Here is a 42,410-nt window from a genome sequence, read left to right as displayed (position 1 = left end):
GGTTCGGGACAATAATGATCGTGGCGTCGATGACCTGATGGAAGAAATCGATCACCTGTTCGTTCATTCAACAGCTGACGCTAACGTGCAAAGCTGAGTTGTTATAGTGAGTCGCACAGATACTGTACCTAGTAGCTACCATTGTTATGGGGTTTTTAGCGTGTATAATAAGCTTTATCGACTGTCTCTGCGATAAACTACTAAATGGACTCTGAGAACGTTCTTCTTGTCACTGTCGACAGCCTTCGGTTTGATTATATCTTTTCCAGACGTAAAAATGAACCACTTGCACCCAACCTACACACTCTCCGAAGCGATTCGGTAAATCTGACCGGCGTCGTTGCCAACGGCTCTTCTACGCCTTCTAGTTTTCCTTCTATTCTGACTAGCACTCTTCCGCTTACGTACGGAGGATATAGTTATCTGAACGACAATCGCCCGTTTATTGCCCGTACGCTTCGAGAGTCGGGATACTACACTATCGGTTATCACTCTAACCCACATCTCGGCTCCGAACAGAACTACGACAGTGGATTCGACACCTTCAACGACTCTGCTGAGGGTTCGGACTCCGTCGCCTCGCTGAAGGACCGCGTCGAGCGCCGCCTTGACCCAGATTCGAAAATTTACAGCCTCCTGCGGCGCGTCTGGCACTACTTCACGCTCACCACGGATTCCTCCGCGTACGCGAAGGCGCCGACGATTACCGAAAACGCGCTTGATTGGTTCAAAAGTGAGTGGGACGATGAGGACCCCTTCTTTATGTGGCTCCACTATATGGACGTCCACTACCCTTTCCAGCCACCCGAGCAGTTCCTCGAAGACCTCAACGTTGATCCACTCCCGAAGCGTCGCGTTGCCGAACTCAACGGCAAGATGCAGGAAGAGCCCGACCAACTCACAGAAGAGGATGTCGATGACCTACTCAAACTATACGAAGGGGAGATCCGCTTCACGGACCACTATATCGGGAAGGTCCTCGACGAATTAAAGGAACGTGGCATCCTTGACGAGACAATCATCGTCGTCACTGCTGACCACGGGGAGGCGTTCGGCGAGCACGACCGATTCGGTCACCACCCCTACCTTTACGACGAACTGCTTCGCGTCCCGCTCATCATCTATGCGCCCGAAATTGAATCGCGGACTATTGACCAGCAGGTTTCCCTGCTTGACCTCGGACCTACCCTGTACGATCTCCTTGACATCGAGACACCCGATGCGGTTCAGGGGACGAGTTTTGCGCCCCTACTCCGTGGCGAGGAGATGGAAGAAGAGGTTACCATCGCAACAGCGGCAAGCGGGGGGACACTCGCTTGCCGGACATCCGAATGGAAGTGTTTTTGGCTAGTTGAGGAAGATCAGGTTGAGTTATACGATCTCCAGTCAGATCCCGACGAGCTAAACGACGTGAGCGAGGAACACCCTGACATTGTCGCCGAGTTCCGAGAACAAATGAATGCGTACCTCGACGAAGCCGAAGCAACGGATATCGACCTCCCCGAAGTCGAGACGAGTGACGAGGTCGAACAGCGGCTCCGTGATCTCGGCTACCGCTGAGCATCGATATTCAGCGTCGATGAAGTAACTCGACTATTGGGTCAGGGACCGGGAGACCGTACTGTTCCTCCGCTGAACGGAGGATCATAACCTCCGTTCGCGAGATTCCGAAGAGCACCAACACGGAGACGACGTACAGTAGACATGCCACTCCCGAGACACCAAGTAGCCAGAGCACCGTTGTCGGAACTGTTGGCGCGACAATGAACCCAAACACCCCAAATATCCCGATTGCAACAAGTGCTGGCCCGAACACGTTCCCACGAATCGGTGTTGTATCAAGGAGGTAACGAACCTCGACTGCTGCGAGCCCGTCCCGTAGGACAAATGATATACTAGTTGCGACAGCGGCACCGACAATCCCAAATCGCGGAATAAATAGTACGTTGAGAACGACGTTTACGATTGCGGCGAGAACGCTGTTGAACGCAAGAAGACGCGACCGACCGAGAGCCTGTAGTATCGGTCCGTTTACGCTTAACACATTTTGTGAGCCGTACCCGAATGCCAATATTGCGAGCGCAAGTCCGCCACCAGCGTACGCTGATCCGTATATAATGCTGATGAACTCTGATGAAAAAACCCCAAGCGGAACGAACGCACAGGCACTGGCGACAACAAGCCAGCGCGAAACCGGCCGAAACACGCTCATGACCCCTTCGGTGTCCTCATCGTGTTCGAGCTCGCTTGCTACGGGTGCGCCGAGGAAATTGAACGCTGTCGAGAACATCTGCATGAATCCGACGGCCGCGTACGCGACTCCATAAACGCCGACTGCCGAACTATCGAGAAAATATAATATGAGGAATATATCCACGCTGCGGTACACGAATCCGGCGAGACCGGACGCAATGAGCGGAATCGAATATCGCGCAACTCGTTCTGTAAGGTCGACATCAATTTGGAGTGGTGTTTGGGGGAGTGTTCTATAGAGAAGAAATAGTGCGAGTGCACTCGTCACGACGTACGGAAACGCGTAGGCGCCAGCGATCCCTGCCTGATCAAGGCCGAGGACGACAGCAACTATAACCAGAAAGAACCGGATCAACGGCTGTGTGATGTTCTTTACGTAAACCCGATAAAGTGGCTCTTTCTCACCACGAATGCCGCCAATCGCAATATTGAGAAGTGCCGAAAATGGAATCGCAGCCCCAAAAATACGGATACTAACAGTCACTGACGGATCTCCAAACACTTCTGTGGCAATCACAGGGGCTCCGAGCGCCACTAGACCACCAATGATGACGGCATTTGTGAGTGAGATCCCAACCGCCGTCGTCACCAGTGAGCGCTTCTGTTTGCTCTCGATTCGGGGGAGGTATCGAGTCAACCCACCTGCTAACCCCAGTCCGGCGATAATCGACCCAATATCGAGGAGAGCTGTTCCGGTTGTCAGCCCACCGAACCCACCGACAGAGAGATACCGTGCTGCGAGCACCTGCGCGAAGAAGGCGATAACCAACTCCAAAAACAAACCAACGTAAACGATACTCGCACCCTTGACGACGTCCCGGATCGCTTGATCGTTGTCACTCATCGATACTAATCACAGATCGTCCGGAGGAATCGTTCGTACCTGCCGTACAGACTATCCCACGTGAACGACGTCGCTACGGCTTCCCGACCCACCTCCGCAAGACGTGACCGTTCGGCACCATCAGTTGCAAGGCGATCGATAGCAGCAGCGAGACAATCCGGATCATGTGCGTCACAGAGAAGGCCCGTCTGCCCGTCCTCAACGACCTCGGGAACACCGCCGACACGAGTCGCAACGACGGGCGTGCCCGTCGCCTGCGCTTCGAGGACGACTCTCGGCAACCCTTCGGTATGGGATGGGAGTACGAGCACGTCGATTTCGTGATAGAATGCGGGGATCTGCTCGTAGGGAATCGCTCCGAGAAACGTCGCCGTCGAGCCGAACTTCCGTTCGAGTCGCTCCCGATCGGGACCGTCGCCTGCGACGATGAGGTGCGAGTCCGAGTGTACTCGGTCGAGAGCATCCGCGAGGTCGTCTAGGCCCTTGTACTCGTGAAGTCCTCCGACATAGCCGAGTCGAAGGTCGTCATCATCTGGCAAGCGTTTCATATCCGACGAAGAGAGCGGATCCGGTGGGCCGTCTGGGTGAAACCGGTCAGTGTCGACCGCGTTCTTAACATCAAAAACGCGGTTCGGGTCGATACCCAGTGCTTCGAGCTCGTCACCGATTGCCTGACAGACCACGAAATAGGCGTCGTGAGGGGCGCGCAAACGCGCCTCGAATGACTTGTCGAGAAGACAATCAGATATGCTGCCACCGGCTGCAGTCGGGCTCGATCCCACGTGCACGACATGCGAGATATCGAGCGCGGCGGCAGCTCCCAATCCCGCGAGATATGTTTTACGCGTTTTCGAGATTATCGCGTCGGCGTCCATTTGTCGACCCACTGAGATAGCTCGAACGAGCGTTCTGGTCGGATCGAACCCGAACCGGAAGTGTGGAGACAGTGAGCGTTGAAACGATCGTTCGGGCTCGTCGTTCCAGTCGATGAGCCTCACGTCGTGGCCACGTGCCCGTAACCCGGAGACTACGTTCCGGACGTGGATCTGCCCGCCACGCACCATCGTGCCCGAAAAAGAGATGGGCTCCTCAGTGAGGTAGAGCAGTCGCATCTGTCCCAGAATTGGGGAGAGGAGTAAATAGAATGTCGGTATCGAGTGCACGAATAGGGCACGTGTGCGACAGCCTAGATCAACCGCTTACAACTGACTCCGCCGGTCGTCGTATCGACCGCGACTAACCGTGCTGCGTGCCAATCAGAAAGCGTTCTCGCGTCGCTCGATAGGCCATCCGGAAACCTTCACCGCCAACTCGCCTTTCAAGCCAGGCCAGCACACAACCCAAAACGATGGAATTCGATACACTAACCACGGCCCTCACATTCGCCGCCCTGATCGCCCTCGGCGTCGGCGGAGCCGCGATGACGCCGATGGGACTCGAAACGACGCTCATGATGGTATTGCCGTCTGCCCTGGCATTCGGCGCGATCATGCTGTTCCTCGGAGTCAAGCACGGCGAGTACCGCGCCCGAAACGTATAATTCGACCCGTGCGACAACCGAGTAATCGATCCACAACTCCCCTGCACACCTAACTACATAGAGCAAGTACATCCACGAATGAGCACGGCCGCCGAACTCCAGGAGCTGCTGGCTGACGGAGACGAGATCAACATCGTCTGTCACGACAACCCCGATCCGGACTGTCTGGCGAGCGCGCTCGCGCTGGGTCGGATCGCGGCCGCTGCGGGCATCGACGAGCGACACATCCTCTACAGCGGGGCGATCTCCCACCAGCAGAACCGCGCCTTCGTGAACCTGCTCGACATCGACATCCAGCCGTTTGATCCCGCCGCCGTCACGGATCGGCCGCCGGACTCGTTGCTCGCGTTTGTGGACCATTCGATACCCGGCGAGAACAACCAGGTTCCGGAAGGGACCCCCATCGATATCGTGATCGACCACCATCCCGCCGAGGAGGTCGAGGCCCGCTTCGTCGACCGCCGAGAGGAGGTCGGCGCGGCTGCGACGATCCTCACGGAGTACGTCCAGGCGCTCGGTATCGAGGTCGATTCGAGACTGGCGACGGCCCTCATGGTCGCGATCCGGTCAGACACCCTCGATTTCCTTCGCGGGGCGACCCGCGCGGAGTACGAGGCGGCGGGGTTCCTCCAGGAGGATGTCGACGGAGATATGGTCCGGCAGATATCGTCGCCGTCGGTCACCGGGGCGACACTCGACGCGATCTCGACGGCGATCGACAACCGGATGACGACGGGGGCGATCCTCATCTCGCACGTCGGCCGGACGTCCGAACGCGATTCGCTTCCCCAGGCCGTCGACTACCTCGCGCGACTGGAGGGCGTCCAGACGGCAATCGTCTTCGGCATCGTCGAGGACACGATCCACGTCAGCGCCCGGTCACCGGATCCGCGGGTGCACGTCGGCAACCTCCTTCGCGACGCTTTCGAAGACGTCGGCAGCGGTGGCGGCCACCACGACGTGGCCGGCGGGCAGATCCCGCTCGGCATCTTCGCCGATTACACGACGGACGACGAACAGCTGCTCGATATCGTCGAGCGGGTCATCACGGACCGCCTCTCGAAGGGACTGAACATCTCCGAGGACGAGGAGTCGTAGCGACCGCCGGCAGATGCCGGGAGTGCGCCGTGGGAGATAGCCGCAAGGCCGGATCCGTACGTTCAAGAGTGGCGACGCCCCAACCCGGACTACGAAATGGCCGACCCGGACTGGGAGCCGTACTTCGGATTCGACGAGCCCTACGAGAGCCAGGCCGACGCCATCGAGTCGGCGATCGACGTCGGGAAGCGGCAGGGCTATCTCGCGATGGAGGGACCCTGCGGGACCGGCAAGACGATGGCCGCCCTGACCGCGGCCGCGACGCTCCTCCGGGAGGGCGATCACTACGAGTCCGTCGTCGTGGTCACGCCCGTCAAACAGCAACTGAAGCAGTTCGTCGCGGACCTCCGGACGCTCAACGCGGGCTTGCAGCAACCTCTCGCGGGCATTTCGCTCGTCGGCAAGCGCGACCTCTGTCCGTACGGTCGTGAGGACGTGTTCCCGCCCGAGAAGAGCGTCCACAACCGCTGTGAAGACCTCCGTGAGAACACGGCTCAACTCGTCGAAAGCGACGGAGAGGGCGGCGACGAGCCGCCGGCCGCCGAGAGCGCCGTGGGCGGCGACCCCGACGAGATCTGGTGGGACCCGCAGATCGCCAGCGACCTCGCGAAAGCCGCCCGGGCGGACGCGACGGGCCAGCGAGCACTCGGGGGCGGTCTCTCCACGGCCGGCGCGACTTCCCCGTACCGGCAGAGCCAACCAACGGCACCCGAAGACGTCGCCGGCGACGACCCGCCGCTGTACTGTCCGTTTGAGGCCGACTGGTACGCCCGGAACAAAGGCTCGCCCGTGGATTTCGCCGCCGGCGAGGAGTTCGTCCTCACGCCCGACGACTATCTCCCGGCAGCCACCGAGCGCGGGACCTGCCCACATCGGGCAATGGGCGTCCTGCTCGCGAACGCCGATGTCGTGATCGGCAACTACAACCACCTGTTCGATCCCGATTCTCGGCCCCTCCTCGCGGAGATCCTCGACGAGCGGACGTTCGTGATCGTCGACGAGGCCCATAGACTGGAAGGACGCGTCCGCGATCTCCTCTCGGACCGCGTCGGTCGTCAGACCCTCGTACAGGCCCGCAACGACTGCCATCAACTGCTCCAGCGGGCGCGCCAGACCGACGACCACCGCGCGCAGGTCGAAGCGCGGCTGACGAGCCACGAGGTGAACCTCGAAGCAGTCGAAGGAGCGCGAGATTTCTACGACGACGTGCTGCGATGGCTGGACGAGCGCGTCGAGCGTGCTCTGGACGAAGAGGCAGGTCGGGGCTGGCGGGCTGACCCCGACACCCTGCCCGAACACGACATCGAGGTTCCACTTCGCGATCCCGAGACCGTCGAGACCGACGAACTGACCGAGTGGGCTACCGACGAGGGATACACTGGTTCGTTGTGGCGAAGTCTCCCCAAGATCGGCGCGGCCGTCGAGGATACGATGGACCAGCTGGGGATCGCGCGCCAGCCGGTCGCGGCCGCCGTGGGAGCGATCATGTCCCGGTGGTGGGAGCGCGATCACGCCACGAAACTGCGGGAGATCGAACTCGAACACAGCCCGACCGACGACCAGCGCGTCGAGGGCTGGCAGCGGGAATACACTGCCGGACTCGTCCTGTTCGACTGTATGCCGACAGAAGCCCTGCGGGAGATTTTCGACGCGCTCGGCGGCGGGATGTTGATGAGCGCGACCCTCTCGCCGCTGTCGGTGTTCACTCAGGTCGCAGGGCTGAACGCGCTGACTGAGGGCGACCCCGACGGAGAAAACCCTGGCCGACCGATCGAAACGCGGTCGTACCCGTTGCGGTTCCCCGAGTCCAACCGGGCGAGCTGGATCGTCGACGCGAGCCCCTTCACCGCGCGCAATCGGGGTGAGCCGACCCAGGACCAGCGGTCGTGGACGAACACTCGCGACGAGTACGCCCACGTCCTGCGGACGGTCGCGCGCAGTCCCGGCAACGTCCTGATCGCGATGCCCAACTACCGGGAAGCCGCGTGGGCTGGCTCCTACCTCTCCGAGGCCGTCGAGAAGCCAGTCCTCGTCGACGAGTCGACGAGCAACGACGAGACGGAAGCGCTGAAACAGCGGTTTTTCGACGGTGAGGGAAAGGTAATCGTCACGAGCACGCGCGGGACGCTGACCGAGGGCGTCGATTACGACGGGGCGAAGCTCTCGACAGCCGCGGTCGTTGGCGTACCGCTGGTCAACGTTGGTTCCCCGCGCGTGCAGGCTGTCCGACGGGCCTACGGCGACGCCTTCGGCGAGGACAACGCCTTCGAGTACGCGCTGACGGTGCCGGCGGTTCGGCGGGCGCGGCAGGCGATCGGTCGGGTGATCCGCGGCACCGAGGAGGTCGGCGTTCGGATCCTGGCCGACCGCCGCTACGTCGGGGGAGCGCGCCACAGCGTCAACGGTCATCTCTCGCCGGCGGAGCGCGAGGAGTTCGTCCGCATGACGCCCGACTTTCTCGCCGGGAAGATCGAGCAGTTCTGGTCGGAGCGGTAGCTCGACGGCGTGAGGGATAGCTCAAAGCGGCGTTTGAGCTTTCGCGAGTACTTAGCGGGTGGCAGAGTATCATCGCGTATGGACGAACTGAATCTCGGTGCGATCGTCGTCGTCGCGCTGCTCGTCGGCTCCGTGGTGGGAGCGGGCGTCGCGACGGTGGCGATCTCTGACGATGGATCGACTCCGGACGACATCGGTGACGGACCCAATGGCGACGATCCAGGGCTGACGGATCCAGGATCGGACGCCGCGCAAACGGGCGTCACGACGTTCGAGAGTGTCGAGGAGTTCCAGCAATACGTCCAGAACAGTCCAGACACTGCTCGCAGTGGCTTCTGGCTGACGCCGCAGACGTTCGATCTGGCGGTCGAAACGGACGCCACGAGAGCCGAGGCGAGTGAGCCGAGTGATACGAACCCTGACCGCCACTCCTCGACGAACGTCCAGGTGGCGGGCATCGACGAACCGGACCGACTCAAGACGACCGGTGACCACGCCTACTACGCCGATAGACCGGTCTATCGAATCCAGCCAGTTCTCGAAGGTTCGAGTTCCGACGTGGACGATACCTGGGACTCTCCGGGTACGACACACGTCATCGACTCGAGCGATCCGGCGGCACCCGAGCGGATCACCGGCATCGATCAGAGCGGGAAGTTACTGTTGTCGGGTGACTCGCTGGTCGTCTTCCAGGGATCGCGGCTCGTCGGCTACGACGTGAGCGATCCGGCGGAGCCGCGACAGACCTGGGAGCGATCGGTCAACGGGACGATCGAAACGGCGCGGCTGCTGGACGGGCAGCTATACGTCGTGACACAGTCGCCGGTATCACCCGGGATGGATTGCCCGGTCGAACCGCTGGAAGGCAGCGCGATTCCCTGCACGTCGATCTATCGGCCGCACGCGCAGATTCCCGTCGACGCGACCTACACGGCGTACGAACTCGACCCGGCTGACGGCGCGATAGCGGACAGCGTCAGCGTCGTCGGGACGCGCGATCGCTCGGCCATCTACATGTCCGAGAACGCCCTGTACGTCACCTACACCCAGCGGACGCAGCGCGGGGAGGTCATCGCGGAAGCCGTCCGCTCCGATCGGATCGACGCGCCCGGGTGGGTCGAACGGCGAGTGAGCGAGATCCAGTCGTACAACCTCTCGGCGCGGGCGATGGAGGTCGAAGTCGAGGCGACGATCCAGCAGTGGTTTGACGGCGTCCCTGCCGACGAGCGTGAGGCGGTCCGTTCGACGTACCAGGATGGACTGCAGGCCTACGTCGACGACCACCGTCGCGAACTCGCGACGACCGGGATCGCCCGGATCGGTGTCGGGGATGGACTCTCGGTCGAGGCCACCGGTCAGGTTCCCGGCGAGCCGCTCGACCAGTTCTCGCTGGACGAACACAACGGCACCCTGCGGATCGCGACGACGATCCCCCGACAGTTCGGGACCGAGAGCGTCAACGATCTCTACACGCTTGAGGCCGACTCGCTCGAACGCCAGGGCTCGGTCACAGACATGGGTCAGGATCAGCGCGTCTACGCCGTCCGATACGTCGGTGACACCGCCTACGTCGTCACGTTCCGGCAGATCGACCCCTTCCACGTGATCGATCTTTCCGATCCCGCGAATCCGGGAGAGGTCGGCGAACTCGAACTGCCGGGCTACTCCTCGTACCTCCACCCCATCGACGACGGGCACGTCCTCGGGATCGGCGAGGAAGACGGCACGGTCAAGGCGACGCTGTTCGACGCGAGCGACCCGAGCGATCCGACCATCGACGACACGTACTACCCCGGATCACGCTGGTCGGCGATCGCGGAGTCCCATCACGCGTTCCTCATCGATCGCAAACATGAGGTGTTCTTCCTGCCCGGCGACAGCGAGGGCTACGTCGTCGATTATACCGACGGGGAACTCACGGAGACGGCACGGATCCGGATCGACGGTCAGCCACAGCGCGCAGCCTACATCGGTGATCACCTGTACGTCTTCAGCGACCAGGAACTGGTCGTGATGGACGAGACTGACTGGTCGAAGACGGACTCGATAGAACTGCCGTGAGGGATTTCGAAGTGGCCGTCTTACCCTGGTGATGCGGCCGCGACCGCGAGGAGACCGACGAGTACACAAGTCCGGCCCGGGTAGCGCCGGACATGACGGACATCGACGTCGAGGCAGTCGAGGAAATCGACGACGCGGCCGTGCCCACCGGGGTCGACGCCCCCGACTACGTCCTCTACGGGGGCAAAGGCGGCGTGGGCAAGACGACCATGGCCGCCGCGACAGGACTGGCCAGTGCCCGCGACGGCACCGCGACGCTGATCGTCTCGACCGATCCGGCACACTCGCTGTCTGACACGCTCGAAACCGACATCCCGGGCGAGCCGGCAAAGATCCGCGAGGAGATCCCGCTGTACGCCGTCGAGATCGACCCGGAGAACGCCTTCGGCGAGAACCCGCTTGGCGTCGAGGACAGCCTCGGCCCGCTCACGGACATGCTCGGCGACGACATGGCGGATCCGTTCGGGGCCGCGATGCCAGGCACCGACGAGGCAGCGGCGATGCGATTGCTGTTGCAGTATCTCGACGACGAGCGGTTCGATCGCGTGGTCGTCGACACAGCGCCGACCGGCCACACACTCAGATTGCTCGAACTACCGGACGTAATGGAGACGATGGTCGGACGCCTGATCGCCTTCCGCGAGCGCATGAGCGGCGTGCTGGAGTCGGTGACGGGCATGTTCGGGGACGAGGACGAACAGGTCGAAGAGGGACTGGGCGATCTGCGCGAGCTCAGCCAGCGGATCGAACGCCTGCGAGCCGTCCTGCAGGATCCGGCGAAGACCGACTTCCGCGTCGTCATGGTGCCCGAAGAACTCAGCGTCATGGAGTCCGAGCGACTCCTGACCCAGCTGGAAGAGTTCGGGATTCCTGTCGGCACGATCGTCGTCAATCGCGTGATGGAAGACCTGACCGACGTCGCCGACATCGAGGCCGACTGGTTCGTCTCGCCGAATCTCGACAGCTGTGAGTTCTGCAAGCGCCGCTGGGACGTCCAGCAGAAAGCTCTCCAGCGATCCCAGGACGTCTTCCGCGGCCACGACGTCAAGCGCGTCCCGCTGTTCGCCGAGGAGGTTCGCGGCGAGACGCTGCTGAAAGCCGTCGCGGCCTGTCTCGAATAGCGCGGTGTTTGATCTGCGTCGTCACCCGTCCTCGACGACCAGCACGCGGAGATCGTTGACGTTCGTCCCCGTCGGCCCGGTTTCGATCAGCGCGTCGGCGTCTTCGAGCACCGACAGCGAGTCGTTTTCGACGAGCGCGCGCCGGGCAGCCATCGGGTCGTTGACGGTCTCGCCGTCGACGATCGCTCCCGCGGCGTCGGTCGCACCGTCCGAGCCGTCCGTGTCGACGCTCGCACAGACGACGCCCGCCGGGAGTTCGATCCCTGCCCGCAGCGCGAACTCCAGGTTCGGCCCGCCCTCGCCGTTGCCAAGGACGGTCACCGTCGCCTCCCCGCCCGAGAGGAACACGGCTGGCGGCTCGACCGGATGGCCGGTCTCACGACACTCCTCGGCGATGGCGACCTGGCTGAGCGCCGCTTCGCTCGCCTCGCCCCGTATCCGTGAAGAGAGGACCACGGCCTCGTACTCGGTGTCGTCGACGGCGTCCTCGGCGGCCGACAGCGCCGTCCACGCGTTCGCGAGGACGTGGTTGTCGACGTGTGGCAACTCGCCCGAGGGCGTCTCCGGCCGCTCGCCGGTCGCTCCGGCTTCCAGGTGCTCGACCACCGCCTCGGGTGGGTCCACGCCGTAGTGATCGAGCACGGCAAGTGCGTCCTCGTAGGTCGTCTCGTCCGGAGCGGTCGGCCCGGAGGCGATCGTGGCGAGGTCGTCACCGACGACGTCCGAGAAGACCAGTCCGACGACCGTCGCCGGCGCGGCCGCTTCCGCCAGCCCGCCTCCCTTGATCGCCGAGAGGTGCTTGCGGACGGCGTTGATCTCCTCGATCGCCGCGCCGCTCTCGACGAGCGTCTCGGTAATCGCCTGCAGGTCAGCCAGTCGTACGTCGCCCGCGGGCAACGGGAGCAAGGCACTCCCGCCGCCCGTGATCGCAACGAGCACCAGCGAGCTCTCGCCGTGCTCGCGAGCGCGATCGACGATCTCGCGGGCCCCCTCGCGACCCTGCTCGTCCGGCACAGGGTGAGACCCCTCGACGACGTCGACCGCCTCGGTCTCGACGGGGTCGGTCGTCACGACCAGTCCGCGGTCGATCCGGTCGTCGAGCACGTCCCCCAGCGCCCGGGCGACGACATCGGCGGCCTTGCCACCGCCAAGCAGAACGATCTCGTCGTATGCAGTGAGATCGTAGCGGGCGTCGGCGATCCGGAGAGTGTCGTCCTCGACGGAAACCTGCTCGGCGACGACACGCTCGGGCCGGGCGGCCTCGATCCCCGCCTCGATGCAGGACAGTGCGAGGTCGTGTGCCGGCGTCCGCGCCAGCGCGTCGCGGTCCTCGATCATCCCGATCACCGCCGCAGCGACGTCACGCGCCGCAACAGTCGCCAGACGCGATCGCGAACGCGATCGGGCAGATACCGGGCCAGCGTGGCGGTCTTCGCGAGCCGTCCGACCGGATAGCGTGGCTCGGGATCGGTCACCGTCGCGGCGTCTTTGATTGTCGTCGCCACAGCCCCGGGCGGCATGCCGAAGGAATCGCTGGCCTCGATGGCGACGCGGTCGTCCTGGATCTCGTAGATCGCCTCGTACGCACCGGAGCGTTCCAGGCGGTCGCGGGAAGCCTCGACGCGCCGTTCGAACTCGGTCGCGACCGGCCCGGGTTCGACGAGCACGACCTCGATCCCGTACTGGTCGACCTCGTTACGGAGCGCGTCGCTCATCCCCTCCAGTGCGAACTTCGAGGCGCTGTAGGCGCCCTCGCCCGGCGTGGCGAGAAAGCCAGTGATGCTGGAGACGTTGATGATCCGTCCCGTCTCGCGGTCGCGCATGTGCGGCAGGACTGCTCGGATCAGCCGGTGTGGGCCGTAGACGTTGACGTCGAACTGGTCGTCGAGGGCGTCGGTAGGCACGTCTTCGAGCGGTCCGAACTGGGCCGTCCCGGCGTTGTTGACCAGGCAGTCGATCCGGCCCTGCTCGTCGACGACCCGGTCGACGACGCGATCGACCTCGTGAGCGTTCGTCACGTCCAGTTCGGCCGTCTCACACCCGGCCTCGGCCAACTCCGCGATGTCGTCTTCGTCGCGGGCAGTCGCGTACACCGTCCACTCGTCATCGAGGAAAGCCTCGGCTGTCGCACGCCCGATGCCGGACGAACACCCCGTGATCAGTACCGTCTTTGCCATACGCCACCCCTCGAAGCGCTGGTAGGTAAGACCGTCGCCTCACTGGGGCCGGAACACGGGACGTAACTCTCGTCGCGGGAGGCTCGGACGGCATCACTCTTCGAGCCCGGGTCGAGTTCGCAGGCGCTGGCGGTCGAGCAGTCGCCTGATCCCGGCCCCCGGGCCGCCGTCAATCGGCCAGCCGCGCGTCCGCCAGGTCGGCGGCTCGGGCTCGTATTCCGGACAGCCGCCGCGACACTCGCTCCCGGTCTGATGGCACGCTTTCGTACCGCAATAGGGCAGGAACCCCGCCGGCACGTCGCGCAACTCGAAGTGTCGACAGTCCGGGCGCATCGTGTCGACGTACGACCGGAAGCCGCGTTCGTAGGCCCGCTCGGCGATCGCCAGTCGCTTCTCGCGCTTCCAGTCCGGATCGACGTACGAAAACCGGGCCGCGGACGCGTCGCGCGTCCCTCCTTCCGGTCGCTCTTCGATGCGGGTGCCCGGTTCGGTGGGCGACAGCGACCGCGGCTGCCAGATCGCCTCGGCGTCGGCCCCGTCGACGAGAAGGATCCCGACCTCGACGGGAACGTCCTCCAGCAAGGCGCGCTCGAATCGCTCCTGGCCGTCCGCGGTCGCCACCCAGACCTCGTCGGCCAGGCCGACGGCGACGTCTCGCTGGAGTTGCTCGCCCAGCACGCGGGCGGCGCTGGCGTCGAAGTCCGGTTTGTTCTCGATCGCAACGATCCGATCGACCCAGTCCGGATACGCCCAGCGCCGGCGGATCTGGAGTCGGTTGCCCCGCGTTCGCGTTTCGAGGATCCCACGATCGCCGGCCCGGTGAATCGATTCCCGGACGTACCGCCAGGGGTAGCCGGGATCGGGCAGGGCGTCCCGATACCACGTCCACTCGTCGGGCGCGTACCGGAGCACGTCGAGCAGGTCCGAATCGAGGCGTTCGCGACCGAACCGGCTGCGTGCTTCGAGTGCGTCCGGATCACACTCGATGATGATCGTGTCCCAGCGCCGTCGCTCCGTGCCGAGCTGGCGGGCGATCAGGACGGGCTGCGTCCGCTCTCGGCCCGGGGGCCAGGACAGCTCGGCCCACTGGCAGACCTGCAATTCGAAGACGAACTCGCTGTCCGGGTCCACGTGCGCCTGCAGACGCTGCTCGTGGAAAACCGTATCGCCAGCCGATCCGGCCTCGCGTCCGGAGTATCGTTCGCGGGCCCGGTCTTTCGTCTGAGGTGGCTGCCGTGGCTCTAGAGCTCACCTTCGGCTTTCTTTTCGTCGAGGAAGTCGTGAGCCTCCTCGAGGATCTCCCGTGGCCCGTCCTGCGTGACGGTGTTGACCGCCTGCTTGTAGTCGCGCCACTGCAGGTCGCGGTGTTCGTTGGACAGTTCGGCACTCGCTTCGTAGGACTTGGCGATGAAGAGGTGGACGGTCTTGTGGATGGTGTTGCCGTCCGCCTCGAAGATGTAATCGTAGTCCTTGCGGAATCCATCGACGAGCCGGAACTCTTCGATCCCGGCTTCTTCTTTCACTTCTCGGATGGCCGTCTGCTGTAACTCCTCGTCGCCTTCGACCCCGCCCTTGGGAAATTCCCAGTCGCCGGGCCGACTCTTCAACAGGAGGTATTCACGACGGCCACGCGTATCGCGAAAGAGGATCGCTCCCGCGCTCGTGGCCTCTATCATTACTGATGTATACTCGATCGTTACTTAAGAGAATATCGGAGCCGCTGTCCTTTCGAGTGGTGATCGGACATCACGACACGAGCCGGTAACTACCGGCGGAAATGAACGCTCGGGGGCTTCGCTACCCGAGTGCGAACACCTTCGCGCCCAACAGTAAGTCTCACCTGTCTGGCGCGCGCTGAGTCCCGCATGAACGCCCGCGATCAGACGCGCGAACTGGCGACACGCGTGCGAGATCGGCTACGTGAGACCGACGAGACGCTGGCCGTCGCCGAGACCTGCACCGGCGGCGGCGTCGGTGCGGCACTGACGACACCCCCGGGAGCCAGCGACTATCTCGACCGCGTGCTCGTCCCCTACGACTACGACGCTCTGCGGACGCTGACGGGTGTCGACCGCGAGACGCTCGACCGACACGGTGCCGTCAGCGAAGCCGCGACCGCCGAGCTCGCCCGGGCCGCCAGGGATCTGGCCGACGTGACGTGGGGAGTTGCCAACACCGGCGTCGCCGGTCCCGGCGGCGGCACCGGCGAAACGCCCGTCGGAACGGCCATCATCGGCGTCGCCTACGCCGCCCCCTGGGAGAGCGGCGACTCCACGACCGCCGTCGATCAGTATCGCTTCGATGGCGATCGGCAGGCAGTCCGCGAGCAGGTCGTCCGACAGTCGCTGACCGATTTGCTCGAAGCGATCAAACGAGAGCGGTAGCGAAACCCAGGCCACGGCTGGCAAGCGCTGCCGTCGGAGGGAAACGCTTGAGTCCCCGCCGTCCGTCGATTCCGGTGATGAACAAACGCGGGCACGTGCTGAACGCCGTCCTGTTGAGTGTCGGAATCGGGATCATCGTCCAGCCGAGTGGCGACCTCGAGACCGTGCGAACGATCGCTGAAGTGCTTGTCCCGGTCGTGCTCGGGGCGCTGTTCCCGGACGTCGACACGGCGTTCGGAAAGCACCGCAAAACGCTACACAACCTCCCAGTCCTCGGGATCGTGCTCGCCTATCCGATCTACTTCTCGAATCTCCAGTACGTCTGGATCGGCGTCCTCACTCACTACGTGCTCGACGTCCTCGGGAGCCGGCGCGGGATCGCTTTCTTTTATCCTTTCTGGGACGAAGAGTTTGATCTCCCGATCGGCGTGCCCGTCAGCAGCAAGTGGGCAACCCCGATGATGCTCACAGTGACGGCGTTCGAACTCGTCGTTGCAGCCGGGCTCATCTACGGGACGCCGCCCGAGATCCAGGCACAGGTCCAGCAGGTCATCGGCCTCTAGACGACGCGAACATCGTCGAACCGCCCACCGTACGCGACGTGGCCGGGATGGGTCGCCTCCATCCCTGACAGGACGATCCGGTCGAACTTCTTCCAGGCGTTCTCGTAGCCCAGATGGGAAAACTCGAGCAGTTTTCGGGTGCGATGGCTGTACCCCGATCGATGGAACAGCCGTCGCCGTGTGCCGTCTTCGAGCGCTTCGGCGAGGTCGCTCGCTGTCCGAAGATTTGCCTCGAAAGTCGTCCAGACTTCGCCGACGGTACCCGGAAGGTGCGCGTACGAGGACGCAAACGCCGGGAGACCGAGCTCGCTCGCGAGCGACTGGGCACGCCGGTTGTGCCAGGGGAGGTGTTTGGGATTGTACACCTCGATTCCGTCGATCACGTGCCGGTATTCCAGGAGTTGCTCGCGGCCGAGGCTGACGCTCAGAAATGCCGGGTGAGGCGCGAGCACGGTGGCATCCTGGCGGCGAAGTTCGGCCATCGCACCGTCGAGCGTGATGAAATCCGGGATCGGAGCGTCGAGATCGAGCGCCAGCACGTGCCGCCTGTCGTGCCACGGCCCGGTGAAGATCTCCCGGCCCGGGACGACGGTCAACTCGTCGTCGCTGAACGTCTCGGCCTGCCGTTCGATCGTTGGCCAGCGCGTGAAGTGCGGTGCGTACACCAGCACGTCGAGCCCGCGGGCTTTCGCCCGCTCGACGACGCCGCCGTCGAGTACCTTGACGTGCAGGTCCACGCGGGTCCCATCGCTCCCTGTCACCTGTCGATTTACTCCCGAGGGGGAATTATCGCTTCTGATTGCGCCCGGGGAAACATTCACGGTCGTCTCGATGCTTATGTCGCGTATGACCAGCTGGGAGTGTGCAATCGAGGGCGACGGACGGACGTTCGACCGGGTCGAGGATCTGATCGTCCATCAGGCGACTGACCACCAGCGTGTCGAGTGTCAGGTCTGCGGGACAGTCCTGCCCGATGGCTACTTCGCGATCCGGCACGCCTTCGAAGAGCACAGTCGGGCCGAATACGTCCGGGCGTACGACGCAACGGCAAAGGAAGTCCGCAAGCGCGAGAGCGTCAAAGAGACAATCGAGAGCGAGGCCGACCTTCGGGAAGTCGTCGACCGGCTCGAAGGTGGCTCCGGGACGTTTTGAGCCCACCGCACCATCAGTAACTGCTGGAAACGGGACCGGTCACGGCAACTGCGATCACAGATCGACGTACTGCTGTTCCCACTCGCGTCGCGCCTCGATCTCTCGACGGCCACGCCGTGTCAGGCTGTAGTAGTTCGTCCGTCGGTCGCGCTGTCCCTTCTCGACGAGTCCCTTGTCGACGAGCGTGTCGAGGTTCGGATACAGCCGTCCGTGGTGAATCTCCTTCTCGTAGTACTCCTCGAGTTCCTCTTTGATTGCGAGCCCGTGCGGCTCCTCTTTTCCGGCGATGACATATAGCAGGTCTCGCTGGAATCCTGTCAAGTCGTACATCGGTAATGTCCACTTTTACGTTACTGTCGGAATAATATAAATATATCGGCCTGAAAGTGACGCTTTGGCGGTAAGTACGCTATCAGACCGTCGTCGTGGGTGAACCGAAGGATAATACCGCTGAGGGGAGTGCCTACGGCAGGGTGGCCGCTCGTCGACAACTACTGGTCGTAATTCTGTATTGGTAGTTATCTCGAAGTGGCTATCGTCGCCGGTCGAACTGCGGTCGCCACTGATCCAGACACGGATACCGGTCGCGGTGACAGTCGACCACAGATGGCACTACCAGACTAACAACGAGTGGAAAGCGAACCGGCCGGGAAAGCCCCGGCCGGACGCTTGCCGCCCTGAATTGGTCCCCGCTGACGCTTCGGCCCTCCAAGCGAAGCGTCATCTCGATTTTGGGAGACGGACCGTCTTAAAAGTACCGACACCAGGAGAGAATATCACCGAAAAATAAGGCGCAGAGTCGCTGGACGCACATCGGCAGGACGGAACCTCACGGATCGAGACCGTCAACATACTCGTAATCCGACTGTGTCCCGACGGGCCGCGCCCCGTCGAGGGTGATTCGCCACCCATCAAGCGTGTCCGGATCGACGATCGCGTTCGTGAGCGTCGTTCGCACGTCGAGGACGTCGACGCCGTAGTAGTCGTTCGGGATGCCGTAGAGGTACTGGAGCGCAGTTTCGAAGAGACTCACCATTCCGTCGTCGTTCTCGAAGTCGAAGTGCTTGTACGCGCCCGCCGCGACCTGGACCATCCCGTGGGCGAAGGCGCTCTCGGTGGTTCCGCGGCCGTAATTGTACCATTCTGATTCAAAACAGTCATGCGATTCATGGAACGCGCCGTCGTTGTACAGCCGGACGCCGTGCACCACTGCCCGCCGGAGCGTCGCGTGTTCCCACGTCCGGGTTTCCGGATTCCACCCGGTCGGAGATCCGTCGGGCGGTGGCACGCTGTCGTCGCGCGTATGCTCGTCCATGGGGAGTTATTCGCAGGTCGGGCAAAGCGCTCGTCGCTCCCGGCGGAACTGACCGACTTCGCGACGGAGTCCGGTCTTCGGACCGCCACCCTGTTTCGTAGCACGTTTATATCCCGTCCCGTTATCGACAGATGCGCGCGTGCGAGGGTAGCCAAGCCTGGAAACGGCGGCGGACTCAAGATCCGCTCCCGTAGGGGTCCAAGGGTTCAAATCCCTTCCCTCGCATCGCGTTCCGGCGCCACCACGCGTCGGACGAGATGCACGCTCGCACTGTTGGCCACTACGGCCCCTCGCAAAACAGTGCGCGGAAGTCCGCACGGAGCGGTCTTCCCTCGCAAACCTTCTCCGACGAAACTGAACGGCGAGCCCCGACGCTGTCACTGCAACGACCTCACCCGAGGAGATACCGCAGCCAGGGATTGTTCTCGACCAGCGCCGTCGATTCGAGATACTCGTCGACGCCGAGGATTCGTCCTGCCCCGAAGGCCCCGAGACCGAACAGGACCATGATATAGACGACGTGGCTATCGATGAGCAGGCTGTTCTCGAGCGGGTATCCCGAGAGGTAATAGAACAGCATGATGACCGAGCCCCAGAGCGCGCTCCAGCGGACGGCCGCACCCAGCAGTAGCGCCAGCCCGACGAGAGTTAACCCCCACACGTTCAGCGGGTCTACGATGCCAATGTAGTCCTGGGCGAGCGTCTCCCAGAGACCGGGCAGGAGCACCCCCTCGCGGTTGGCCGCACCCATCAGGTAGCCGCGTGCCGACCAGTCCCCGGCCAGCAACTTGTCGACGCCCGCGTAGAAGAACACCCAGCCCATGACCAGCCGGAGCGTGACCAGCGAGTACCCGACCCAACGCTCTGAGTACTCGAAGTCCGTTTTGCGCCCGAAGATATCGGTCTCGATCGTTCGTCTTGCCATCCTATGTCACCATCTATCATCCTAATAGGCAGACAGTTAAAGCTTACTTATATATGAAGATATTTCTGGACCCTCAGGCGCCGAGATCCGGATATTGATGCCTGTTCTCCGGTTACGAAGAGATATTTTCCGGATCTCAGATATTACGGTCGTTTCGTCTTCTCGACGACGGTCACGTCTTTGATTGCAGTGTCGGGGTACTGGCCGGCCTCGTCTTTCTCGGCGGCTTTGACCATGTCCCAGACGACATTCAGCCCGGTCGTGACGCCTTCGAGCGCTTCCATCTCGCAGCCAGTCTTGCCAGTCGTCTCGACGACGACGGTCAGCGTCACGTCGGCCTCGCCGACGTCGAAGTCCGTCTCGACGTTCGTGATCGGGATCTGGTGGCACATCGGGATCGTCTCCCAGGTGTGTTTGACCGCCTGGATCGCGCCCACTCGGGCGGTCGCAAGGACGTCGCCCTTCTCGAGTTCGTTCGCCCGGATCGCTGCCACCGTCGATTCCTGCAAGTGGATCGTCCCGCGGGCGACCGCCCGTCGTTTGCTGTCGGGTTTGTCGCCGACGTCAACCATCTGCGCCTCCCCTGACTCGTCGGTGTGGGTCAGTTCTCCCTGATCGTCGCCCGCGTCAGGCATCGTTGTCCTCCCACATCACCGGTGGAATCGCACCGAGCAGGTCGGTCGCCACGAGGCCGTAGCCCTGCCGGTCGACGACTCGATCGCCCGCTTTGCCGGTGACGTACGCACCGATCGCCGCCGCGGCTAGTGGCTCCTGGGTCGCCGCGAGCGCGCCCACCGTACCCGCCAGTACGTCTCCGGTTCCGCCAACGGTCATCCCGGGATTGCCGGTCCGGTTGACCCGGGTCCGCTCGCCGTCCGAGAGCACGTCGTACGGGCCTTTGACCAGTAGCGGCTGTCCGAGTTCGGCCGCGAACGATTCGACCAGGTCGGCACGCTCGCGCCAGTCGGCGGCCGTCTCGCCGCCCATCGCCTCGAGTTCGCCCTGGTGGGGCGTACAGAGGAGTGTGGCGTCGGTCTCGACACTGGGGACGACCTGAAGCGCGTCAGCGTCGACGACCGCGAAGCCGTCGTAGTTCCCGAGGAACTCCTGGACCGCCACGAGCGTGTTCTCCGCCGCACCGAGGCCGGGACCGAGGACCACGCTGTCGTGTTCGGCAGCGAGCTCCCGCACCCTCGCGACCGAGTTGGAGGTGAACCGCTCACCGTCGAACGGCCGGACGATCAGGTTCTCGCTGTAGCTCTGGATCTCGTCAGCGACAGACCGGGGGCAGGCGACCCGGACGAGGTCGGCACCGGCCCGCAACGCTGCCTGGGCGGCCAGTGCCGGCGCACCGGTATAGGGCCCGCCGCCGACGACCAGCACCTCACCGAAATCGCCCTTGTGGCTGTCGGCTGGCCGGGAGAGTCGAAGGAGGTCGCCGCGTTCGACGAACCGCTCTGCCGCCGCCGGAATCCCGATATCTGCGACTGTGACGGATGCGTCCAGTGCGTCCAGCCCGGGCTTGGGCTTGTGGAACGTGACGACGTGATCGGCCTCGACGGCGTTCTCGGCGAGTGTGCCCGTTTCCCCGTCGAGCCCGGAGGGCACGTCTACCGAGAGCACCGGCGTCTCGCTGTCGTTTAGCCGCCCTGCTGCCGTGGCGAGCGGTTCGCGGACCCGTCCACTGATGCCTGTCCCGAGCATCGCGTCGACGAACAGGACCGGATCGTCGAACTCGATCGCCGACGAATCTCGCCACTCCGCGGCATCGAGTTCCGAGCGCTGGAGCGCCGCCCAGTTCTCGCGAGCGATGTCGGTCGTGATCGTCTTCGCGTGACCGAGCAACCGGACGCGAACGTCGTATTCATCGAGGAACCGGGCCGCGGCGAACGCGTCACCGCCGTTGTTGCCCCGTCCGGCGACGATCGTGACGTCGCCCCCCGGTTCGACGACCGAACGAACCGCGCGAGCGACGGCGTTGCCCGCCGACTCCATCAGCTGCTTCGGTGGGACCCCCAGTGCGGCGCTGTTCCCGTCGATCACCGCCATCTGCGTGCCCGTGATCGCTTCGCCGAGACTCATACCCTCGTCTTCGGCCGGACCACCCAAAAGCCCACAGGGATCTTGGTTCGGGGACCAGCAACTATCAGTATCTTATCTCGAAGCCGTCCAGATCCTTCGGCCGTTCGTACTCGACGTCGACGTCGTCGACGCGGGCCTGGGGGCTCCCCTCGTGACAGAACTCGACCATCGCCTTGACGTCCGCTTGGGGGCCTTCGAAGACGGCTTCGACGCGGCCATCGTCGAGGTTCTTCACCCAGCCGTCGACGTTGTGCTGGCGGGCGGTGTCGCGGGTCGTCGCACGGAAGAACACGCCCTGGACGCGACCGGCAACGAATACGTGTGCGCGAGCGCGATCGCTCATATCGATACGTCGAACGGCCAGGCACAAAACGTTCACCGAGCGGTGGCAGACTACTCGAACGCGCGGACAATATCAACGAACGTCGTCAGGATCAGCGGTCCGCATATGGGGTAGCGTGAACGCGTTGAACGGAGGGGTTCGCGTCCCGCACCCGGAGAGTCGCTCGGTCGCACTCGCCGACGCTGCTGTTGGGGACATGTCATCGGGGACTTCGTTCCGATCCCCATGAGAACGTAACTGCCCGGTAGTGGTCATATCTGTGCACACAACCTCTATCGTGAAAAAGACTAGTATACGCGAGGCGACAGACAGAATTAATTTATTCGCACGGGGGTCCTACACTATTTTCCACTTGAAAGACCGTGTGGTATAAATACCTTAAACACTACCAATGAGACATTATACCTATTCCTTCGCATAGGGCAAGATATATACGACAGTCGGGTGTGTACAGAGATACACAATGAGTTCCAAATCGAGCTCCACTTCACGCACTGATTCGCGCACCGCGTCTTCGGACAAAGTGCTGTACTTCTGGTCGAAAACCGACAAGCGGACCGTCAGCGATAGCGGTCGATAGAGCCGACGTGACGTATCCGACGTTCTGCTGAATCGTCACGACCGACCTGCTTTCCAAGCGCCCGAAAGCGGTTAGCCCGCTGTTCTCACGAGGTGGAAATCCTCGGACAGTTTTGAACGTGTAGTTCCGTACCTGCAGGTAGATGAACGAGGAGTACTTCGAGCAACTGGGGCGGCTCGTCGGGCCGCTTCCCGAACGGCAGGCGGCGTTCGGTTGTGATTCCTGCCAGGCGATCTGGTACGGATACGAGGAGACTGCCCCCGACGGTCGCCATCCCAGACCGGACCGCTTCTGTCCACACTGCGGCAGCGAGAACGTCAGAGAACTTCCCGAGATCCCCGGTGCGCTCGCACTCAAGTCGTGGATCGATTGGCCCGAGGATTGTCCGTCGATGGAAGCGGACACTGAGCCCGAGCCTACTCAAGCAGATCAGACAGCCGGGCGGCGCCCTCCGCGACCGTAAGCGGCGGGTCCGAGACGCCGGCCATTTCAAACACTCGCGCGACCGTCGGCGCCTCGAGACCGCACGTTTCGAGGAGCGAGCGGTCGGCCAGGACCTCGGTCACCGGCCCGTCAGCGACGACGCTCCCGGTCGAATCGACGAGGACGACCCGATCGGCGACCTGCGGGACGAGATCGACGTTCGGCGTCGAGACGATCTGTGTCTCCCCCTGTTCGTGGCGCCGGTCGAGCAGCGATAGCACGCGTTCGCGATGGTCCGCGTCGACGTCCGCGACCGGTTCGTCGAGCAACAGCAGATCGGGGTCGACCGCGACGGCACTGGCCAGCGCGGCCCGTCGCTGTTCACCCCCGCTCAGCCGGAACGGTGGCTGATCGAGGAGCGCTGTCAGTTCGAGCCGATCGGCGAGCGACGCGACCCGCTCGCGAGCCTGCTCCTTCGGGATCGACAGCTGTGCCGGACCGTACTCCAGATCGTCTCTGACGGTCGAGTTGAACAGGTATTCGTCGGGATGCTGGGGCAGCACTGCGATCCGGTCGCGGAGGTCGTCGGCCGGCGCGCCGCTTTCGAAGTACGTGATCGTTCCCCCGTCGGGCTCGATCAAGCCGCCGAGCAACTGGATCAGCGTCGACTTGCCGGCACCGTTCGGACCGACGACGGCGACCCGCTCGCCGGCCTCGACCGTGAGATCGAACGCTTCGATCGCAGCCGTTCCGTCGGGATAGCTGTAGGAGACGTCGCGGGCATCGAGGACACGCGTCACAGTAGCCACACCCCCCGAAGGAGGACGATCGTCACGACCATCGTGGCAAAGACGCCGTCCGCGCGGGTGAAGTCGCTGTCGGATGGGTACGCGGCCATCGTCGTCCCGCCCCGTGCCCGGGCATTGCGCTGTACTCGTTCGCCACGCTCGAACGCCCGGAGCAGGAACGATCCCAGCATCGATCCCGTCTCACGCCAGGTCTGGCCGGTTCCGCGGTCGGCGATCGTCCGACTCCGCCGTGCCCGGACGACGCGCGACAGCTCCTCGAAGAAAACCTGCAGGTGGCGGTACGTGATCGCGACGAGCGAAACGCCGAGGGCTGGAACGCCCAGCCGGCGGAAGCCGTCGAGCAGATCGGCGAATCGAGTCGTCGCGACCAACAACGAGAGCAGCGACACCGACACCGTGACCCGAAGCACGAAGGTCAGCACGTACGCCAGACCGGAGTCGGTGACGGGACCAGCGACGGGATCGCCGGGAATGAGCACGAGCTGTGGCGCGACGATCACCAGCGACGCGGCGGGGACGATCGCGACACGGCGAGCGAGTTCGACCGGCGAGACGCGGGACGCGACGGCCAGCCCCCCGACGACCGCAAGGAGGGCGACCTGTGACGGCCACGACGACAGCGAGACCGTCACGACGATCGTCGCGAACAGCCCGACGATCTTGACGGCCGGGTCGACCGACTGGAGGAACCCGTCGCGTCGCGGCGTCTCTTCGGCTTCGAGCAACCGCTGGACCCGCGAGCTGATCTCGGCAAGCGTCCGATCGACGACCGTCACTGTTGTGTCGTGTCGGCGGACAGGAGGCGACCGACGACGAGCGCGATGGTCAGGACGACGGCACTACCGAGCAGTGCCGACGCGAGCGTGCCGAACGGTCCGGGGAGACCCGGAACCGAGTAGTCCGGGAACGGTTCCGTGGCGACAGGGTCGGCGGCCCCGCTCGCACCGGTCGTCTCGGCGGCCTCTTCGATCGGTTCAGTGTATCCGACGCGCTCCGCCGCTATCCCGAATACCGGAGCGAGCAGCGCGAGGACGACGACGATCGCGAGTGCGCGCCTGAGCCACCGTCGCTCCCAGTACGCCCGAAGGCTCATGCGGCCACCTCCCGGGTCGCGCTGGGGAGCACGTCCGGCCGAGACCGGATGACGGCCTGATAGACGATTGCCGTGATCGCCCCCTCGATCACGCCGAGGAGCGCGTGGCCACCGCCCATGATCGCCAGGACGGTCAGCAACTCGTAGTTGAACGCCGAGGAGGCGCCGAGCTGGACGGCCACGCCGAGCGCGCCCGCTGTGGCGGCGATCCAGCCGGCCGCGAAGGCCGCACCGACGTCGTGCCAGCGTCGTCCGAGCCGGAAGATCGCGTAGCCGACGTACACCTCGACGACAGCCATGTTGAACAGGTTCGCGCCGAGAACGGTCAGGCCACCGTCACCGAAGACCAGCGCCTGCACGACCACGACCGAACTCATCGCGAGCACGCCCAGATGGGGGCCGAGCAAGATCCCGGCGAACGCACCACCGACGAAGTGGGCGCTCGTCCCGCCGGGGATCGGAAGCGGCCAGTTCAACATCTGTGCGGCGAAGATCCCGGCAGCGGTCACGCCGACGAGCGGTGCCTGCCCTCCTTCGAGCTGCCCCTCACTTCGACGGGCAGCCACCGCCAGCGCCAGCCCAGCAAGCACGGCGAATACGGCTGCGATCGGGAGATCGACGTATCCGTCGGGAATGTGCATCGGTGGCTGGATCTATCGTTCTCCCTGGGATAATACTTTTCTATAATTCCGTAATACTGAGAGCAGCAGTATCAACGCTCTTGTAGGCCAGGCTGTAACTGCCGGGTATGGCCGACGATCTAGACCGGGTGAGCCTGACGCTCCCGCCAGAGATGACCAACCGTCTCGACGAGATCGTGCGCGAGTGGGACTATTCGAGTCGGTCTGAGGCCGTGCGGGACGCGCTCCGGGATTTCTTTACGACCTACGACTGGGAAGCGGGCGACCGGGGGCGCCACCACGGCACGATCGTCGTGGTCCACGAACACGAACACGACAGCGACCTCCCGGGACAGTTACAGTCGATCCAGCACGACCACGCCGACATCGTCACGTCAGTCCAGCACATCCACCTCTCTCACGATCGGTGTATGGAGACGCTGGTGGTCGACGGGACGGCCGGCGAGATCGACGCGCTGGCCAACCAGCTCCGGGCACTCGGCGGCGTTCGTCAGGTGAAAGTCGTCGTCGTCGGCGGCGCCGACCCCGGCCATGGCCACGAACACGGCCACGAACACGCAGTCCACGACGATCACAGCCACTCTGACGGTCCTGATACCCACGACCACGACGAGCACAGTCACGACGTCCGCGACCACTGATCGCGTCGAGAGCGTTGTGACTGCCGGAGAATCGAGGCTACAGGAGCCGCAGTGCAGAGATCAGTCCGCGCTGGCAGAAACAGGTTCTTTGACTTCCGATTCCAGTTCCGACGTCAGCCCGTCGGCGAGGGCGAAGACGGCCGCTTTGTGGTCTGTTTTCGACTTGTGAATCGATGTCGGCCGAACGCCCTGATCGAGGTATTCGTCGTGTTCGACGGTGTTACCCGTGTGCTCTTCGTAGTGCTCTTGTACCTGTGCGAGCAGGCCGTGGAGGTGAATGAGTTCCTGCTTCTTCATAGTCAATCAACCCTACCAACTGGAGGGTTATAGTAGTATCCTGAGAACTGTTAACACTAGCCCCCATATTCGCGGGTTTTGTCAGGGTCTATTACCCGATATGAGGGTGGACGAAAAACTACCTCACAGACTTCGTTCTGGCGTTGGGAAATCGCCAGCGGTGTGCCGGTCGACCTGAGGATGAAATCGATGAAGCGACAGCAATTGAGGGATGGTATTAACAGTTCTCGTTGTAAATCAATGTCCGATCGATCGCCCGCGCTCTGGCGATCGTAGCAGTGAACAATTACAACGGCCACTATGAAAGGCTTTTACCCGACCGCCGGATACGACCAGATATGGACTACGACGACATGCTCGATCGCGCGATTTCGGAGACGCCAGACATCGAGGGCGGGGACGAGCGTTTCGACGTGCCGGACCCAGACATCCGCCAGGAAGGGAACGTCACTGTCTACGAGAACTTTCAGACCACGGTGGATCGCCTCGGACGCGAGGACGATCACGTCATCAAGTTCCTCCAGAACGAACTGGGGACCAGCGGCCACATCGACGAGAGCGGGCGCGCGCGCCTGACAGGAAGCTTCAACGAGCGTCGGATTTCCGAGGCGCTTGACGCCTACGTCTCGGAGTTCGTCCTCTGTTCGGAGTGTGGCTTGCCGGATACGAAGATCATCCGCGAGAAAGGGGCGGTGTTGCTGCAGTGTGAGGCCTGCGGTGCGCGGTCTTCCACGAGCGGGTAGCCGGTTCGGTGGCGGGCGACAGCCGGAAAACAGCCCCGAACTACTGCAATTCCTTGAGCGTCTGGAGGTCCTGTTCGGTCCGCATGAACTCCGAGAGGCGACGTGAGGCGTGACAGTTCGGACAATTATAGGTCTCGCTCGGCGCCGGAAGGTCCCGTGGCGTCGACTGCCAGTCTTTCGAACATTCGGGACACACCAGCCGCACGTACGCTTCCTCCATGTGTGTCTATCACACGGGGCGGATAGAAAAAGGTTGCCGCTAGTCCGTTCGTGCGATGCTGATCACTCTGCGGAGCTGTTCCCGCTCGTATCGCCTCGCTCGGAAGCGAGCCAGGACTCGTATTTCTCCTGGGTGGTCACGTTGACTTCCGACATCATCACTGAATGGCCGGCACCACAGTACTCGGCACAGTAGAGCTGGTAGGTACCGGTCTCCTGTGGCGTCGTGACGAGGTAATTCGACTGCTCGGGGAACGCGTCGGATTTCAGCCCCAGATCCGGCACGTGAAACGCGTGTAGCCAGTCTTTCGAGGTGACGTTGAGCTTCACCGTCTGGTTCACGGGAATGACAAGTTGATCACTGGTGGAGACGTTCTGTTCGGGGTACTCGAAGCTCCAGGCGTATCGCTCGGCGAACACCTGCACTTCCATGTCCGCTTCTCCCTGTCCGGAGACGTCGTCCTGGGCGAGCACGCCGTAGGCCCCGATGCCGACGAAAAGCAGGACAATTGCCGTCGCGATCGTCCAGGTAATCTCGAGTCGTCGGTTCTCCTTTGTCGGCTTTGCCTCCTCGACGTTGCTCGACCGGAACCGCCAGACGGTATAGAAGAGGATCGCCTCGACGAGGATCGTGATCGGGATCGCGACCGCGAGCAACTCGAAGTTCAGCCCCCAGATCGCCTCTTCCGTCGAGGAACTGGCTGTCGACTGGGCGAGCGCGGGCTGGCTCCCGACGGCGATAAGCACGCCCGACAGCACCGCGGCGGCCCCGGCACGGTTGCGCGTCATTGCCATTCTCTTGGGAACTCGGGTATAAATAACCTGGCTCTCCTGCGGAATTGTCCTTGATATCTTACCCCCAATATACTGGTTGCTTATATTCAAAACCCTGCACGAAACGAGGGGTAACGCGAGAATTAAATATCCAGAGCCGGACCGGATACGTAAGGCGATTCCCGTGGGCGAGACACACACACGTAGGTTCACTGCGCTGCTTGTCGGGACGGTAATCGGCGTCTACACGCTGATCGTCGCCGGTGCGACAGCGGCGATCGCAGACGCTGCCAGCGCCTGTTCGAGCTGGCCGGTCTGTACACAGCCGCCGTCACTGGCCGAGCCGGCGCTGGTGATCGCCTGGGGCCATCGCGTGACCGCCTTGCTCGTCGGCCTGCTCGTGCTCGTGACGGCCGTCGCGGGCTGGCGCATCGCGCAGCGACGCCGGGTCAAATACGCGCTGGCGCTCGCTCTCGTGCTCTTCCCGGTCCAGATCGGCGTCGGGGCCGCCGTCGCGACGACCGGCGCGGCCGGCGATCTTCCCGGGATCCATCTCGGCGTCGCAGCGTCGATCTTCGGCGCGCTCGTCGCCGCCCTGGCCTGGCACCTGGAGGCCGGTGCGGACGACAGTCAGCCGGTGACGACCGACCCCGAACCCGCGCCGGAGCCGATCGAGGACGTGACGGTGACCCGGCCGAGCGGTCTCGTCGAGACCGTTCGTGCGTACGTCAGCCTGACCAAGCCGCGACTGATGTGGCTGCTCAGTTTGGTCGCCGCGGCCGGGATGGCGCTGTCGGCCGGCGGGTCGATCCCGGCCGAGACGATCCTCGCGACGCTGGGCGGCGGTGTACTGGCAATCGGTTCCAGCGGCACGTTCAACCACGTGCTCGAACGCGACGTCGATCGCCGGATGAACCGGACCGCGGACCGGCCGCTGACGACCCAGCAGGTTCCGGTCACGAACGCGCTGGCGTTCGGGTTCGTTCTCGGCGCGCTCTCGCTCGCAACCTTCCTGACGGTCAACGTCCTCGTGGCGGTGCTGGGGCTGGTCGCGATCGTCTTCTACAGCGTGGTCTACACGCTCGTGCTCAAGCCCAACACGGTCCAGAACACGGTCATCGGGGGGGTGGCCGGTGCGCTCCCGGCGCTGATCGGCTCGGCGGCCGTTACGGGCACGATCGGGCTCCCGGGACTGGCGCTTGCGACGCTGATCTTCCTGTGGACGCCCGCGCACTTCTACAACCTCGCGCTGGCGTACAAGGACGACTACGCCCGCGGCGGCTTCCCGATGATGCCGGTCGTCCGCGGGGAGGCGACCACGCGCAAGCACATCCTCTGGTATCTCGCGGCGACGCTGCTGGCGGCGACGGCCGTGACCGCGATCGCGGATCTGGGCGCGCTGGTTGCCGCAACGACTGTTGCCCTCGGAGCCGTCTTCCTGTGGATGGTCGTCAGACTGCACCGCGAGAGAACCGAATCGGCCGCGTTTCGAGCGTTCCACGCCTCGAACGCTTACCTTGGGGCGTTCCTCGTGGCCGTCGTGATCGACGCCCTGGCGATCTGAGATGGCCTCGAACGCGACCGCCTGGGCGACCCGCCTGCGCCCGACCCACGAGACCGCGCGCTGGGCACTGCTCGTCGTCAACGCCGAACTCCTGGTGCTGTGGCTGTGGTTCGTGACCGCCCAGCCGCAGTTCGATTCGCTGCTCGGGGCGCGCTACGTGCTCTATCCGTTCGTCTGGATCAACGTCGGACTGTGGGCGCTCTGGCGGACTACCCCCGCACCGGCCCCACCGCGCCGACGCTACCTCGCCGGCGCGCTCGCGACGGGTTACTTCCTGCTTCTGGCGTCTGTCGGCGGGCTCGTCGGGCCCGCAACCCATCACGCGGTTGCGCCGAATCTCGCCCTCGGGACGCCACCCGGATTCAGTCCGGCCGTGCTGTACGACGGGAGCCTGCTCAAGCTCACCGTGATTCCCTACAAGCTGGTCGGCTATCTGGCGCTGACGTATCTGGTCTACGCGACGATCATCGACGCAGCCGGATCGGCGATAACGGGCGTTCTCGGGCTATTCTCGTGTATTTCCTGCACGTGGCCGATCGTCGCCGCCCTCGTCACCGGGACGATCGGCGGCGGGGCGGCGATCGCCAGCGCGGTGTACGCCGGCGGGTACGACCTCTCGGTCGCCGTGTTCGTCGTCACTGTCGGGTTGCTGTACTGGCGCCCGACGGCGTGACGGCCATGCCGGAACCGAACCGGCTTTGCCGCGCGTGCCCCGAGAGGGGTGTATGACTGACGTACTCGTCGCGCGGGATCTCGCCCGCACCTACGGCGACACGGTCGCACTCGCGGGCGTCTCGCTTTCGGTCGGCGAGGGCGAGGTGCTGGGACTCGTCGGACCCAACGGCGCCGGCAAGACGACGCTCGTCCGTGCGCTGACGGGCACGACAGACGCTGAAGGGGCGGTCGAACTGTTCGGTGAATCGTCCCGAACGGTCAATCGATCGCGGATCGGTCTGCTCCCGCAGTCGTTCGACCCGCCAGCTCGGCTGACCGCACGAGAGCTGATCGAGTACTACGCCGGTCTCTACGACCACACGCGCGACGTCGCGGCCGTGCTCTCGGACGTCGGTCTCGAAGACGCAACCGGAACGGCCTACGAGGACCTCTCGGGCGGCCAGCAGCGTCGGGTCTGTGTCGGGACGGCGCTGGTCAACGATCCCGATCTGCTCGTGCTGGACGAACCGACGACCGGGATCGACCCTGCGGGCCGCCGGGCGGTCTGGCGGCTGCTCGAAGGTCTCGCGGACACCGGGACGACGATCGTCCTGACGACCCACTACATGGCCGAGGTCGAGCGGCTGGCCGACCGGGTCGGCCTGCTCTCGGACGGCGAACTGCTCGCGCTAGACGCCCCACAGGCGCTGATCGACGAGTACGGCGGACAGACACGGCTCGTGATCGATCTCGACGGGGAACCCCAGACAACGCCGTCGATCGGGTTCGAGACGACCCGCAGCGACGGACGGCTCGTCGTGCACGACGTCTCGCCGACGGAGATCGGTGCCGTCGTCGATCGGCTGACCGACTCGGGGATCACCCCCGCCTCGCTGACCTGGCGCGAACCGGACATGGAAGACGTCTATCTCGAACTGACCGGCACGGCAGTCGGCCACGGCGGTGACCCGCTCGATCCGACCGAACTGGAGGCAGCGAGTCCGGTTGCGGCCGACGGAGGTGAGCGATGAGCCGACTCGGCCGAGTCCGTGCCTCCTCCCGGGCGGCGGCGCTGTCTTTCCTCCGGCGGCGGACGGCCGTGTTCTTCACCTTCCTGTTCCCGCTTCTGATCGTCTTCATCTTCGGCGCGCTGGTCGAGACACAGCCGACCGGTGGCGGGCTCTTCACCGAACCGCCCGGGTACTACGTCCCGGGTTATCTCGCTGTCGTCGTGCTGTTCACACCGCTGTCCAGGGTCGGCAGCGAGGTGGCGCGCCACCGCGAGGGCAACCGCTTCGAGAAGCTGGCGACCACGCCGCTGCGGCGCTGGGAGTGGTTGCTCGCACAGACGGTCGTCAACGTCGCGGTCATCGGCCTGGCCGCGCTGCTGTTGCTCGGGCTGTTGCTCGCGGTCACCGGCGCGGATATCGTCCTGTCGCCGCTTCTGGTCCCGTTCGTCGCTGCCGGTGTGGCGCTGTTCTGCGGGATCGGTGCGCTGCTAGGGGCGATCACGGAGTCACAGGACGGCGTCATCGCGGCCAGCAACGCGATCGCGCTCCCACTGTTGTTCCTCTCGGAGACGTTCGTCCCGCCGTCGCTGTTGCCCGAGTGGTTCCACCCCCTGCTGGAGCTGTCGCCGCTGACGTATTTCTCCCGGGGCGTGCGCGCGGCGACGTTCGACAATCCCGCGCTCGTCGACGGCGTCGTGCTCGCCTCTTACGGCGGGGAAGATCCGCTCGTCAACCTCGCGATTCTGACCGGACTGGCACTGATCGCCCTGGGTATCGGGGCGCTGGCACTGCCGCGGACGGACTGATACTGCCGGCTGTACGTTTGTAAGGATATTCGCCACTCCGGGGTAGCGAATCATTTCGAACTGTTGTGGCCGGCAGTATGACCGCGGTGAGCCGGACCACCGTGGGTAGACTGCACTCTGGTCGCGAATGTGGCGGAGTTTTTAACCTCCAACCCTAACGAACGATACAGCAAATGGCCGATACTTCGGAAACCGCCGACGCGGCGACGATCGAGCGCGATCTCGCCTGGAGTCACGAGATCGTCCAGGACGTCTCCAGAACCTTTGCGATCACGATCGACGTACTCGAAGAGCCCATGGCTTCGTCGATCTGTGTGGGATATCTCCTGTGTCGGGTCCCGGATACGATCGAGGACGCAGGTCACATACCCCCCGAGCAAAAGGCAGCGCTGCTGGAGACGTACGATTCGGTGCTCGATCCGGCAGATACCACGACCGTCGAAGCGTTCGAAAACGACGTCGCAGCGTGGGTCCCAGACGACGGGGGCGCAGACTGGGAACTCGTCGCCCAGACCGATCGCGTCCTGCGGGTGTTCGAATCCCGGCCCGAGCGAATCCGCGAGGCGATCCGGCCACCGGCTCGGGAGCTGGTCGGTGGGATGGCGACGTTCGTCAGGCGGTATGCCTCCGAAGGCGGGCTGCGCCTGCAGGCTCGACAGGAACTCCACGAGTACTGCCACTACGCCGCCGGAACCGTCGGCGAACTCGTGACGAATCTCGTCTGTGGCGAGGAGACGCCATCCGGGACCTGTGAGCCCCTGGAAGAGAACGCCGAAGCGTTCGGGCTCGCACTGCAACTCGTGAACATCGCCAAAGACGTCGGCGCGGACTTCCACGAGGAAGACAACGTCTATCTGCCTGCCGACGAGCTGGAGGCGGAAGACGTCGATCAGGGCGCCCTCGACGACCCGGACAGCGTCGACGGTGTCGTCACGGTCGTTCGACGCACGATCGAGGACGCACGTGACTATCTCGACGACGCCCAGACCTGGCTCGAACACGTCCCCGAACGAGCGGGTAACCGCACTGCAGCGTGGGCAATTCCGTACCTACTCGCGGTGGGCACGCTCAGAGAGATCGAATCGCGGCCCGAGGACGTGCTTCGGCCGGAGGGTGTGAAGATCTCTCGCCAGGAGGTCGGTGCCGTCATCGAGGCCTGTCTTGGCGGGCTCGACGCCGAAACGCTCGGTGGTCTGCGCCGGCAGATCGCCGACGAACCGCTCAGCCAGGATCTGTGACTGGGACCCGGTCCGCGCCGTCACTCGCTGACGAAACACCCACCATTATGTAGTCTAACTATCACCAGACGAATATGCGCCGCCGTCAGGTGCTGGTCTCTCTTTCGGTCGTCACAGTACTCCTGCTCCTGGGTAGTGCTGTCGCCGCTCGACCACCCCCGTCGCCGCTCTGTGACGTCTGCACGGACGATGTGGTCGAAAACAGCACTGTCGAGCACTCGACCGTCGTGATCGATATCGGCGAGGACGGCGCCAGTCGCTGGACGGTCACGCTCGAACTGGACGGACAACCGGACGCAGAAGCGATCCGGACGGCGGCACGCCGCGAACTGTCGGACTCCCCGAACGGATCGTCAGTCCGGACCCTGTCGGTGACTTCGACCCCGGACGGCGTCGAGCTGTCACACGAAGGGGCACGGATGGGGCACCGCAGCGCGGGCGGCGTCCTCGTCGTCGATTACTTTCACACCGGTGGAGACGCCGAGTGGTTCGGCGTCAATGCCGACCGGATCGTCGTCCGCGGCCCGCCGGAATCAGTCCTCGTCCGGGATCCGGTTCGATCGGCGTTCGTCGACGATCGGGACTGGATCGACGCGAACGAGACGACGCTCGTGTTGACCGGTGTGCACGGCGACAGGTTCGATCGAACGATCTCCGGCGGCTGGTATCTCGTCTTCGGATCCGATTCCGGCCTCGTAGCCACTGCCGCCGCGAATCTCGGCATCTGGGCCGACGTCGCACAGCTCAAGCTCGATTCCGTGCCCGGGCCCGCCCCGTTCCCGGCCGCGATCCTCGCGGCCTTCGTCGTGATCCTGGTCCGTCACGGGGACACCCTCGCCCGACTGTCACGCTTCGGGCGGGCACGGAGTCTGCTCGGCACTGGCGCTGGACTCGCTCTCGCCAGTCTGCTACTCGCACCGGTTTCCGGGGGCGTCTCGATCGGTTCGGAAAACGCTGTCCTCTTTCAGACGCTGTTCGCGGGCGTGGTTTCGGGGCTTCCGTCGCTCGCGATACCGATCGCCGTCGTCGCGCAGTACCTGCTGGTGGATCGAACTGACGTCTCGACGCGTCGGCTCGTCGAGACGGGTGTCGTAGTCGCCGTCACGATGCTCCTCGTGGGGGTCTGGGGGCTCGGAGCGAATACTCGGGGCGCGGTCGTGTACGCAGGGACCGTCGGGTTGTTCGTGCCGCTTCTGTTTCTGCCGCTGGCGCTGGCCGAACGGCAGCGCGCCACGGTCGTGCTGGCCGGGACCATCGTCGCCTCGCCGCTGTTGATCGTCGTCGGTACTGGCCCGTACCGTGGGTACGCGGAGATGCTCTTCCCGCTGGTGTACGTCCCCTGGGCGCTCGTGGCCGGCACGGCCGGCGGATTCGCGTACGCTTACGGCCGATCGGTACGCCAGACGCGTAAGCAGCGAAACACTGGATCGTGAAGACTTGACTCGCGTTACTCGTCTTCGTCTTCGTCGACGTCTTCGAAGTCGGCGTCGACGTACTCCTCACCCTGCCCGGCTGCACCCGCACCGGGACCGGCCGCGCCGCCGGGTCCAGCGCCTGCGGCACCGCCAGGACCGGCACCCGCAGCGCCGCCCGCGCCGCCGGCAGCCTGCTGGGCCTGCTCCTGGTACATCTGCTTGCCGATCTCCTGTAACTCTTCGGTCAGCGCCTCGGTGACTTCCTCGTAGTCCTCTTTCCCGGCGTCCTCGTCTTCGAGCGTCTCCTGGACGTCTTCGATCTTGGCTTCGATGGATTCGCGGAGGTCGTCGTCGACGTTTTCCTCGTTTTCTTCCAGCAGGGTCTCGGCGCGCCGGACAGTTGCCTCGGCCTCGTTGCGCGCCTCGATGCGCTGGCGGCGCTGTTCGTCCTCTTCGGCGTGTTTCTCGGCCTCTTCTTGCATCTGCTCGATCTGCTCGTCGCTCAGGCCAGCGCCGCCCTCGATGGTGATGTCTTCCTTGTTGCCCGACCCCTTGTCCTCGGCGGAGACGTTGACGATCCCGTTCTCGTCGATGGAGAACGTCACCTCGATCTGCGGGGTGCCGGCGGGCGCCGGCGGGATCCCTGCGAGCGTGAACTCCCCGAGCAGCTCGTTCTCTTCCGCGATCTCGCGTTCTCCCTGGAAGACGCGGATCTGGACCTGGGTCTGGTTGGCCGCGGCGGTCGTGAAGATCTTGGACTCTTCGGTCGGGATCGTGGTGTTCTTCTCGATGAGTCGCTCGAACAGTCCGCCCTTGACCTCGACACCCAGCGAGAGGGGCGTCACGTCCAGCAGAACGATGTCGTCGACGTCACCGGACAGCACGCCGCCCTGGATCGCCGCGCCAAGTGCGACGGCCTCGTCGGGGTTGACGTTCTTCTTGGGATCCTGGCCGGTCAGCTCTTCGACTTTCTCCTGGATCATCGGCATCCGGGTCGATCCGCCGACGAGCAGGACTTCGTCGATGTCGCTTTTGCCGTAGTCGGCGTCTTCAAGCGCCTGCTCGGTCGGGCCGACCGTCCGCTCGACCAGGTCCTCGGTCAGGCTCTCGAACTTCGCTCGCGTGAGCGACTTCTCGAGGTGGACCGGTCCGTCGTCAGTCGCCGTGATGAACGGCAGGTTGATCTCGGCTTCCTTCCGGGAGGAGAGTTCGATCTTGGCCTCTTCGGCGGCGTCTTTCAGCCGCTGGAGGGCCTGGCGGTCCTCGGTCAGGTCGATGCCGTGTTCGTCCTCGAACTCGTCGGCCAGCCAGTCGATGATGGCCTGGTCCCAGTCATCGCCACCGAGGTCGTTGTCACCGTTCGTGGCGACGACCTCGTAGACGCCGCCGCCGAGATCCAAGATAGAGACGTCGAAGGTTCCGCCCCCGAGGTCGTAGACGAGTACCGTCTGGTCGGACTCGTCGTCCAGTCCGTAGGCCATCGAGGCCGCAGTCGGCTCGTTGACGATCCGCTCGACCTCGAAGCCGGCGATCTCGCCGGCGTCTTTGGTCGCCTGGCGCTGTCGATCGTTGAAGTACGCCGGGACCGTGATGACGGCCTTCTCAATCTCGTCGCCCAGGTACTCCTCGGCGTCGTGTTTGATCTTCTGGAGGATCATCGCCGAGACTTGCTCGGGCGTGTACTCTTCGCCGTCTAGTTCGACCGTGTAGTCGTCCTCGCCCATGTGGCGCTTGATCGACTGGATGGTCTGCTCGGGGTTCTTGACGGCCTGGTTCTTGGCCGGCTTGCCCACCAGTCGTTCGCTGTCGTCGAACGCGACGACGGAGGGTGTCGTCCGTTCGCCTTCACTGTTGACGATGATCTCCGGGTCGGCCCCTTCCATCACCGCAAACGCAGAGTTGGTCGTCCCCAGGTCGATTCCGAGGATCTTGTTACTCGCCATGTTGGCGATACCTACCCGTCTGACCCGGTTAAAAGTTGCTAGACGAGACGAGGTCGAACCCGTCTCGATCGCCCAAGAACGAACGTTTCAGGGAATCTCCGTCAGCCTTTCCGGAGCTTATAAATCGACCGCTTTCAGACCGAACAGGTCCGATCCTCGGGACGAATCACAGCTCGTACAGCTCGCTGTACTTCTCTGTCACGTAGTCAAGGAAGTAATCGGCGGTGTAGGACTCGCCGGTCGCGAGTTCAACGAGTTCATCTGTCGTGTACCGCGCACCGTGGCGGTGGACGTTCTCTCGGAGCCACGTCTGGAGGTCCTCGAACTCGCCTTCGTGGATCGCCTCGTCCAGGTCGCCGAGGTCGTCCTCTGCAGCCGCGTAGAGCTGGGCCGCCATGACGCTGCCCAGCGTGTACGTCGGGAAGTACCCGAAGTTGCCGTGGCTCCAGTGGATGTCCTGCAGCGCTCCCTCGGCGTCGTTTTCGGGCCGGACACCCAGGTACTGCTCGTACTTGTCGTTCCACACCTCGGGGACGTCTTCGACGTCCAGGTCGCCGTTGACGAGGTCGCGCTCGATCTCGAAGCGGACGACGATGTGCATGTGATAGGTAAGCTCGTCCGCGTCGACGCGGATGAGGTTGTCGTCGTAGACGCGGTTCGCGGCCCGGTAGAACGCCTCTCCGTCGACATCCTCGAGCCCGTCGAAGGCCCCGCGAACGTCCTCTTCGATCAGCTCCCAGAACGGGCGGCTGCGGCCGACGTGGTTCTCCCAGAGGCGCGACTGGGACTCGTGGACGCTGAGGTTGCGTGACGACCCCAGCGGCGTCCCGTACTCTTCCTGCGGAAGGCCGAGGCTGTAGAAGGCGTGACCGAACTCGTGGATCGTCGCCGTGAGCGCGCTCAGCGGATCGTCTTCGAGGAATCGTGTAGTGACCCGGCAGTCGAACTGGTTGCCCGAGGTGAACGGATGGCTCGAGGTGTCCAGTCGCCCGCGCTCCCAGTCGTATCCCAGATCGGTGAGGATCTCTCGCGAGAGCTCTTCCTGTGCCTGCTCGGAGTACGTCCCGTCCGCGAACGGATCCGGGAGCGTGACGTCGCTGTCGCCGACGGCGTCGATCAGCGGGACGAGTTCCTCGCGGAGCTGTTCGAGCACTTCCTCGGCCGTCTCCAGTCCGAGATAGGGCTCGTACTCCTCGAAGAGGACGGCGTAGGGGTCGCGATCGGGATCGATCTCGGCGGCGTACTCGCGGCGCAGCTCGACCAGTTCCTCCAGTATGGGCGCGAACTGCGAGAAGTCCGACTCGGCCTTCGCGGACTCCCAGACTTCGAGTGCTTCGGAGGACTTCGCGCTTATCTGCTCGATCAGCTCCCGGGGAACCGCCGCGGCGCGCTCGTGTTCGCGCCGTATCTCGCGGACGACTGCCTGCTGTTCGTCGTTCAGGTCGGCTTCGGCGGCGGCGTCGAGCGCGTCGGCGACCTCGTCGTCGGTCAGCAGTTCGTGTCGGAGTCCGGACAGCGTCGACAGCTGTCGGCTCCGTGCCGGCGCGCCGCCGTCCGGCATCGTCACCTGCTGGTCCCAGGAGAGGACGCCGACGGCAGATTCGAGATTGCTGACCCGACGATACGCTTCGAGAAGGTCGTCGTATGCCTGTGGTGTGTCCGCTGACATGGCCGGGCATACGACCGCGGCGATAAAGTATTCGGGGTCACGGAAACCGCTCGGCGAGCGTCCGGTAGAGTCGCTGGCAGCGCTCCAGAGCGGCGGTCGAGACGCTTTCGTCTGCTGTGTGGGCCTGACCTGGCTCGGCGGCGCCGATCACGAGCGTCTGCGTGTCGGCTTCAGCGGCGAGCCAGCCCGCGTCGGTCGCGTGTGGTTTGACCACGTGTTCCGGGTCACCGTCCTGAATCGCCTGTGCGACCGCCAGCGCGACGGCGGCGAACCGTTCGTCCCGGCAGGCCATCGGGGGCAGATCCTGTTCGACCGACCAGGTGACGCCTTCGATCAACTCGACCGTCTCAAGTCCGGCCCGTTCGCCGGGGACGGTCCGCTCGTCGACGGTCACCGTACACCGGTCCGGGATCATGTTCCAGGCGTCTCCCCCGTGGATCTCGGTGACTTCGAGGCTCCCCTGTACGCGCTTCCCTCGCACTGTTGTCTCCGGAGTGGACAGTCCCCGGATCACGTCGACGGCGTCGGTCGCGCGGTAGATAGCGTTCGTACCAGCACCGGGCTCGCTGGCGTGAGCCGCCGTCCCCCGTGCCGTGATCGTGCTCGCACGCCGTCCCTTGTGGGCGACCGCGACGTCGGTCACGCCCGGGGCGGAGTAGCCCGTCGAGCCTTCACCGACGACCGCGTACTCGGGGGCGAACCCGTCCCGGATCGCCGCTCGACAGCCGGTACCGCCTTGTTCCTCGCCGACGAACGACGCGAAGACGAGTTCGCCGGCGGGGTCGCTGTCACGAAACGCACAGGCCATCGCCGCCAGCGATCCCTTCATGTCGGCACTACCACGGCCGAACAGCCGCCCGTCGCGCTCCTCGACGACGTATCCGGACTCGTCCTGCTGGCCGGGATCCGGCGGGACGACGTCGTGGTGGCCGACGAGCGCGAGCGAGCAGTCTCCGCCGCCACGGCGAGCGAAGACGTTCCCGACCTCGTCGCGTTCGACGGTCGCGTCCGTGTGCTCGCGGAGCCAGGATTCGAGCAGCGATCCGACCTCGTCAGGATCGTCGTGGCTCGGCGTCGCGACCAGCCGCCGGGCGAGCGTCGTTGCGTCTGTGCTCATCCGAGAGAGACGACCGTCACGTTCAGTCCCCGCTCGCCGCGCAGTTGTTGGGGCCGAGCTCCAGTTCCGTTGCCGCCGCCTCGTCTTCGGGTTCGTTCCGACCCGCGTTGATGGCGATGATCTCCTCGTAGTTCGGCGGCTTCTCCGGCAGCGAGTCCGTGAGCCGACGCACGAACGCGTCGCGATCGACGGACAGGAGATCCAGTTCTGTCCGGACGTCGCCGATAGTCGAACAGACGGGCTCGCCGGACGTCACGTCGGTCGACCCGTCGGCGCCGACGGCGAAGTGACCGGGCAACACCGTGATCGAGTCGGGTTCCGCGAGCAGCGTGCGGTGGAGCGAATCGTACAGCCGCTGTGCGCCGGTGTCGGCGTCGCCGTCACCGAACTGGAGTTCTGTCCGGCCGACCGAATCCACGAACAGGGTGTCGCCGGTCAGCACTGCCTCGTCGTCGAGCAGGTAACTCACGATCTCGGAGGTGTGTCCGGGCGACGGGACGGCTTTGAGATCGTGCTCGCCGACCGTGACGACCTCGTTGCGTTCCAGGGGTTCGTAGTCGTCGGTGACGCCGCGATCGACCGCGTCGGCCCCGAGGTAATAGGTCGCACCGACGTACTCGGCCAGTTCCCGGCCACCGGAGACGTGGTCGGCGTGGACGTGGGTGTCGAAGACGTGTTCGATGGAGTAGCCACGCTCCGAGGCGGCCGAGGCGAACTGGTCGACGTGGCGGGTCGGATCGACCACGGCGGCGACCTCGGCGGCCGGATCGGCGATCAGATAGCTCAGACATCCCTTCGCGCGTCGCTGGAACTGGAGTACCTCGAGATCGCCCGCAGTCGGGATCTCGACGACGTCGTAGACCTCGCTCCAGCCCTCCATGCCGTCCTCGACGACGGTGACGTCCTCGAAGCCGCTGTCCTCGAGCTGGGTCGCCAGATCGTGTGAGGAGATCCCCTTCGCGCAGATCGTCACGACCTCGTCCTCGCTCGACAGGCCCGTTGCCTCCCGGAATTCGCCGGCGTCGAACTCGAAATCGGGCTTGTAGGTGTACTGGATCGCGTCCTGGATGTGCCAGGCGTCGAAACTGTCCTCCGGACGTGTATCGAGCAGCTCGAACGACTCGCCGGCGTCGATCCAGTCGCGCAATTGACTGGCGGTGATCGTCTCGACCATACGCGAGCGGTACGTGCTCGGCGAAGTTATAAGATCTGTAAGGCGAAGGTTTCGGTGGGGTCACGACGGAGCCGCCCTCTCGCTTTATACAGCCGGCTGTGACGTCACGACGGAATCCAGGATAGCGGCCTGGATCTCACCTGCAAAATCGATGCTTGTGAACTCAATCAGTCGCCGTGTCCCTGGCCCCGCCGCTGTTCGACTTCGACTTCGACGGAGATCGCGGCGGGCAGATCGCGGCCGGCGACCGACCGGGCGAACTCGTCGTGGCCGACGATCTCGATCGTTCGGGTGTAGACGGTGTAGTTCCAGGCGTCGAACTCGCCGCCGGTGTCGAGCAGCGTCTTCGACTGCGGGACGCGAATGTCGTCGGGCGGCTGCGGATGGGGGCCTTTGTGTTCGACGCCCTTCCGTGCGGCGTCGGCCTTGATCTCCCTGACGACCTCCTCGAGGAGATGGCGATCCCCGCTCTCGAAGGTGAGTTTCGTGACGAAGGGCATTCTTGCCCGTGGGTGGGGTGTCCGGAGGTAAAAGCACACTCATCGGCTGCCGTCCGGGCGTAGTCCTGTCCGTCCACGGAGCAGATGCCGTCGGTCCGGCCGGACCCGGGCTTTTGAAGTGTCTCAACCGATTACCCAGCGATAACGAATGAGCGAGGATTTCTACGACATACTCGGGGTCTCACGCGACGCCAGCGAGGAGGAGATCCAGGAGGCCTACCGAAAGAAGGCACGCGAGTATCACCCCGACGTGAGCGACGACCCCGACGCGGAAGAGAAGTTCAAGCAAGTCAAGAAGGCCAAAGAGGTCCTGACCGACGAAGAGAAGCGCCGCGCCTACGACCAGATGGGCCACGAGCGATTCGAGCAGGCCGAAAAGCGGGGCGGATTCGACGGTGGTGGCGGCCGCGGCGGCCGCGGCGATCCCTTCGGCGGCGGGTTCAACATGGAGGACATCTTCGACCAGTTCTTCGGCGGTGGCCGTCGTCGGCGTCGCGACAGCAACCGTCCGCGCCAGGGCCAGGACCTGAAAACGACGCTCGAGATCGACCTCGAAGAAGCCTACGAGGGAGCCGAAAAGCAGGTGACGATCCGCCGGCCCGAAACCTGTCCGGACTGCAGCGGCAACGGCCACCCACCGGACGCAGACAGCCAGACCTGCCCCGAATGTAACGGGCGCGGACAGGTCACGCAGGTCCAGCAGACGCCGATGGGACGCGTCCAGCAGACGACGACCTGTCGGCGCT

The 42,410-nt window shown here is 64.2% G+C and carries 43 protein-coding genes, 1 tRNA gene and 1 pseudogene (1 of these 45 running past the window's edge); 20 read left to right on the top strand and 25 right to left on the bottom strand.

Annotated features, from left to right (window positions below):
- Positions 1 to 204 precede the first annotated feature (204 nt).
- Positions 205 to 1,560, top strand: coding sequence for a sulfatase (locus OB916_RS08125; RefSeq protein WP_315908797.1), 1,356 nt, complete (start codon positions 205 to 207; stop codon positions 1,558 to 1,560).
- 10 nt (positions 1,561 to 1,570) lie between these two features.
- Here the strand turns inward: OB916_RS08125 and OB916_RS08120 are convergent, their stop codons facing one another.
- Both OB916_RS08120 and OB916_RS08115 read right to left on the bottom strand, forming a co-directional pair.
- Positions 1,571 to 3,097: a flippase gene (locus tag OB916_RS08120; protein WP_315908796.1), complete on the bottom strand. Its 1,527-nt coding sequence runs from the start codon at positions 3,095 to 3,097 to the stop codon at positions 1,571 to 1,573.
- Between the two features lie 5 nt (positions 3,098 to 3,102).
- Positions 3,103 to 4,161 carry a glycosyltransferase family 4 protein gene (locus OB916_RS08115; protein WP_315908799.1) on the bottom strand — a complete coding sequence of 353 codons (1,059 nt, stop codon included), beginning with the start codon at positions 4,159 to 4,161 and terminating at the stop codon, positions 3,103 to 3,105.
- A 284-nt stretch (positions 4,162 to 4,445) separates the two neighbouring features.
- Here OB916_RS08115 and OB916_RS08110 point away from each other — a divergent pair, with 284 nt between their 5' ends.
- From OB916_RS08110 to OB916_RS08090, 5 genes are all read left to right on the top strand, one after another.
- Entirely contained in the window at positions 4,446 to 4,637 is a 192-nt protein-coding gene (locus OB916_RS08110) for a DUF7333 family protein (RefSeq protein ID WP_315908795.1), read from the top strand.
- Between the two features lie 78 nt (positions 4,638 to 4,715).
- Positions 4,716 to 5,735, top strand: coding sequence for a DHH family phosphoesterase (locus OB916_RS08105; protein ID WP_315908794.1), 1,020 nt, complete (start codon positions 4,716 to 4,718; stop codon positions 5,733 to 5,735).
- Positions 5,736 to 5,831: 96 nt separating this feature from the next.
- On the top strand, positions 5,832 to 8,231 hold the full coding sequence (locus OB916_RS08100; protein ID WP_315908793.1) for an ATP-dependent DNA helicase: 2,400 nt from the start codon (positions 5,832 to 5,834) through the stop codon (positions 8,229 to 8,231).
- Between the two features lie 78 nt (positions 8,232 to 8,309).
- Entirely contained in the window at positions 8,310 to 10,292 is a 1,983-nt protein-coding gene (locus OB916_RS08095; RefSeq protein WP_315908792.1) for a beta-propeller domain-containing protein, read from the top strand.
- Positions 10,293 to 10,384: 92 nt separating this feature from the next.
- Positions 10,385 to 11,413 (top strand): ArsA family ATPase, encoded by a 1,029-nt coding sequence (locus OB916_RS08090; protein WP_315908791.1) that lies wholly within the window; start codon positions 10,385 to 10,387, stop codon positions 11,411 to 11,413.
- 21 nt (positions 11,414 to 11,434) lie between these two features.
- Here OB916_RS08090 and OB916_RS08085 read toward each other — a convergent pair whose 3' ends face one another.
- From OB916_RS08085 to OB916_RS08070, 4 genes are all read right to left on the bottom strand, one after another.
- On the bottom strand, positions 11,435 to 12,751 hold the full coding sequence (locus tag OB916_RS08085) for a glycerate kinase type-2 family protein (protein WP_315908790.1): 1,317 nt from the start codon (positions 12,749 to 12,751) through the stop codon (positions 11,435 to 11,437).
- Positions 12,752 to 12,756: 5 nt separating this feature from the next.
- The gene (locus tag OB916_RS08080; RefSeq protein WP_315908789.1) at positions 12,757 to 13,590 is read right to left on the bottom strand and encodes an SDR family oxidoreductase; all 834 of its coding nucleotides are present in this window, start codon (positions 13,588 to 13,590) and stop codon (positions 12,757 to 12,759) included.
- A gap of 93 nt (positions 13,591 to 13,683) precedes the next feature.
- Positions 13,684 to 14,721, bottom strand: coding sequence for a DUF5787 family protein (locus OB916_RS08075; RefSeq protein WP_315908788.1), 1,038 nt, complete (start codon positions 14,719 to 14,721; stop codon positions 13,684 to 13,686).
- 110 nt (positions 14,722 to 14,831) lie between these two features.
- The gene (locus OB916_RS08070; RefSeq protein WP_315908787.1) at positions 14,832 to 15,266 is read right to left on the bottom strand and encodes a bis(5'-nucleosyl)-tetraphosphatase; all 435 of its coding nucleotides are present in this window, start codon (positions 15,264 to 15,266) and stop codon (positions 14,832 to 14,834) included.
- Positions 15,267 to 15,455: 189 nt separating this feature from the next.
- Between OB916_RS08070 and OB916_RS08065 the strand changes: the two genes are divergently transcribed.
- Both OB916_RS08065 and OB916_RS08060 read left to right on the top strand, forming a co-directional pair.
- Entirely contained in the window at positions 15,456 to 15,974 is a 519-nt protein-coding gene (locus OB916_RS08065) for a CinA family protein (protein ID WP_315908786.1), read from the top strand.
- A 77-nt stretch (positions 15,975 to 16,051) separates the two neighbouring features.
- On the top strand, positions 16,052 to 16,537 hold the full coding sequence (locus tag OB916_RS08060) for a metal-dependent hydrolase (RefSeq protein WP_315908785.1): 486 nt from the start codon (positions 16,052 to 16,054) through the stop codon (positions 16,535 to 16,537).
- On the opposite strand, the gene OB916_RS08055 is transcribed toward OB916_RS08060, so the two are convergent.
- Entirely contained in the window at positions 16,534 to 17,298 is a 765-nt protein-coding gene (locus OB916_RS08055) for a PHP domain-containing protein (protein ID WP_315908784.1), read from the bottom strand. The genes OB916_RS08060 and OB916_RS08055 overlap by 4 nt on opposite strands.
- 85 nt (positions 17,299 to 17,383) lie before the next feature.
- On the opposite strand from OB916_RS08055, the gene OB916_RS08050 reads away from it, so the two are divergent.
- Positions 17,384 to 17,689 (top strand): DUF7565 family protein, encoded by a 306-nt coding sequence (locus tag OB916_RS08050; protein WP_315908783.1) that lies wholly within the window; start codon positions 17,384 to 17,386, stop codon positions 17,687 to 17,689.
- Between the two features lie 54 nt (positions 17,690 to 17,743).
- On the opposite strand, the gene OB916_RS08045 is transcribed toward OB916_RS08050, so the two are convergent.
- Positions 17,744 to 18,019, bottom strand: coding sequence for a PadR family transcriptional regulator (locus OB916_RS08045; RefSeq protein ID WP_229111344.1), 276 nt, complete (start codon positions 18,017 to 18,019; stop codon positions 17,744 to 17,746).
- A 499-nt stretch (positions 18,020 to 18,518) separates the two neighbouring features.
- On the bottom strand, positions 18,519 to 19,004 hold the full coding sequence (locus tag OB916_RS08040) for a DUF309 domain-containing protein (RefSeq protein ID WP_315908782.1): 486 nt from the start codon (positions 19,002 to 19,004) through the stop codon (positions 18,519 to 18,521).
- 141 nt (positions 19,005 to 19,145) lie between these two features.
- Between OB916_RS08040 and OB916_RS08035 the strand changes: the two genes are divergently transcribed.
- Positions 19,146 to 19,229: transfer RNA gene (locus tag OB916_RS08035), tRNA-Leu, on the top strand.
- A 166-nt stretch (positions 19,230 to 19,395) separates the two neighbouring features.
- Here OB916_RS08035 and OB916_RS08030 read toward each other — a convergent pair.
- The 4 genes from OB916_RS08030 to OB916_RS08015 form a co-directional block, all read right to left on the bottom strand.
- On the bottom strand, positions 19,396 to 19,929 hold the full coding sequence (locus tag OB916_RS08030) for a DoxX family membrane protein (RefSeq protein ID WP_315908781.1): 534 nt from the start codon (positions 19,927 to 19,929) through the stop codon (positions 19,396 to 19,398).
- Between the two features lie 143 nt (positions 19,930 to 20,072).
- Positions 20,073 to 20,564, bottom strand: a complete 492-nt coding sequence (moaC, locus tag OB916_RS08025) for a cyclic pyranopterin monophosphate synthase MoaC (RefSeq protein ID WP_315908780.1) — start codon at positions 20,562 to 20,564, stop codon at positions 20,073 to 20,075.
- Positions 20,557 to 22,011 carry an NAD(P)H-hydrate dehydratase gene (locus tag OB916_RS08020; RefSeq protein ID WP_315908779.1) on the bottom strand — a complete coding sequence of 485 codons (1,455 nt, stop codon included), beginning with the start codon at positions 22,009 to 22,011 and terminating at the stop codon, positions 20,557 to 20,559. Before OB916_RS08020 ends, moaC begins: the two co-directional genes overlap by 8 nt.
- Positions 22,012 to 22,075: 64 nt before the next feature.
- Positions 22,076 to 22,354 (bottom strand): acylphosphatase, encoded by a 279-nt coding sequence (locus tag OB916_RS08015; protein WP_315908778.1) that lies wholly within the window; start codon positions 22,352 to 22,354, stop codon positions 22,076 to 22,078.
- A gap of 722 nt (positions 22,355 to 23,076) precedes the next feature.
- Between OB916_RS08015 and OB916_RS08010 the strand changes: the two genes are divergently transcribed.
- Positions 23,077 to 23,397, top strand: a complete 321-nt coding sequence (locus OB916_RS08010) for a hypothetical protein (RefSeq protein ID WP_315908777.1) — start codon at positions 23,077 to 23,079, stop codon at positions 23,395 to 23,397.
- On the opposite strand, the gene OB916_RS08005 is transcribed toward OB916_RS08010, so the two are convergent.
- Genes OB916_RS08005 through OB916_RS07990 form a run of 4 tightly spaced genes read right to left on the bottom strand, consistent with a single transcriptional unit; the run spans position 23,351 to position 25,900 of the window.
- The gene (locus OB916_RS08005; protein WP_315908776.1) at positions 23,351 to 24,157 is read right to left on the bottom strand and encodes an energy-coupling factor ABC transporter ATP-binding protein; all 807 of its coding nucleotides are present in this window, start codon (positions 24,155 to 24,157) and stop codon (positions 23,351 to 23,353) included. The genes OB916_RS08010 and OB916_RS08005 overlap by 47 nt on opposite strands.
- Positions 24,154 to 24,942, bottom strand: a complete 789-nt coding sequence (gene cbiQ / locus OB916_RS08000) for a cobalt ECF transporter T component CbiQ (RefSeq protein WP_315908775.1) — start codon at positions 24,940 to 24,942, stop codon at positions 24,154 to 24,156. The genes OB916_RS08005 and cbiQ overlap by 4 nt, the downstream gene beginning before the upstream one ends.
- A complete protein-coding gene (locus tag OB916_RS07995) occupies positions 24,939 to 25,259 on the bottom strand; it encodes a PDGLE domain-containing protein (RefSeq protein ID WP_315908774.1) in 321 nt (106 codons plus the stop codon). The genes cbiQ and OB916_RS07995 overlap by 4 nt, the downstream gene beginning before the upstream one ends.
- Positions 25,256 to 25,900 (bottom strand): energy-coupling factor ABC transporter permease, encoded by a 645-nt coding sequence (locus tag OB916_RS07990; protein WP_315908773.1) that lies wholly within the window; start codon positions 25,898 to 25,900, stop codon positions 25,256 to 25,258. The genes OB916_RS07995 and OB916_RS07990 overlap by 4 nt, the downstream gene beginning before the upstream one ends.
- A 107-nt stretch (positions 25,901 to 26,007) precedes the next feature.
- On the opposite strand from OB916_RS07990, the pseudogene nikR reads away from it, so the two are divergent.
- Positions 26,008 to 26,412, top strand: a pseudogene (gene nikR, locus OB916_RS07985) (nickel-responsive transcriptional regulator NikR); the annotation flags it as partial.
- 189 nt (positions 26,413 to 26,601) lie between these two features.
- Here nikR and OB916_RS07980 read toward each other — a convergent pair.
- Positions 26,602 to 26,838: a UPF0058 family protein gene (locus OB916_RS07980; protein ID WP_315908771.1), complete on the bottom strand. Its 237-nt coding sequence runs from the start codon at positions 26,836 to 26,838 to the stop codon at positions 26,602 to 26,604.
- Positions 26,839 to 27,176: 338 nt separating this feature from the next.
- Between OB916_RS07980 and OB916_RS07975 the strand changes: the two genes are divergently transcribed.
- Positions 27,177 to 27,581, top strand: a complete 405-nt coding sequence (locus OB916_RS07975) for a translation initiation factor IF-2 subunit beta (protein ID WP_315908770.1) — start codon at positions 27,177 to 27,179, stop codon at positions 27,579 to 27,581.
- Between the two features lie 40 nt (positions 27,582 to 27,621).
- Here OB916_RS07975 and OB916_RS07970 read toward each other — a convergent pair whose 3' ends face one another.
- Both OB916_RS07970 and coxB read right to left on the bottom strand, forming a co-directional pair.
- The gene (locus OB916_RS07970) at positions 27,622 to 27,801 is read right to left on the bottom strand and encodes a DUF7836 family putative zinc-binding protein (RefSeq protein WP_315908769.1); all 180 of its coding nucleotides are present in this window, start codon (positions 27,799 to 27,801) and stop codon (positions 27,622 to 27,624) included.
- A gap of 62 nt (positions 27,802 to 27,863) precedes the next feature.
- On the bottom strand, positions 27,864 to 28,589 hold the full coding sequence (coxB, locus tag OB916_RS07965; protein ID WP_315908768.1) for a cytochrome c oxidase subunit II: 726 nt from the start codon (positions 28,587 to 28,589) through the stop codon (positions 27,864 to 27,866).
- A gap of 169 nt (positions 28,590 to 28,758) precedes the next feature.
- Here coxB and OB916_RS07960 point away from each other — a divergent pair, with 169 nt between their 5' ends.
- The 6 genes from OB916_RS07960 (at position 28,759) to OB916_RS07935 (ending at position 35,279) form a co-directional block, all read left to right on the top strand.
- Positions 28,759 to 30,138, top strand: coding sequence for a heme o synthase (locus OB916_RS07960; RefSeq protein ID WP_315908767.1), 1,380 nt, complete (start codon positions 28,759 to 28,761; stop codon positions 30,136 to 30,138).
- 1 nt (position 30,139) lies between these two features.
- Positions 30,140 to 30,811: a DUF7546 family protein gene (locus OB916_RS07955; protein WP_315908766.1), complete on the top strand. Its 672-nt coding sequence runs from the start codon at positions 30,140 to 30,142 to the stop codon at positions 30,809 to 30,811.
- Positions 30,812 to 30,863: 52 nt separating this feature from the next.
- Positions 30,864 to 31,823 (top strand): ABC transporter ATP-binding protein, encoded by a 960-nt coding sequence (locus OB916_RS07950; RefSeq protein ID WP_315908765.1) that lies wholly within the window; start codon positions 30,864 to 30,866, stop codon positions 31,821 to 31,823.
- On the top strand, positions 31,820 to 32,608 hold the full coding sequence (locus OB916_RS07945) for an ABC transporter permease (RefSeq protein ID WP_315908764.1): 789 nt from the start codon (positions 31,820 to 31,822) through the stop codon (positions 32,606 to 32,608). The genes OB916_RS07950 and OB916_RS07945 overlap by 4 nt, the downstream gene beginning before the upstream one ends.
- Positions 32,609 to 32,781: 173 nt before the next feature.
- Positions 32,782 to 33,846: a phytoene/squalene synthase family protein gene (locus OB916_RS07940; RefSeq protein ID WP_315908763.1), complete on the top strand. Its 1,065-nt coding sequence runs from the start codon at positions 32,782 to 32,784 to the stop codon at positions 33,844 to 33,846.
- Between the two features lie 74 nt (positions 33,847 to 33,920).
- Positions 33,921 to 35,279 (top strand): hypothetical protein, encoded by a 1,359-nt coding sequence (locus OB916_RS07935; RefSeq protein ID WP_315908762.1) that lies wholly within the window; start codon positions 33,921 to 33,923, stop codon positions 35,277 to 35,279.
- Between the two features lie 14 nt (positions 35,280 to 35,293).
- On the opposite strand, the gene dnaK is transcribed toward OB916_RS07935, so the two are convergent.
- From dnaK to OB916_RS07910, 5 genes are all read right to left on the bottom strand, one after another.
- Positions 35,294 to 37,204 (bottom strand): molecular chaperone DnaK, encoded by a 1,911-nt coding sequence (gene dnaK, locus OB916_RS07930; RefSeq protein ID WP_315908761.1) that lies wholly within the window; start codon positions 37,202 to 37,204, stop codon positions 35,294 to 35,296.
- A 166-nt stretch (positions 37,205 to 37,370) separates the two neighbouring features.
- Positions 37,371 to 38,873: a carboxypeptidase M32 gene (locus tag OB916_RS07925; protein ID WP_315908760.1), complete on the bottom strand. Its 1,503-nt coding sequence runs from the start codon at positions 38,871 to 38,873 to the stop codon at positions 37,371 to 37,373.
- Positions 38,874 to 38,910: 37 nt separating this feature from the next.
- A complete protein-coding gene (locus OB916_RS07920) occupies positions 38,911 to 39,990 on the bottom strand; it encodes a M20 family metallopeptidase (protein WP_315908759.1) in 1,080 nt (359 codons plus the stop codon).
- Between the two features lie 22 nt (positions 39,991 to 40,012).
- Positions 40,013 to 41,164, bottom strand: a complete 1,152-nt coding sequence (locus tag OB916_RS07915; RefSeq protein ID WP_315908758.1) for an MBL fold metallo-hydrolase — start codon at positions 41,162 to 41,164, stop codon at positions 40,013 to 40,015.
- A 167-nt stretch (positions 41,165 to 41,331) separates the two neighbouring features.
- Positions 41,332 to 41,664, bottom strand: a complete 333-nt coding sequence (locus tag OB916_RS07910; RefSeq protein WP_315908757.1) for an uS10/mL48 family ribosomal protein — start codon at positions 41,662 to 41,664, stop codon at positions 41,332 to 41,334.
- 148 nt (positions 41,665 to 41,812) lie between these two features.
- Between OB916_RS07910 and dnaJ the strand changes: the two genes are divergently transcribed.
- Positions 41,813 to 42,410: the 5' portion of a molecular chaperone DnaJ gene (gene dnaJ / locus OB916_RS07905; protein ID WP_315908756.1), read on the top strand. Its footprint extends 545 nt past the window's final position; only the first 598 of its 1,143 coding nucleotides appear in the window; the start codon lies at positions 41,813 to 41,815; the stop codon falls past the right edge of the window.

It is taken from the genome of Halapricum hydrolyticum (assembly GCF_025517535.1).
In the GTDB taxonomy this organism is placed as follows: Archaea; Halobacteriota; Halobacteria; order Halobacteriales; family Haloarculaceae; genus Halapricum; species Halapricum hydrolyticum.
The sequence above is the reverse complement of the archived record's forward strand: the minus strand, read 5'-3'. Positions and strand labels throughout refer to the sequence as shown.

Bases quoted from the DNA above. Each gene is read 5' to 3' on its own strand.
- OB916_RS08100 (WP_315908793.1), top strand. From the start codon at position 5,832: ATGGCCGACCCGGACTGGGAGCCGTACTTCGGATTCGACGAGCCCTAC.
- OB916_RS07945 (WP_315908764.1), top strand. From the start codon at position 31,820: ATGAGCCGACTCGGCCGAGTCCGTGCCTCCTCCCGGGCGGCGGCGCTG.
- OB916_RS08080 (WP_315908789.1), bottom strand. From the start codon at position 13,590: ATGGCAAAGACGGTACTGATCACGGGGTGTTCGTCCGGCATCGGGCGT.
- moaC (WP_315908780.1), bottom strand. From the start codon at position 20,564: ATGCCTGACGCGGGCGACGATCAGGGAGAACTGACCCACACCGACGAG.
- OB916_RS07920 (WP_315908759.1), bottom strand. From the start codon at position 39,990: ATGAGCACAGACGCAACGACGCTCGCCCGGCGGCTGGTCGCGACGCCG.
- OB916_RS07970 (WP_315908769.1), bottom strand. From the start codon at position 27,801: ATGGAGGAAGCGTACGTGCGGCTGGTGTGTCCCGAATGTTCGAAAGAC.
- OB916_RS07990 (WP_315908773.1), bottom strand. From the start codon at position 25,900: ATGCACATTCCCGACGGATACGTCGATCTCCCGATCGCAGCCGTATTC.
- OB916_RS08070 (WP_315908787.1), bottom strand. From the start codon at position 15,266: ATGATAGAGGCCACGAGCGCGGGAGCGATCCTCTTTCGCGATACGCGT.
- OB916_RS08085 (WP_315908790.1), bottom strand. From the start codon at position 12,751: ATGATCGAGGACCGCGACGCGCTGGCGCGGACGCCGGCACACGACCTC.
- OB916_RS08030 (WP_315908781.1), bottom strand. From the start codon at position 19,929: ATGGCAAGACGAACGATCGAGACCGATATCTTCGGGCGCAAAACGGAC.
- dnaK (WP_315908761.1), bottom strand. From the start codon at position 37,204: ATGGCGAGTAACAAGATCCTCGGAATCGACCTGGGGACGACCAACTCT.
- OB916_RS07915 (WP_315908758.1), bottom strand. From the start codon at position 41,164: ATGGTCGAGACGATCACCGCCAGTCAATTGCGCGACTGGATCGACGCC.
- OB916_RS07925 (WP_315908760.1), bottom strand. From the start codon at position 38,873: ATGTCAGCGGACACACCACAGGCATACGACGACCTTCTCGAAGCGTAT.
- OB916_RS08020 (WP_315908779.1), bottom strand. From the start codon at position 22,011: ATGAGTCTCGGCGAAGCGATCACGGGCACGCAGATGGCGGTGATCGAC.
- OB916_RS08060 (WP_315908785.1), top strand. From the start codon at position 16,052: ATGAACAAACGCGGGCACGTGCTGAACGCCGTCCTGTTGAGTGTCGGA.
- OB916_RS07935 (WP_315908762.1), top strand. From the start codon at position 33,921: ATGCGCCGCCGTCAGGTGCTGGTCTCTCTTTCGGTCGTCACAGTACTC.
- OB916_RS07950 (WP_315908765.1), top strand. From the start codon at position 30,864: ATGACTGACGTACTCGTCGCGCGGGATCTCGCCCGCACCTACGGCGAC.
- OB916_RS07955 (WP_315908766.1), top strand. From the start codon at position 30,140: ATGGCCTCGAACGCGACCGCCTGGGCGACCCGCCTGCGCCCGACCCAC.
- OB916_RS08120 (WP_315908796.1), bottom strand. From the start codon at position 3,097: ATGAGTGACAACGATCAAGCGATCCGGGACGTCGTCAAGGGTGCGAGT.
- OB916_RS08115 (WP_315908799.1), bottom strand. From the start codon at position 4,161: ATGGTGCGTGGCGGGCAGATCCACGTCCGGAACGTAGTCTCCGGGTTA.
- OB916_RS08090 (WP_315908791.1), top strand. From the start codon at position 10,385: ATGACGGACATCGACGTCGAGGCAGTCGAGGAAATCGACGACGCGGCC.
- OB916_RS08045 (WP_229111344.1), bottom strand. From the start codon at position 18,019: ATGTACGACTTGACAGGATTCCAGCGAGACCTGCTATATGTCATCGCC.
- coxB (WP_315908768.1), bottom strand. From the start codon at position 28,589: ATGACGCGCAACCGTGCCGGGGCCGCCGCGGTGCTGTCGGGCGTGCTT.
- OB916_RS08010 (WP_315908777.1), top strand. From the start codon at position 23,077: ATGAACGAGGAGTACTTCGAGCAACTGGGGCGGCTCGTCGGGCCGCTT.
- OB916_RS08065 (WP_315908786.1), top strand. From the start codon at position 15,456: ATGAACGCCCGCGATCAGACGCGCGAACTGGCGACACGCGTGCGAGAT.
- OB916_RS08040 (WP_315908782.1), bottom strand. From the start codon at position 19,004: ATGGACGAGCATACGCGCGACGACAGCGTGCCACCGCCCGACGGATCT.
- OB916_RS08095 (WP_315908792.1), top strand. From the start codon at position 8,310: ATGGACGAACTGAATCTCGGTGCGATCGTCGTCGTCGCGCTGCTCGTC.
- OB916_RS07910 (WP_315908757.1), bottom strand. From the start codon at position 41,664: ATGCCCTTCGTCACGAAACTCACCTTCGAGAGCGGGGATCGCCATCTC.
- OB916_RS07995 (WP_315908774.1), bottom strand. From the start codon at position 25,259: ATGAGCCTTCGGGCGTACTGGGAGCGACGGTGGCTCAGGCGCGCACTC.
- OB916_RS08125 (WP_315908797.1), top strand. From the start codon at position 205: ATGGACTCTGAGAACGTTCTTCTTGTCACTGTCGACAGCCTTCGGTTT.
- OB916_RS08050 (WP_315908783.1), top strand. From the start codon at position 17,384: ATGACCAGCTGGGAGTGTGCAATCGAGGGCGACGGACGGACGTTCGAC.
- OB916_RS08110 (WP_315908795.1), top strand. From the start codon at position 4,446: ATGGAATTCGATACACTAACCACGGCCCTCACATTCGCCGCCCTGATC.
- OB916_RS08105 (WP_315908794.1), top strand. From the start codon at position 4,716: ATGAGCACGGCCGCCGAACTCCAGGAGCTGCTGGCTGACGGAGACGAG.
- OB916_RS07975 (WP_315908770.1), top strand. From the start codon at position 27,177: ATGGACTACGACGACATGCTCGATCGCGCGATTTCGGAGACGCCAGAC.
- OB916_RS07980 (WP_315908771.1), bottom strand. From the start codon at position 26,838: ATGAAGAAGCAGGAACTCATTCACCTCCACGGCCTGCTCGCACAGGTA.
- OB916_RS07940 (WP_315908763.1), top strand. From the start codon at position 32,782: ATGGCCGATACTTCGGAAACCGCCGACGCGGCGACGATCGAGCGCGAT.
- OB916_RS08015 (WP_315908778.1), bottom strand. From the start codon at position 22,354: ATGAGCGATCGCGCTCGCGCACACGTATTCGTTGCCGGTCGCGTCCAG.